Genomic DNA, 57,671 nt, shown 5'->3' with positions numbered 1-57,671 from the left:
GCCTGAAGATGCGCGACGCGGCGCTCGACGAGGTGGTGATGACGGACGTCGCGCCCTACTCGCTGGGGCTGGAGACGGTGCGCCAGTTCGGCGGCGGACCGCTCACCGGCGGCCACTTCGATCCCGTCATCGAGCGCAATACCATCGTGCCGGTGTCGCGGGTGAAAACGTATCACCCGGTGCAGGAAGGCCAGGTCGCCATCGTCCTGCAGATCTACCAGGGCGAGGCGCGCCTCGTCGGTGACAACATCAAGCTGGGCGAACTGAGCGTTCCGCTGCCGCCGTTGAGCCGCGAGCGGCAGGGCGTCGACGTGCGCTTCACCTACGATGCCAACGGCCTGCTGCAGGTCGAGGCCACCCCGCAGGCCACCGGAGAGCGCTTCGCCGTCGTCATCGAGGGCAATCCGGGCATGTTGAGCGAGGCGGAGATCGAGCGGCGTTTCGCCGCGCTGTCCGAACTGAAGATCCACCCGCGCGACCGACTCGAGAACCGCACGCTGAAGGCGCGCGGCGAGCGGCTGTTCCAGCAGCTGCTGGGCGCGGAACGCGAGATCCTCGGGCAACAGATCGGCCTGTTCGAGCTCGCGCTCGAGAGCCAGGACGAACGTCGGATCCGCCCGGCGGCCGCGCACTTTGCCGCGCTGCTCGGGCGCTGGGAGCACCAGAGCTTGCTGCCTGCCGGGGATTGACCCCGCGGGGCCCCCGCGCCGTGATGCCGCGCACCCGCGGCGCTTCCCGCTCCTTGCGCTGCATCGCGTCATCGTGCCACGGGATGACTCTGCGAAACACGCCTGTTATCATCCCGCGTTCAAGCCCTGCCACGGGCAGGCGTTCCACAATGGCGCCGGTGACGATCTCGCCGGCTTCGACTGGTTAATCGAAAGACGATATGACCCCTCCAAAGAAGCTCGTTCTCGCCGCCGGCCTGGCGCTGGCGTTCATGCAGGTAGTTCCCACCGCCTCCGCCATGCAAGCCAACGGTAACAACCCGCTGCTGACCACCAGTCGGCTGCCGCTGCACTATCCGCAGTTCGACAAGATCCGCGACGAGCATTTCCTGCCAGCCTTCCACGCCGGGATGGCCGAGGAATTGAAGGAAGTCGAGCGCATCGCCAACAACAAGGCGGCGCCCACGTTCGAGAACACGATCGTGGCGATGGAAAAGAGCGGCCGGCTGCTGCACCGCGTGCACAGCACGTTCTCGAACCTGGTGGGTGCGAACACGAACGACAGGCTGGACGCCATCGACCGCGAAATGTCGCCGAAGCTGGCCGCGCACAGCGACGCGATTCACCTGAACCCGAAGCTGTTCAAGCGCATCGACACGCTGTATGCCCAGCGCGACAAGCTGGGCCTGGACGCCGAATCAAAATACCTGATCGAGCGTTACCATGAAGACTTCGTGCTGGCCGGCGCCAGGCTGTCGCCGCAGGACAAGGAAACGCTGAAGCGCCTGAACGGCGAGATCGCCACGCTGCAGACGACGTTCACGCAGAACGTGCTCAAGGAAATCAATGCCTCGGCCCTGGTGGTCGACACGCGCGAGGAGCTGGCCGGGATGCCGGAAGCGGCCATCAATGCCGCGGCCAAGGCCGCCGAGGAGAAGGGCCACAAGGGCAAATACCTGATCGCCCTGCAGAACACCACGGGCCAGCCGGCGCTCGCCGAGCTGACCAATCCGCAAGTGCGCGCACGGCTGATGGCCGCTTCGCTGGCACGGGGCAGCCGCGGCGGCGAATTCGACAACCGCGAAGTGGTCAAGAAGCTGGCGCGCCTGCGCGCCGAACAAGCCAAGCTGCTGGGCTACGAGAACTTCGCCGCGTATTCGCTGGCGAACCAGACGGCCAAGAACACCGCCAACGTGAACAAGCTGCTGTCGGAATTGGCGAAACCGGCCGTGGACAATGCGCGTCGCGAAGGCGCCGACCTGGCCGCTATCGCCGGCGGCCCGATCACCGCCGCCGACTGGGATTTCTATACCGACAAGGTGCGTGCGCAGCGCTTCGCCTTCGATGAAAAGCAGTTGAAGCCCTACTTCGAGATGAGCAACGTGCTGGAGAACGGCGTGTTCTACGCCGCCACGAAGCTGTACGGCATCACGTTCAAGGAGCGTAAGGACCTGCCCGTGTACGACCCGGACGTGCGCGTGTTCGACGTGATCGATGCGGACGGCAAGCCGCTGGCGATCTTCCTGGCCGACCTGTACGCCCGCCCGAACAAGCAGGGCGGCGCCTGGATGAACGAGTACGTGTCGCAGTCGGCACTGCTGGGCGAGAAGCCGGTGGTGGGCAACCACCAGAACATCCCGAAGCCGCCGGCGGGCGAACCCACGCTGCTGACGTTCGATGAAGTGACGACGATGTTCCACGAGTTCGGCCACGCGCTGCACGGCATGTTCTCGAACGTGAAGTACCCGCGCTTCTCCGGCACCAGCGTGCCGCGCGATTTCGTCGAGTACCCGTCGCAGGTCAACGAGATGTGGGCCGTGTGGCCCGAGATCCTGGCCAACTACGCGAAGCACCACCAGACCGGTGCGCCGATGCCGAAGGAATTGCTGGACAAGGTCACCGCCGCGCGCAAGTTCAACAAGGGCTTCGCCACCACCGAATACCTGGCCGCTTCCCTGCTGGACCAGAAGTGGCACCAGCTGCAACCGGACCAGGTGCCCGATGACGTGCTGGCCTTCGAGGCGGCCGCGCTGAAGGAAGCGGGTGTCGATTATGCGCTGGTGCCGCCGCGCTACCGCACCACCTACTTCTCGCACAGCTTCTCGGGCGGCTATTCGGCCGGCTATTACGCCTACCTGTGGGCCGAAAAGCTCGATGCGGAAAGCGTGTTGTGGTTCAAGGAAAACGGTGGCCTGCTGCGCAAGAACGGCGACTGGTTCCGCAAGACCTTGCTGTCGCGCGGCGGCACCGCCGATGCGATGGAACTGTTCCGCAATTTCCGCGGCCGCGATGCCGCCATCGAACCGCTGCTCGAGCGCCGCGGCCTGAATGTCCAGCCGACCAAGGAATGATGTCTTGAACTATCCGAAGATGATGATTCTGGCGGCGAGCCTCGCCGTCGCCGGCCTCGCCCAGGCGGCATTGCCCGCCGCGAACCCGTTCGCGGCACCCAGCACGCTGCCGCTGCAATACCCGCCATTCGACAAGATCGCCGACGGCGACTTCGCGCCAGCCTTCGAAGAGGGCATGAAGGAGCAGGCTGCCGAGATCGAGCGGATCGCCAACAACAAGGCCGCGCCCACGTTCGAGAACACCGTCGTGGCGATGGAGCGTTCCGGCCGCTTGCTGAACCGCGTGTCGACCGTGTTCTTCAGCCTGAACGGCACGAACACCAACGACACGTTGCAGGCGCTGGACCGTACGCTGGCGCCGAAGCTGGCCGCCCACAGCGACGCCATGCTGTTGAACCCGAAGATGTACGCGCGCATCAAGGCGCTGTACGACAAGCGCGACAAGCTCAAGCTCGATCCGGAATCGAAATACCTGCTCGAGCGCTACCACACCGACTACGTGCGCGCCGGCGCCAGGCTTTCCGCGGCGGACAAGGAAAAGCTGAAGGCGTATAACGCGAAGCTGGCCGGCCTGCAGACCGCTTTCGCGCAGAACGTGCTGAAGGAAATGAACGCTTCCGCGCTGGTGGTCGGCACGAAGGAAGAGCTGGACGGCATGCCCGACGCTGCGATCGCCAAGGCGGCCGCCGATGCGAAGGCGCGTGGCCTGGAAGGCAAATACGTGATCCCGGTCGTCAACACCACCGGCCAGGCGCCGCTGTCGGTGCTGAAGAACCGCAGCACGCGCGAGCGCCTGCTGGCCGCGGCCATGGCACGCGGCAGCCGCGGCGGCGATTTCGACAACCGCGACCTCGTGCTGCAACTGGCGAAGCTGCGCGCCGAGCGCGCCGCGCTGCTGGGTTATGCCAGCCACGCGGCCTACCACCTGGAAGACCAGACCGCCAAGGACACGGCCGCCGTCGACGAGCTGCTGGCCGAGTTCGCGCAGCCGGCGGTGCGCAACGCGCGCCGCGAAGCGGCGGACATCCAGAAGGTGATCGACGCGGAGAATGGCCGCTTCCGGCTGGCCGCGCACGACTGGCAGTTCTATGCCGACAAGGTGAGCAAGGAACGCTACGCCTTCGATCAGAACGAGTTGAAGCCGTATTTCGAGCTGAACAGCGTGCTGGAAAACGGCGTTTTCTTCGCCGCCAACCAGGTGTTCGGCCTGACGTTCAAGGAACGCAAGGACCTGCCGGTGTACCAGGCGGACGTGCGCGTGTGGGACGTGTTCGATGCCGACGGCAAGCAGCTCGCCATCTTCATCGGCGACTTCTACGCCCGCGGCAACAAGCGCGGTGGCGCATGGATGAATGCTTATGTCAGCCAGAGCAAGTTGCTGGGAACGCAGCCGGTCGTGGCGAACCACCTGAACATCCCGAAACCGGCCAATGGCGAGCCGACGCTGCTCACCTACGACGAAGTACGCACCGCCTTCCATGAATTCGGCCATGCGTTGCACGGCATGTTCTCGAACGTGCAATACCCGCGCTTCTCGGGCACGCGCGTGCCGCGCGACTTCGTCGAATTCCCGTCGCAGGTCAACGAGATGTGGGCCACCTGGCCGACGATCCTGAACAACTACGCCAAGCACTACCAGACCGGTGCGCCGATGCCCAAGGAATTGCTGGACAAGGTGCTGGCCGCCCAGAAGTTCAACGAAGGCCACCGCACCACCGAGTACCTGGCGGCCGCTATCCTCGACCAGAAATGGCACCAGCTGAAAGCCGACCAGGTGCCTACCGACGTGCTGGCCTTCGAAGCGCAAAGCCTGAAGGATGCCGGCGTGGACTTCGCCCCGGTCCCGCCGCGCTACCGCACCACGTACTTCTCGCACGTGTTCTCCGGCGGCTACTCGGCCGGCTACTACGGCTACCTGTGGGCCGAGAAGCTCGACGCCGACACGGTCGACTGGTTCAAGGAAAACGGCGGCCTGTCGCGCAAGAACGGCGACTGGTTCCGCCAGAAGCTGCTGTCGAAGGGCGGCACGATGGACGCGATGCAGATGTTCCGCGAATTCCGCGGGCGCGACGCGAAAGTCGAACCGCTGCTGGAACGGCGCGGACTGACCGACTAACCCAAAGAAAAACCGCGCAATCGCGCGGTTTTTTTTCACCCACTGCTCAGCTGGTCGCAAAACAACACCGGGGACAGTCCCCGATTTTTAGCAACACCATAAGTGCTTGATTTGCCCATGTTGAGCTGGTCTCATTACAACACCGGGGACTGTCCCCGTCCGTCCCGGCGGCTCAACCCGCCACGATCTTCCGGTTCCCCGCCCCCGGCAACATGCGCAGCACCTTGCCCACCGCCGCCGTGTACGTCTGCGACTGGATCGTATTCACATAGCGGTACTCGGCGCGCGTTTCAGTCGGCGTCACGGTCAGCACCACGAAGCCGCGCGAAGCGGTTTCGGCGTATTGCAGCGGGCCGATCAGCTGTTCCATGCCGGCGGCGACGACCTTCGGATCGGCGCTGGGGAAGTAGCCCTCGAAACCGGGCGACGTCACCGACGGCACGCCGAATTCCACGCCCACCGCCTGGCCATTCACATCGGCCAGGTCGCTGGCCCAGGCATTGTGCGTGTCGCCCGCCAGCACCACCAGGTTCTTGTTCAGCGAACGCGCCATGTTCAGCACCATCTCCCGCGCCGCCTGGTAGCCATCCCACGCGTCGAGGTTGTACGGTACCGGCGCGGCGGCCAGCTGCTGCTGTTCCGTCGCGGTCAGCGGCACGCCGGCCTGCACCTTGGCCGCGATCGCGAAGTAAGCGGCGTAGCCCACGGTGCCCAGCACCATCGGCGCCGGCAGCATCATGCGCGCCATGAGCACCTGCTGGCCCAGGATCTGCCACGTCGCGGTCGATTTCGACATCTGGCTTTGCAGCCAGGTGGTCTGCTCGGCGCCCATCAGCTGGCGCGCCGGGTTCGATACGTCCGCCGTGAAGGCGGCGGCGTTGAACGACTTGTCGGCATTGACGTAGCTGGCATAGGCCAGCTGCTTGTCGCGGCCGATCACGCGCGTGTCGAGCATGTGCAGCGACAGCAGGTTGCCGAAGTCGAAGGAGCGGTAGATGCGGTCCGGCCGCGCCGCGTCCGGCTGGCGGATCGGCATCCACTCGTGATAGGCCTGGATGGCCATCTGGCGGCGGGCGGCCCACAGGCCCTCGGTGGCCGGGTCGTGGTTTTCCGCGCCTTCGCGCCAGGTGTCGTTGGTCAGCTCGTGGTCGTCCCACACGGTGATGAACGGCATGCGCGCGTGCACGGCCTGCAGGTCCGGGTCGCTGCGGTATTGCTGGTAGCGGCGGCGGTAGTCCGACAGCGTGATGATCTCGGTGGCCGGCTGCGACACGCGGCCCATGGCGGCCGCGTTCTGCGAAGCGTAGCCTCCGGCGGCGTATTCGTAGATGTAGTCGCCCAGGTGCAGGCCCACGTCGATATCGTCGAACTTGGCCGCGTCGCCGTACACATTGAAGTAGCCGGCCGGGTAGTTCGAGCAGCTGAACACGGCGAACCGTGCCTGCGACACGGAGCCCGTCGGCAGGGTCTTCGTGCGACCCACGGGCGAATCGACGCCCTGGCAGCGGAAGCGGTAGTAGTAGCGGCGATTGGCCGCCAGGCCCGTCGCGTCGACCTTGACCGTGAAGTCGCGCGAGGCGCCCGTGCGGAAGGTCCCCGAAGCGGCGACTTTCGTGAAATCGCTGTCTTCGGCGACGGTCCAGCCCACGTCGAGATCTTCCGCGCCCGACGGTGCGGAAATGCGCGTCCACAGGATCACGCGGTCAGCCAGCGGGTCGCCGCTGGCCACGCCGTGCGCATAGGTGATCGATTCATACGACGTGTCGTCGTCGCCGCCGCAGGCGGTCAGCGGGATCGCGGAAACGGCGAGGGAAAAGGTACGGATGAACTTGCGACGCGAATTCGATTGGGTCATGGATGGGCCATTGCCGAAAGTGAAAGACGGCGCATCATAAGCAGGGCAAGTTACGCTCGTATGACATGGCGAAACCGGCCATCACGGTGGCGGATCGTGCCCGGCCAATACGCATTGCATCCGAACGGGTGGCCACCGAAGAGTGAAAAAGTGTATAAATCGCTGTATCGATCCGTATCAGCTTCATTCAAGGGAGACGAACATGGACAACAACCTGAAGACATCGCTGCGCGACGTGCACGCCGCGCTGGCAAGCGGCGTACCGGTCGACGAGGAGTTGCAGGAGCTGCTGCGCCAGCTCGACGACGACATCGAGCGCGTGCTGGAACAGCGTGCGGCGGACGGCGCGGTCAGCGACGAAGGCACCACCACCTACGGCCTGGCCGAACGCACGCAGGAAATCTCGGCAAAGTTCGCCGCCAAGCACCCGGCACTGGAACCCACGCTGCGCGAGCTGGGCCGTATCCTGGGCAATATGGGTATCTAGCTTCCCCAGGGAAAGCTGAAGAGGAAGCCGAAGGGGAAGATCCCGGTTCAGCCCACGCAATCCACGCGGCCGAACCGGGCAATGGCGTTCAGGGAAACGCCACCATGGGCGGTTCTTCGCCGCCGAAGTTGAAGTCGGGATGCCGCTCGGCGATCATCGCCTCGATCTCGCGCACGCGCCGCACCGGCACGTCCACGATCAGGAGCACCTGACCCTGTTGCACGCGGTCGGCGAACTGCTCGAGCCGCTTGTTCGGGATGGCGGAGCCGTTCATGCCGGACGCCCAGGCGCCGAACAGTGCGCCGCCGAAGGCCATCAGCAGGATCGTGGCGGTGCTCATCGCCAGCCCGGCAGGGGGCATCAGCACCAGGATGATGCCGGCCAGGAAGCCGACAATGCCGCCGATCAGGATGCCCAGCTGGGCGCCATGCACCAGATCGGTTTTCAACATGAAGCTACAGCCGGGCATATCGTCCGGCAAGGAGCCCTCGCGGGCCAGGAAGCGGATATGCCGCTCTTCGATGCGCGCCAGCAGGAGTTCGTCCAGCATCGCGCGCGCGGATGGAATATCGGGCAGCACGTAGTAGAGTCGTCTTCGCATCGTTCCTCCTTCTCACCTTCCTTCTTTATAGGCCGCCGCCCGCGCTTTGCAATGGCCACTCGTACAATTTCGCCCGGCTGCAACACAAGTGGTTGATAATAAAAGCTTTTTCTTCAACAAAAAGCGCGGCGATGCGCGCTGGCGCACGCTTTTTGGTACAATCCCGCCTTATGAACGCCCCCATGAACCTCTTCGCGACCGTGCCCAAGCGGTCTGCCCGCGCTCCCGTCGCGCCTTTCCTGCCCATGTCCCGCGCCGAAATGGCAGCGCTGGGCTGGGACGAGTGCGACGTCATCCTCGTCACGGGCGACGCCTATATCGACCACCCCAGCTTCGGCATGGCGCTGGTGGGCCGCCTGCTGGAGGCGCAGGGTTTCCGCGTGGGTATCATCAGCCAGCCCGACTGGCAGTCGGCGGACGCGTTCCGCGTGCTGGGCAAGCCGCGCCTGTATTTCGGCATCACGGCCGGCAATATGGACTCGATGGTCAACCGCTACACGTCGGACCGCAAGATCCGCTCGGATGATGCGTACACGCCGAACGGCGAGCCGAACAAGCGGCCCGACCGCGCCGTGACCGTCTATTCGCACAAGGCCCGCGAAGCGTATCCCGGCACGCCGGTCGTGATCGGGTCCATCGAGGCATCGCTGCGCCGTATCGCCCACTACGATTACTGGTCGGACAAGGTGCGCAAGTCGGTGCTCATCGATTCGAAGGCCGACCTGCTGATCTTCGGTAACGCCGAGCGCGCGCTGGTCGACCTCACGCACCGCATGAACAAGGGCGAGGACATCAAGTCCATCAAGGACCTGCGCGGCACCGCCTTCCTGGTACCGCACGGCTGGATGCCGTCCGAAGAGTGGGGCGTGCACAATTCCACGCGCGTGGACGTGCCGGGCCGCATCGATGCACACCCCGATCCGTACGCGATGGCGAAGGAAGACAAGGAAGCCTGCGCCACCGAGAACGCCGCGCCGGAACCCACGGTCAAGCCGATCCGCATCATGACGCGCGAGGAGCGCCAGGCGATGGCGAAGGAAAAGCACAACCGCACCGTGGTGCGGCTGCCGTCGTTCGACACGGTGAGCACCGACCCGGTGATGTATGCGCATGCCTCGCGCGTGTTCCACCTGGAGAGCAACCCCGGCAATGCGCGCGCGCTGGTGCAGCAGCACGGCGACCGCGACGTGTGGATCAACCCGCCGCCGCTGCCGCTGGCCATGGACGAGATGGACGGCGTGTACGACATGAACTACGCCCGCGCCCCGCACCCCAGCTACGGCAATGCGCGCATCCCGGCATGGGAGATGATCCGCTTCTCCGTGAACATCATGCGCGGCTGCTTCGGCGGCTGCACGTTCTGCTCGATCACGGAACACGAGGGCCGCATCATCCAGAGCCGCTCGGAGCCGTCGATCCTGCGCGAGATCGAGCATATCCGCGACAAGACCAAGGGATTTACCGGCACGATTTCCGACCTGGGCGGCCCCACGGCGAACATGTACCGCCTGGCATGCAAGGACAAGAAGATCGAGGAATCGTGCCGCCGGCTGTCGTGCGTATACCCGTCGATCTGCGTGAACCTGGGCACCGACCATAGCAAGCTGATCCAGCTGTACCGCAAGGCTCGGGCGATCCCCGGCGTGAAGAAGATCCTGATCGGTTCCGGCCTGCGCTACGACCTCGCCGTGCGTTCGCCCGAGTACGTGAAGGAGCTCGTCACCCATCACGTGGGCGGCCTGCTGAAGATCGCGCCGGAGCACACGGAAACGAATGTGCTCTCAAAAATGATGAAGCCGGGCATCGGCGCCTACGACGAATTCAAGGCCATGTTCGAGAAGTTTTCGATCGAGGCCGGCAAGAAGCAGTACCTGATCCCGTACTTCATCGCGGCCCACCCGGGCACGTCGGACGAGGACATGCTGAACCTGGCCCTGTGGCTGAAGAAGAACAACTTCCGCCTCGACCAGGTGCAGACCTTCATGCCCACGCCGATGGCGATGGCCACCACCATGTACCACAGCCGCAGGAATCCGCTGAAGAAGGTGACGGACGACTCGGAAGTGGTGGAAACGCCGCGCACGGCCAAGGTGCGCAAGGCGCACAAGGCCTTCCTGCGCTACTACGATCCGGCCAACTGGGCAATCCTGCGCGAGAAGCTGAAGGAAATGGGCCGCGGCGACCTGATCGGCAATGGCGAGAAGCACCTCATTCCCGCCTGGACGCCGGGCGAGGAACACGTGACGGCGGCACCGGAAGGCAAGCGCGCCATGCCGCAGCTGGCGCCCGGTGCCCAGCGCGGCGCGCGGCCGGGATCGGCAAGCGGTGTCCGCGCCGCGGTCCCGCGCGGCGGCCGCCCGAACGCACTGACCGGGTCGGTCACGGCGCGCGAAACGATCGAAACGAAAGCCCGCCCGTCGATCCTCGATACCATCAAGGTCAAGCCGAAGGCCGGTGCGAAGGCGGCAGCCAAGGGCCGCCGCTGACCGCACGCGCCCCGACCTGCTGGTCATTTGGACAATTCCTTGTTCAAATTGCCAGCAGGTAGCAGCAATTGCGGCGCGGAAGCCACATCCGGACCCCGCATCCGGGACTCAGCAATGGAGCGCGCGATGAACGGCGGTACAATCGGGCGCAACAGCGGCCACGTGCCGTCCCTCGACCGTGCCGCCGCCCCGTGCCTTCCAACATCGTCCTGTTGCCTGTTCGTCGCGTCCTCGCCAACCTGCTGCTGGCGCTTGGCGCCGTCGCGCCAGCCTGGGCCGAAGACAGGGTGGTGCTGCAACTGAAGCACACCCACCAGTTCCAGTTTGCCGGGTACTACGCGGCGGTGGAGAAGGGCTACTACCGCGAGGCCGGCCTGGACGTGCAGATCGTGGAAGGCCGCGACAGCGAAGCGCCGCTGCGCGAAGTGCTGGCCGGCCGCGCCCAATTCGGCATCGGCAGCAGCTCGCTGCTGCTGGCGCGCCTGTCCGGCAAGCCCGTGGTGGTCCTGGGTGTGATCTTCCAGCATTCGCCGTATGCGCTGGCCATGCGCCAGCAGGGCGGCACACCTGACATTCGCCGCCTGCTCGGCAAGCGCGTGATGCTGGGGCCGCTATCGGCGCCGCTGAACCATGCCGACGAACTGGCTGCCTACCTGAAGCGCGAAGGCGTGCCCGCGGAGCACCTGTTCCGTATCGAGCACAGCTACGACCCGTCGGACCTGATCGCCGGGCGCGTCGATGCGATGTCGATCCACACCACGAATGAAACGGACTACCTCGACCGCGCCGGCTTTCTCTACGACGTCTACAGCCCGCGTGCGGCCGGCGTGGATTTCTACGGCGATAACCTGTTCACCAGCGAGCATGAGCTGGGCGCCCATCCGGAGCGCGTGAAGGCGTTTCGCGCCGCCAGCCTGCGCGGCTGGCAATATGCGATGAGCCACCAGGAAGAGATTGTCGACCTGATCCTGGCGAAGTATTCGCGCAAGCATGACCGCGAGCACCTGCTGTACGAAGCGCGCCAGATGGTACCGCTGGTGCAACCTGTGCTGGTGGAAATCGGCTACATGAACCCGGAACGGTGGCAGCACATTGCCGACGTCTTCACCGACCTGGGCTTGCTGCCGCGGGGCGTCACCTTCGAGGGTTTTCTCTACAACGTCGAACCGGGCAGGGACCTGGCCTGGCTGTACCGGATCGGCGGCGGCGCCGCGGCGCTGCTGCTGCTCGGCGCCGCGATCCACTTTGCCCTGCTGGCGCGCGAGCGGCGCCGCTCGGCCGATGCGATCCGGGTTGGCGAGGAACGCTTCCGCACCATGTTCGAGGCATCGCCGATCGGCATCGCGCTGATCGATGGCGCCTGCGGCGCGTTTTCCGACGTGAATCCCCGCTACCGGGAAATCGCCGGGCGCTCGGAAGATGCGTTCGCCTCGCACAACTGGCTGGATTTCGTGCATCCCGACGACGTGGCAGGCTGGACGTTGCAGATGCAGCAGCTGGCCGCCGGCGAGGTGCAGGAATTCCGCACCACGCTGCGGCTGGTCCGCGCCGACGAATCGATCGTGTGGGTCGAGGCTTCCGTGGTGCCGCTGCGGGCCGGCCCGCACCTGAAGCTGTGCATGATCGAGGACGTGACGGACGAGAAGAAGACCGAGGAGCTGATCTGGCAGCAGGCCAACTTCGACCCGCTCACGCAGTTGCCGAACCGGCGCATGTTCCTCGACCGCCTGCAGCATGACGTGGTCAAGAGCCGGCGCGACGGTACCCGTATCGCGATCCTGTTCATCGACCTCGACCACTTCAAGGAAGTGAACGACACGCTGGGCCATCACCAGGGCGACGTGCTGCTGGTCGACGCGGCGCGGCGCATCGCCGGCTGCGTGCGCAAGTCCGACACCGTGGCGCGCCTGGGCGGCGACGAGTTCACGGTGATCCTCACGGAGCTGCAACTGACCGAACGCGTGGATGCGATCGCACAGAACATCATCGACAGCCTTCTGGCGCCGTTCCAGCTGGGCCAGGAGCAGGCCTTCATCTCGGCCAGCATCGGCATCACGCTCTACCCGGACGACGCCGCCAGCGTGGAAGACCTGCTCAAGCACGCCGACCAGGCCATGTACGCGGCCAAGGGCGCGGGGCGCAACCGCTTCAGCTACTTCACGCCCGCGCTGCAGGTGGCGGCCCTGAACCGCATGCGCCTTACGAACGACCTGCGCAGCGCGATCAAGGGCGAGCAGCTGAAACTGTATTTCCAGCCGATCGTGCACCTGAAGACGGGGCGCGTGCACAAGGCCGAGGCGCTGCTGCGCTGGCAGCATCCGCAGCGTGGCCTGGTGAGCCCGCTCGAATTCATCCCGCTGGCGGAAAGCTCGGGCCTGATCGTCGACATCGGGCAATGGGTGTTCAATGAATCGATCCGCTGGCTGCAGCGCTGGCGGCAGGACGTGCATCCTGAGTTCCAGGTGAGCCTAAACCAGTCCCCGGTCGAATTCCAGCGCGAGGGCAACAACTACGATGTGTGGTTACGCGCGCTGCGGCAAGCCGGCGTGCCGGGCCAGGCGATCGTGGTCGAGATCACCGAGGGCCTGTTGCTCGACGCCAGCACGACGGTGGCCGACAAGCTGCTGCAATTGCGCGATGGCGGCATCCAGGTGGCGCTGGACGACTTCGGCACCGGTTACTCGTCGCTGTCCTACCTGAACAAGTTCGACATCGATTACCTGAAGATCGACCGCAGCTTCGTCAGCAACCTGGCCCCCGACTCCAGCGACATGGCGCTGTCGGAAGCGATCATCGTCATGGCGCACAAGCTCGGCCTGCACGTGATCGCCGAAGGCGTGGAAACAACCCAGCAGCGCGATCTGCTGGCCGCCGCCGGCTGCGACTACGGCCAGGGCTACCTGTTCGACAAGCCCCTGCCGGCCGAGGAGTTCGACGCGCTGCTGCGCGCCCAGGCCGATGCCTTGGCGCCGAGTTAATACACTAATTATTGCCTTGCTTCACCTTGCAGGCTCGACCTTCGGTAAAATGGTAGTAATTTAGAAATAAATTGCTGTTGTTCCGCAAAAGGCGAGCATGATTGCGTTGACTGATTCACTGGGCCAGGATACCCGCATCCTGCGCCTGACCACCCCCCTGGGCCGGGACGCGCTGGTACCGGAATGCCTGCGCGGCGAAGAAGCCGTCAGCCGGCCCTACCAGTTCACCGTGACCGCGCTGTCGGCGGATGCCGGCATCGCGCTGAAGTCGCTGCTGGGCCAGCCCGTGCTGCTGGAGCTGATGACGGCCACCGCCGGCGTGCTGCGCCCCTTCCATGGCTATGTGACAGCGGCCAGCATGCTCGGCGCCGATGGCGGCCTGGCCCGCTACGAACTGACGATCGGCCCCTGGACCGCCTTCATGGCCCTGGGGCGCGACAGCCGCGTATTCCAGGACATGACGGTGTTCGATATCCTCGACGCGGTGTTCGCCGGCATGGAGCACGCCGGCCGGCTGGTGCCGCAGTGGCGCCATGACATCGCCGACATCAGCCTGTACCCGAAGCGCTCGCTCACCTGCCAGTACCAGGAATCGAACGCGGCGTTCGCGGAACGGCTCATGCGCGAGGAGGGGCTGTTCTACTATTTCGAGCACAGCGGCGACCCCGGCAGCGCCGCCCTGGGCGGCCACACCCTCGTCATCGCCGACCATAACGGCAGCTTCCAGCCGAACGCCCAGGCCACCGTGCGCTTCACGCAGCCCGGCGCCATGATGCGCGAAGACAGCATGGACCGCTGGCGCTGCGAACTGCGCGCCACGCCGGCCGGCGTGGAGCTCGATAGCTGGGACTACCGCGGTCTCGGCACGCGCCGCGTGAGCGCGGCGGATGGCGAAGGCCCGGTCAGCCGCGATACGCCCGGTACCTATGCGTACACATCGCGCGAACACGGCCAGCGCATCGCCGACCGGCAGCTCGAAGCGCTGCGCGCGAGCCGCGAACGCTTCATCGGCGCCGGCACCGTCCGCACGCTGGGCCCGGGCACCACGTTCACGCTCGCCGACCATGCAGTGCTGGACGCGGCGGGCGATAACACCTTTGCCGTGCTGCGCGTGGTGCACCTGGCCCACAACAACCTGAGTACGGGCCTGAGGGACGCCGCCGCCAAGGCACTGGGCGCGAATCCGCTGGCCGCCCTGATCGACCGCGAACGCAGCAACAGCCTGCACGCCGTGGGCAGCGGAAAAGGCGAGAAGCCCCTGTACCGCAACCGCATCGACGCGATCCGCGCCAGCGTACCGTATCGCGACTTCGACGCCGACGGCCACGGCCTCGTACTGCGCCCGAAGCCGACGATCCAGGGCCAGCAGACGGCCATCGTCGTCGGCCCGCCGGGTGCCGTGATCCACACGGACCGCGATCACCGCATCAAGGTGCAATTCCACTGGCAGCGCGGCGCGCACAGCCACAGCCGCCTCGAGCACCCGCAGCCGGACGGCCACGCCGGCGCCCCCGGCGACGACAGCGCCGGCACGTGGGTGCGCATCGCCACGCCGCTGGCGCCCGTCGCTGGCGCGAACTGGGGCGCGGTAGCGGTGCCGCGCGTGGGCAGCGAAGTGCTGGTGGACTTCCTCGACGGCGACATCGACCGCCCCGTGGTGATCGGCACCGTTTACAACGGCCGCGGCACCGGTGACGCCCAGCACAACGAAGTGGGTGCCGGTGCTGGTACCGCCACGGGCAACGCGCCGGCATGGTTCCCCGGCGAATCCGGCGCCAACGCCCACGCGGCGGTGCTGTCCGGCCTCAAGTCGCAGGCAATGGGGGCCAGCCAGAGCGGCACGGGCGCCTACAGCCAGCTCGTGTTCGACGACAGCCCTGGCGAACCGCGCGTGGCCCTGCAACGCCACGCCGAAGCGCATGAAGGCACCGATGAACTGAACCTGGGCCACCTGCGCCACCAGGCCGACAACGGTCGCCTGGACACCGCCGGCTTCGGCGCGGAACTGAAAACGGCCCACGCGGCCGCGCTGCGCGCCGGCCAGGGCTTGCTGCTGTCGAGCCACGGGCAAGGCTCCGGCGGCCAGCAGCTCGATGCCCGGGATGCGGCCTCGCAGATCGACGCCAGTGCCGAATTGCTGCAATCGCTGGGCGAGACGGCACAAAAGCACAATGCCAAGCTGAAGAAGGAACTGGAGCCCGCGAAGGAGCCATCCGTCGCCGGACTGCGGCAGAGCGTCGCGGTGCTGGAGGCGGCCAGCGGCGGTGCCGGTGGCGAGGAGGGCGGGCATGGCAACGCGATCGCCTGGAGCGAACCGCACCTGCAACTGGCCAGCCCCGCGGGCATCGCCGCTACCACGCCTGCCAGTGCCATCGTCGCCGCGGGCACCACGACTACCGTCGCTGCCGGGCAGGACATCAACCTTGCTTCGCAGGGCAATGTGCTGCACCAGGTGAAGGATGGGATTGGGCTGTTCACCTACGGCAAAGCGAGTGCGGCCGAGAAGCCGAACCAGGAAACCGGCATCCGGCTGCATGCCGCCAGTGGCAAGGTCAGCGTGCAGGCGCAATCGGATGCCGCTCGCATCACGGCCGACAAGATGATTACCGTGGCGAGCGTGGCCAAGAGCGTGTCGATCGGTGCGAAGGAGCACGTGATGCTGACCGCGCAGGGGGCGGCTTTGAGGATCGAGGGTGGGAACATCACGATTCAGGGGCCGGGGACCATGGCGTTCAAGGCGAGCAAGAAGGAATTGGCGGGGCCGCAATCGAGCAGCTTGAAGTTGCCTCTCATGCCTGTTCCGAAAGGCGGTGAACCAGCCGATCAATACTTCATCCTCAAGACGCATGCCGGTCAACCGGTGGCAAACCGCCGTTATCGCGCCTATACGGGAAATACGAGTGTCGAGGGCTTCACCGATGCCAGCGGCAAGACAAGCGTGTTGAAGGGTTACCTCGGCCAGACCGTACGTTTCGAGCTTATCGAGGAAGAATATGACGAGCATTTCATCATCCGCGACCCGCTTGGCGAGCCGATGGCCAACGTTCCGTACCGATTACGCTCCAAAGATGGTGTCGTAATGGAGGGAATCACCGACGATGAGGGGCGGACCGCCATGTTCGTCAGCGATAAGGTGGAAGACGTGCAACTGTTGGTGGGGTACGAAGATTTTCCAGTGGATGATGGGGTGAACTGATGGCGGAAATGGTCGAACTGGAGCAGTCACGGACCAGTGACAAGTCCACAACGCAAGGGAAGGAATGCGTACTGGGCAAATTCATCACCGAGGCAGAAGGATGGAAGATTGTCGAAATAGCGCGCTCATGGGAAGGAACGCCTTACAGTCTCATCGGCGCGGCATCGGTCAAAAAGGTTGGCGGGGACTGTTCCGGCTCGACCAACAAGATCTTTATCGAGGCCGGCTTTCCTTACCCATACCAGTCCACCGCGAATTTCGCTGCCTTTGCACGCAAGACAAACCGGTTCCGAAAGATCGACAAGACAAAGACACCCTTGCAAGCCGGAGATGTACTGCTTTGGCCAGGGCACATGGCAATTTACGCTCCCTTTCCAGAAGGAGATCCGCGCCGGGACACTGGGGTTGTCAAGCGCGGAGCAAGGATGGCTAATAATATGTACACAGCTTTCAACAGTCGACGCAACGTCCCTTACGGGCCATACAACATTGAAACATTCCGTGGCGATGCATACGAGGTCTACCGTTACCTTGTGGTTCCCGGTATGGAAAGCTGCCCGTGAAACGACCAGTAAGACGTGCAATCCTCAGCGTCCTTGTGGGCTGCGTGGCGGTCGCAGGGAGCACCAAAACGTTCGCTTACGACAGTGAGAACGCCGTCCCGTTGACGATCACTGCTGACCTGGGGGCGGTTTCGATCACCCAGATGGCCATCACCTTGGATGGTCGCAATGTCGCAATTCGCTCCCTGCTGAGAAACGAAACCGATTCCAGGCAGTCGGTAACGTTCTATGCGTCGACGCCGGTATTCGGCCAGTTGGGAGATGGAGAGGAGCACCTCGACAAAAGTTTCTCGGACATCGCCGTCGCCGTGAACAACACACCGGTGCGCATCTCCAAATTCTTGCGAAGCTACTTTCGCGGACATGACATCACGGGGATTCTGGCCAAGGCCAAGCTGGGCCCTTTGCCCGATGTGAATGCCGATCCAGCAAAACTGGCTCGCTTGCCGACGATCGAAGGAGATAAGCCATTCGATTGGCAGGCTTCCGCGACTTATTCATGGTCGAGCCAGCTGATGCCGGGCTCGACTGCGGTTCATGTAGTGAACTACCGCGCCTTGCCGCAGTTCAGCCTGGAGGAGCTGGAATCACCTCAAATGGAAGAGCGAGTACGGCGCCACTGCGGCAACCCAGGCGAGGTCAGGGAAAGATTGAAGTCTTTGGGCGCCGGCCAACAAGTGTTGGTCGAGCGTTATGAGGTGCCTTTACCGTACATGGCGATGCGCAGCGTGGAACTCAGCGTAAAGCAGCCGACACGCAACTGGCTCGGGGCTCGCCCCGTCATGACACTGGTGTGTGGCGTACACGGTGGCATACACGGATCTCAGCCTTCAATATCTGGCACGCTTCCAGCAGCGGAGCAAACGTTGAGTGTTCTCGTAATATCCATGCCGTTGCCGGCAAATCAACAGCAGTAAAGAAGTAGATTAAAGGTCCAGTGATGAGTGTCAGTGATGCACGAGTATTGAGTCGCGACGCGGCAATGACGCCTGTCAGCGACACAAAAGGCCACGAGGTGACGATCTGTGCGCCGAACTGGTTTGATCCGCGCAAGACCTACCGGATCGCCAACGCTCCCGAACGAACAGCCGCGCTTGAGTTTCCCGGCAGTGACCTGAACTTTGCAGCCAGGATTCTGTACGCGGAAGCGTCGGGATCGGGCCAGTTGCCTGACAAGTCGGAGAGGGATAAGGAAAAGGCCGCAATCCTCAACGTGAAACATTTTCGGATCAACCGACGCGGTTACCCGAACAATGCCTACGTGGCGAAAAACTTCGAGATGGTCTGCAAGGCCAAGGATCAATTCGAGTCGTTCAGCGACACGAATACGAAATTTGCAGGCTCCAAGGAAGGAGCTGCAGCCCGCCTGAGCAAGGTTGAGTGCGCCGATCTGGAAGAGGCTTTAGAGGCGATCAGAAAATTCTTTGAGACTGGTCCCACTGAGGAATACACATTCGATAATTTTCGCGGATATCGGCCGGGAGGTCAGGGTACACCCATCGGTCGCTCGCGATTTTGGCTCTCGAAAACGGGCAAAGAGCTACTCAAGAAACAACCATAGGCTGCATTATGAAGAAAATCATCGCGTTGGTAATGCTTTCTTGGCTTAATGTGACCTGCGCCCAGGTTGCGCCCTTCACATACAAGATCGGAAGCATCTCCATCGCCGAAGACGAAAGCTCCCTGCAGTTAAAAGCTTCCGCCCCTTTGAAGGTCGCGATTCTTCCTGGAGGTTCAACCTGGCCTCGATTTGGGCTCGATGACGACGGTCATCTCTACGTTGGTGGTACGATCATTGACTCCGCGACGGGGAAACTACTTACTCGCGCCGATCTACCGTCTGGCTTGATACAGGCCCTTCCTTCGGGCTTCCGCATCGAGGTCAACGATCAGCGTTTCCGCATCTCGCGAGCAGGCAAATCCTGTACATTCACACGAGAACAGCTTGGTCTGCTGCGCTGGAAATCCAGCGCCGAGGCGTTCAAGGACGGGAATATCAAGTTCGAGGCGCATGCGCAGCAGCTGCTCGCGCTTGCTGCCAGGATTGGGGATGATAGCCGAGACAAAACCTACGTCATCAATGACATAGACGTCGAACGGTGCCGTATATCGCAAACAGAGTTGGGCAATCCCGACCTCTTGGTTGAACTTGGGCACTCGCGCCATGGCGGCTGGTGGTTGACCGGATCCATTGAGCAGACGCTGCTTCGATCAACCGACGGCAGGCGTTGGGAGAAAATGGCGCTTCCAGACGATATTTCCTCCCTGATCAGCAGCTATATCGTCAACGACAAGGAAATCTGGCTGGCGGCAATCCTGCCGCCACTGAATGAAGCGGATCCCTTATTGATTCACACGTCGGATGGTGGCAAGAACTGGCGCAATGTCGGGCGAGGCGATCCTCTGCTGACCCGGCTCCCGGAATTCTGGCTTGAGGGGAAAAGGCGCTTAGCAATGCCCGTTGCGCCCTGATCCCTGAGCCAGTGTGGTGGTTAGCCACGCTAGTTCTTCCCGTGCGTCCAAAGTCAAAGCACAACAATCGATGTCCCGGTCCACTTTCAGCCATCATTTTGGACCCCACCAGACCTGGGGCGTGATTATCTTGGGCGGGATCACGCTGGCCGGAGGTTCGATCATTGCCCTTGAATCGATGGGCGAACAGGCAGCATGGATGTGTTTCCAAGCTGGTGTAGCGTGGTTGTCGGCCGGTGTCGTCGGGATGCGGATATTGGGAACATGGGCACGGCGGCGGGCATTTGCCTACGCGCTGTACGCCGCCTTGGCCTGGGGCCTTGTCGCGGTGACGCTCCCCATCTCGATGCTGGGACCCCTTTTCCTCTGGCCGAGTATCGGTTCCCTTGTCGGGCTGGTATTGCTGGAGTACTTCATCATATCCCTGGCTTACCAGTCGTGGACTACATGGCGGTTTTTCAATGCCCAGTGGAGCGTCCGCTATGAAGCAACCCTGGCGCGGTGCTTCGATCCCGGCACCTCGATGTTGGCGCCCAAGACGTTGATACGGCGCCTTGGCGAGCATGACTCGTTATTCTTGCCATACTGGCCCAAGCGTGCCGTTGCCGCCGTGACGCTTTTACTGATCGCCGCGATGGTGTTGGCATTCGCGCTGTATGGATTCTTCTTCGAGTCTGCCTTGTTGGTAGGTGGAATAGTGTCCGTAACGTGCATTACTTACCTTTTGCAGCACAGCGTTGCCTCTCTGCTGCTTGTCTTCAAAGTCCTCGAGCTGGAGCGTTCGCACGGCGCTCATATCGCGCTCATGGATGACGCCGGCGTCGAGCGTCTCCGGGCCGCCGAGCGCAGGGCAAAACGTCGAAACAAGCGATAGCGTTGTTTTTCTGACGAGCCATGGCTGGGCTACCGTGAAAGGTGCCCAAGCGGGCCGTACGTGGACCTGGCGACGAACTCACATGCGGTAGCGGGCCAGCGGGGAGCGCAGCGTAGCAAGGCCACTGAGCTGCCGGGTTGGCGCGGCTGCGCGCCCGTACGAGGCGGCATTGCCGTACCCACAACATTCACGTTTTTGCAGGAACAGCGATAATACCGAGTCTCGTCACATCGTACCGATAGCTAGATTCAATCGAAATTATTGGAACAATCAATTTTTCAAATGGACGAGATATCGCTAAACTGGCATCTCATTGATTCACAACCCTCACGAGGAAAACACAAATGTCTCTGATCAACACCCAAGTCAAACCGTTCAAGGCAACCGCATACCACAACGGCAAGTTCATCGATCTGAGCGAAGAGTCCCTGAAGGGCAAGTGGTCCGTGTTCGTGTTCTACCCGGCTGACTTCACCTTCGTCTGCCCGACCGAACTGGAAGACCTGGCCGACAACTACGCTGAATTCCAGAAGCTGGGCGTGGAAGTGTACGGTATCTCCACCGACACCCACTTCGCCCACAAGGCATGGCACGACACGTCGGACGCGATCAAGAAAGTGCAGTACCCGCTGATCGGCGACCCGACCGGCCTGCTGTCGCGCAACTTCCAGGTGATGATTGAAGAAGAAGGCCTGGCCCTGCGCGGCACCTTCGTGATCAATCCGGAAGGCTTCATCAAGGTCCTGGAAGTGCATGACAACGGCATCGGCCGCGACGCATCGGAACTGCTGCGCAAAGTGAAGGCAGCCCAGTACGTTGCTTCCCACCCGGGCGAAGTGTGCCCGGCCAAGTGGTCCGAAGGCGCTGCAACCCTGACCCCGTCGCTGGACCTGGTCGGCAAGATCTAATAGCAGTTATTGAGTAGTACCGCTGCCGGCATGTGCCGGCAGCAGACAAGAAAGGAATAAAGTCATGCTGGATGCAAATCTCAAAACCCAACTGAAAGCCTATCTGGAAAAAGTGGTGCAGCCGATTGAGATCGTCGCATCGCTGGATGACTCCGCAAAAGCGCGGGAAATGAAGGAACTGCTCGCCGATATCGAAGGCTTGAGCGACAAGATTACCCTGGTCGAGGACAACGCCGCCAACGTGCGCAAGCCGTCGTTCTCGATCAACCGTGCCGGCACCGACATTGGCGTGCGTTTCGCCGGCATCCCGATGGGCCATGAATTCACCTCGCTGGTGCTGGCCCTGCTGCAGGTTGGCGGCCATACGATCAAGTTCGACGAAGCCGTGATCGAACAGATCCGCAACCTGGAAGGCGATTTCGAATTCGAGACCTTCATCTCGCTGTCGTGCCATAACTGCCCGGAAGTGGTGCAGGCACTGAACGCGATGTCGGTCATCAATCCGCGCATCAAGGTCACCACGATCGATGGCGGCGTGTTCCAGAAAGAAGTCGAAGAGCGCCAGATCATGGCGGTACCGATGATGTTCCTGAACGGCCAGCACTTCGGCCAGGGCCGCACGAACGTGGAAGAAATCCTCGCCAAGCTGGACACCAATGCCGGTGCCCGCCAGGCGGCTGAACTGAACAAGAAGGACGTGTTCGACGTGCTGGTCGTCGGCGGCGGCCCTGCCGGTGCGGCTTCCGCGATCTACGCGGCCCGCAAGGGTATCAAGACGGGCGTGCTGGCGGAACGCTTCGGCGGCCAGGTGCTCGACACGCTGGCGATCGAGAACTTCATCTCGGTCAAGGAAACCGACGGCCCGAAATTCGCCGTGGCATTGGAGCAGCACGTCAAGGAATACGAAGTCGACATCATGAACACCCAGCGCGCCGTGAAGCTGGTGCCGGGCAAGATCGCCGAAGTGCACACCGCCACCGGCGCCGTGCTGAAGGCCAAGACCGTGATCCTGTCGACGGGTGCCCGCTGGCGCGAGATCAACGTGCCGGGCGAGAAGGAATACCGTAACCACGGCGTGGCCTACTGCCCGCACTGCGACGGCCCGCTGTTCAAGGGCAAGCGCGTGGCGGTGATCGGCGGCGGCAACTCCGGCGTGGAAGCGGCGATCGACCTGGCCGGCATCGTCCAGCATGTGACCTTGATCGAGTTCGGCAACGAACTGCGTGCGGACGCGGTCCTGCAGCGCAAGCTGCGCTCGCTGCCGAATGTGAACATCATCGTATCGGCGCAGACGACCGAGATCCACGGCGACGGCAAGAAGGTGAACGGCCTGTCGTACAAGGACCGCAATACGAACGAGCTGCACCGCATCGACCTGGAAGGCGTCTTCGTGCAAATCGGCTTGGTGCCGAACACGGAGTGGCTGAAGGGCACCGTGGCGCTGTCCAAGCATGGCGAGATCGAAGTCGATGCCAAGGGCCAGACCTCGGTACCGGGCGTGTTCGGCGCCGGCGACGTGACCACCGTGCCGTACAAGCAGATCGTGATCGCCGTGGGCACCGGCGCAACGGCCGCGCTGTCCGCCTTCGATCACCTGATCCGCTCGGGCGACGATGAAGTGGAAGCCGAGCAGACGAAGATCGCCGCCGCGGCATAAGCAATACGGCAGCAAACGAAACGGGAGCCTCGGCTCCCGTTTTTATTGCCTGGAAAATGGGGACGTACCCCATTTATCGAGAAACATTGCCTGAAAAATGGGGTCTGTCCCCATTTTTCAGGCAACTATTTCAGGTCGACGCTGGCTTGTTTCACCCGCAAGGAGCGGGCGTAGCGGTGGCGGGCTTGCAGGCGGGCGTCGGTGACCAGTACGCCGATCGTTTCGCCGACCACCATCGCCACGCCCAGCAGCGGCAGCACGAGCATCAGCCCGGTCACGCCGGCCAGCGCGCCGCCGACGAAGAGCATGACCACTGTCACCAGCGGGTGCATGCGCAGGCTGCGCCCGAGGGTCATGGGCATGAAGATGAAGTCGTCCAGTAGCCGGGCGATGATGAATACGACGATGGCGCTGTAGGCCACGGCATTGTTGTCCGGCGTATCGGCCGATGCCACCAGCACGACCAGCAGGCAGCCGGCGATCGAGCCCACATAGGGCACCCAGGCCAATACGGCGGCGATGAAGCCGAGCAGCAGCGGGGAGGGCAGGCCGATTGCCCACAGGCCGGTCGCCAGCACCACGGTGTCGATGACGGTCAGCTTCAGCATGCCGTGGAAGTAGCGGCGTGCGGTCTGGTCGACTTCGTGCAGCAGGAACAGCGTTTTCTCGAAAAAGGCGTTGGGCACGGCACGCGCGAGGAAGCGCTTGAAGCGGCGGCCGTCGCGCAGGAAGAAGAAGGCGAGGAAGGGCGCCAGCAGCAGCGACGGCACCCACGCCGCGGCCGTCACCAGCACGTCCCCCAGATGGCGCTGCAGGAATTCGCGCGAGTACTCCGCCAGGTTCAGGTTCACGGAGTCGCCCAGGCGCGCCTGCCGCAGGAAGGGGAACTGCCGTTCCACGGCGCCCAGCATATTGCGCATGAAGCGCACGCCTGCGTCGAGGTAGCGGCCCGGCATGTCGTGCCACTCGGTGGTAGGCGCCGGTATCCATACCGCGGCGAGCAGGCTTGCGAGCAGCATGACGAGCACGAAGGCGGCACCGACCAGCATTGCGGCAGTATTGCGGGAAAAGCCCATCCGCAGGAGGCGCTGGAACGGCGACAGCAGCATGTAGTACAGGATGATCGCCAGCAGGAACGGCAGCGACAGCCACAGCACTCGCTGCATCAGGTACAGCAGCACGCACGTGGCGGCGATGATGCCGCACCAGACGATCGGCCCGGACTGCTGCCGCTCGGCCATCACAACACCTCGACGTGCGGCGAGTCGATCGACATGCGTTCGCGCAGGCGCGCGCCGATGTGCCGCGCCAGCGCCAGCGAAATCTTGTAGCCGATCACGGCATCGGTCTCCATCAGGCTCATGAAGTCGGCGCGGAAGAACACCGCCAGTTCGCAGTCGTCCCAGGCGCGGGCCTGGGCGGTGCGGGGCGAGTTGTCCAGCAGCGCCAGGTCGCCGAAGAAGGCGCCGGGCGACAGCTCGGTGATGATCTCGGGCATGCCGTTGATGTTGCGGTTGATTTGCACGTGGCCGGACGTGATCAGGTACAGCGCCTGGCCTTCCTCGCCTTCGTCGAAGATGATCTCGCCGGCGAGGTAGCGGCGTTCATGCATCAGGCCGTCGACGATCTTCAGTTCGAGCGGGGTCAGCGAGTTGAGGAGGACGGTTTCTCGCAGCCTGGCAAGGCGCGGCGAGAGAGGGGGCGGCTTCAGGAAACCGAAGATCACACGGGGCTCCAAAGTGGGGGTGGTTGCGCTGTCATTGTCGCCCGTTTTGGGGGAGAGCAGGTGTTGTGAGACGCACACAGGATAAGAAATGGGGCAGGGACGGCGGGAGGTGGGCAGCGGATGCGGTAGCAGTGGATTTGGGGAGCTGAGGGAGGGGCCAAGCGAAGCCGCAGCCCTGCATGGCTGCGGCGTTCGGCAGGCGCGAAGCAGTGCTTCGCGAAACCCCTGCCTCACTCCTTCGATCCCCGCCGTGCTCTCCGCAGGGAGAGCACTCCGCTGCGCTGCGTATCAAATGCAAAAAAGCCCGCTATTGCGGGCTTTTTTACTGATGCTGGCGGAGCGGACGGGGCTCGAACCCGCGACCCCCGGCGTGACAGGCCGGTATTCTAACCAACTGAACTACCGCTCCAATCGATTCCCGCAGAACGGTCATCGAAGAAACTTCACAAGAAAAAAGCCCGAAATCGACGGGCTCTCTTCGAAATCCTGGCGGAGCGGACGGGGCTCGAACCCGCGACCCCCGGCGTGACAGGCCGGTATTCTAACCAACTGAACTACCGCTCCAGGTCTTCGTAGAACATCGATATGGTGGGCGCTGAGAGGGTCGAACTCCCGACCTAATCCTTGTAAGGGATCCGCTCTACCAACTGAGCTAAGCGCCCTTCGTCACCTTTCGATGCCCTGAACGTTTGTCACAACGCTCAGAAGAGGCCGTATTCTACTGCGGCATTTTGAAGTTCCGCAAGGACTTTCGCGAAAAAATTTCCCAGACGGGCCCAGCACGTGGTGCTACGCTGCGGTTTTTGCACCGGGAGAGCCGATGAACGACCAGGACGATGCCGCCCACGATGCGTTGTACCGGCGCGTGAGCCGCCGCCTGCTGCCATTCCTGTTCCTGTGCTACGTGGCCGCCTACCTGGACCGTGTCAATGTCGGCTTCGCCAAGCTGCAGATGCAGGCCGACCTGGCCCTGTCCGACACCGTCTACGGCATCGGCGCCGGCATCTTCTTCATCGGCTACTTCCTGTTCGAAGTGCCTTCCAACCTGCTCATGGAGCGCGTTGGCGCGCGCCGCTGGATCGCGCGCATCATGATCAGCTGGGGCTTCGTGTCGGCCGCGACCATGTTCGCCACCGGACCGGTGAGCTTTTATGTGCTGCGCTTCCTGCTCGGCGTGGCCGAGGCGGGCTTCTTCCCGGGCGTGGTGCTGTACCTCACCTACTGGTACCCGGCGCACCGCCGCGCCCGCATCGTGGCGCTGTTCATGAGCGGCGTGGCGATCGCGGGCGTGCTGGGCGGGCCGCTTTCCGGGGCCATCATGTCCGCGTTTGCCGGGCATGCCGGGCTGCACGGCTGGCAGTGGCTGTTCCTGCTCGAGGGCCTGCCCTCCGTGGCGCTGGGCATCTGGACGCTGTTCTACCTCGACGACAATCTCCGCGCGGCGCGCTGGCTGGGTGAGGCCGACAAGGCAGCCCTGGAACGCGCGCTGGAACCGGAGCAACGAACGAGGCGGCACCTGCCGCTGCCGCAACTGTTCGCCAGCGGCACCGTGTGGCTGCTGGCACTGGTGTACTTCCTGTTCGTGATGGGCTTGTACGGCGTGAGCTTCTGGCTGCCGCAACTGCTGAAGAACAGCGGCGTGCAGGACGTGTTCCGGATCGGCCTGCTGACGGCGATTCCCTACGGCGTGGCCGCCATCGTGATGGTGCTCGCGGCACGCCATTCCGACCGCACGGCCGAGCGGCGCTGGCACATCGCCGGTGCCGGTGTCGCCGGGGCGGCGGGGCTGCTGGTCGCCACCGCGTATGCGCATGACACGGCGCTGGCGCTGGCCGCGCTGTCCGTCGCCACGGCCGGCATCCTCACCACGTTCCCGATCTTCTGGAGCCTGCCCACGGCACTGCTGGGCGGCACCGCGGCGGCGGCCGGCATTGCGCTGATCAATTCAGTGGGCAACCTGGCCGGCTTCCTCAGCCCCTACCTGGTGGGCGCGATCCGCGATGCGACCGGCAGCACGGCGCCGGGCATCACGCTGCTGGCGGCCAGCCTGGTCCTGGGCGCCTTGCTGGTGCTCGCACGCGGCCGATTACCCGGCAGGTAATCGCCGCGCAGCGCGCCGCGCCGCACAATGCCGTAACGAGTCCATCGAAGGAGACGAGCATGAATGCACCAGACCAGTATTTCAGCGACTTCGCCCACGCCCTGCGCTACTGGCGCGGCAGGCGCGGCTTTTCCCAGCTCAAGCTGGCCACCGAGGCGGAGATCTCGCAGCGCCACATCAGCTTCCTGGAGAGCGGCCGCTCGCAGCCGAGTCGCGAACTGATTTTGAAACTGGGCCTCGTGCTGGACGTGCCGCTGCGGCACCGCAACGCCATGCTGCTCGCCGCCGGGTTCGCCCCCGCCTACCAGGAACGCAACCTGACCGACCCCGAAATGGCGGCCGTGCGCACGGCGCTGGAATTCATGCTGGCGCAGGCCGCGCCATATCCGGCCCTCGTGGTCGACCGGTTGTGGAACCTGGTGATGGCGAACGAGCCCGCGGCGGCGATGATGCGCTTCTTCCTCGGCCTGCCGCCCCACGCGCCGATCCCGCGCGACGGCAGCGTGAACGTGATCCGCATGGCGCTGGACCCGCAAGGCCTGCGGCCCTGCATCGTCAACTGGGAAGAGGTATGCGCGGACCAGCTGCAATGGATCGCCCGCGAAGCGATGAGCGACGGGCCGGGCAGCGAAGCCCAGGCGTTGCTGGTGGAACTGCTGGCATTGCCGGGCATCGAGGTGGCGGCCCGGGTGCCCAACCTGGAACGCCGCGCGCTGCCTTTCCTGCCCATCACGCTGAGGAAAGGCGACGTGGAATTGAACCTGTTCACCACGATCACCACGCTGGGCACGCCGCGCGACGTGACCGTGCATGAACTGCGCCTCGAATCGTTCTTCCCGGCCGACGACGCCAGCGCGGCGTGGTTCGCAGGCCGCGCGGCGCAGCGGCAGGCTTAGAACTCTTCCCAGTCGTCCCCTTCCGGCGCCTTGGCGGTCGGCCGCGGTTTTGCCGCGCCCTTCGCCGCGCTGCTGCCCGTTGCCGCGCGCGGTTGTACGGGCGGCTTGCCGGCCAGCTTCGGATAGGGCGGGTGCGCCACCGCGGAGGCGGGTGTCGGCGCGGTGACGGCCGGGTGAACCACCGGGGCGGGGAAGGCGGGTGTTGTCGCCCGGTCGTCGATGCGGAAGGCTGCGATCGCGGCGGCCAGGAGCTGGGCCTGCTCGCGCATGCTGGCGGCGGCGGCCGCCGCTTCCTCGACCAGCGCGGCATTCTGCTGCGTGGCCGAATCCATCGTGGTGATCGTCGTGTTCACCTGGGCGATGCCGGAACTCTGTTCCTGGCTGGCCGAAGCGATCTCGTTCATGATGTCGGCCACCCGCTGCACGGAAGTGACGATGCGTTCCATCGTGGTGCCGGCCTGGTCCACCAGCCGGCTGCCCGCATCGACCTTCTCGACCGAGTCGTTGATCAATTCCTTGATTTCGCGCGCCGCGCTGGCCGATCGCTGCGCCAGGTTGCGCACCTCGGACGCGACCACCGCGAAGCCGCGGCCCTGTTCGCCCGCACGCGCCGCTTCCACCGCGGCATTGAGCGCGAGGATATTGGTCTGGAACGCGATGCCGTCGATCACTCCGATGATGTCCACGATCTTCGACGAGCTTTCCTTGATCGAGCCCATCGTCTCCACGACCTGGCTGACGACCTGGCCGCCTTCGTTCGCATGGCTAGCGGCGGAGACCACGAGCTGGTTCGCCTGGCGCGCGTTCTCGGCGTTCTGCTGCACGGTGGATGTGAGTTCCTCCATCGACGATGCCGTTTCCTCGAGGCTGGCGGCCTGCTGCTCGGTGCGGTTGGACAAGTCCATATTGCCGCTGGCGATTTCGGCCGCGGCGGTATTGATCGCATCGGTACTGTCGCGCACCGTGCGTACCGTGCCGGTCAGCGCCCCCGTCATGTCGCGCAGTGCCCCCAGGAGGCGCCCCATCTCATCCTTGCGTGTGGTAACGATCTGCGCGGTCAGGTCGCCGGCCGCCACCGTTTCCGCGATGCGCACGGCATCGTCGACGGGGCCGGTGACGGAACGCGTGATCAACCAGCCGATCACGACCGACACGATGGTTGCCACGATCAGTAGCACGATCATGAGCGTGGTGGCTGCCTTGGCGGCGGCGGTGGCCGCTTCGGCATCGCGCTCCATCAGTTCGCGCTGTACTTTCAGCAATTCGTCGAGATGGCGGAAATACGTGGTCTGCGCGGGAATCACATTGTTGAACATGGCCTGCACGGCGCCTTCGCGATCGCCGGCCCTGTATTGGGCGATGGCTTTGTCGAGCAGCCCCTTGTAGGCGAAGTAGGCGGTGTTCTGCTGGTCGAAGATCGCGCGCACGTCCGGCGTCAGGTCGGACTTGTGCATCTTGGCAGCGGATTCGCCGCCGGCCGCATCGGCCGACGCCAGCTGGCGCAGGAATTCCTCCGTTTGCGCCGGGTCGGGCGTCAACATCGCGTTGCGCACTGCCTGCGCGCCGCGGTTGACCTGGCTGCGCATATTGTTCAGCCAGGTGACCTTGGCGTAGCGGTCGTTCACCAGCTGTTCCGTGCGCGCAGCCACCTCCTGGATGCGACTGATACCGACCAGCGACATGATGAGCATGATGACGATGGCGACCGCGAAGCCGAGGGCGAGACGGGCACCGATGCGCATGTTGGAGAGGTTCACGTTGTCGTTTCCTTGGTCAGAATGAATGGCGCACGCCGAGGCCATAGCTCATGGCGGAAGGCAGCGTGGTGATGCGGTCGCGCATGGCGACCGTGTAGAGATCGGTGCGCTTGGACAGGCGGTAGTCGTAGCCCAGCGATGCGGTGCGGCGCGAGCGCTCGGTGCCGAACAGCGTGCCGCTGCGGCGGGTGTCGGCCACGTCGAACAGCACGGCGCCCGGGCCCGCGGGCATCGCGAAGCCGAGGCTCACGGTGCGGTCGCGCAGCCCCTCGGCGCCGGCGGCGTCGTTCACGGTGCGCTGCCACGTGCCATACAGCTTGATGCGCGTGAAGTCATACGTGGCGCCCACGAATACGGCGCGCTGATTGTCGATCAGCGCGTAGTTCACGGGGCTGCGGGTGGGATCGATGATTGCATTGCCCGAATTCGGATTACTCACGCGCACGCGGTGCACGAAGGCTGTCAGCGCCAGCGGGCCCTTGTTGTACATGGCGGAGACGGCCAGGTTGTTGCGGTCGGAGTTGCCGGCCTGTTCGCCCGCCTGGTAGTGCAGGCTGCCACGCAAGCCGCCGAACGATGGCGTGGTGTACACGACCTGGTTGCTCCAGCCGCTGTCGCCGGCGTTCGTCGACGCCCAGGTGCGCGCGCCGAATGGCCCGGTGGGTACGTAGGAGTGCAGCACCAGCGGCGAGAAGGTAAACGAGTCGCCGAAGGGGTTGAACAGAATATTGGGCAGGAAGCTGGGCGCCGAGGCGCGGCCAACCTGCAGGCGGCCGAGGCGCCCGACCAGGGCCACGTTGGCATCGCGCGAAAACAGGTTGTCGCCCGCGAAGCGGCCGGAGGTGCCCGTGTCGGTCTGGAAGAAGCCGGTCAGGTAGAACTCGGCATACAGCCCGTCGCCCAGCTCTTCCTTGCCGCGAAAGCCGAACCAGGAAGTGGTCATGCCGCCGCTTCCCAGCACCGTAGTGCGGTCGGGATCGCCGCTGTTCTTCATCGAGCCCACATAGGCGTCGACACCGCCCATGATGGTGACGGAGGTCTGCGCCGCGGCGGGCAGGGCGCAGGCGAGGAGGGATGCCCAGCAGTAAAGACGGAATTTGGCAGCCATGGTCGGATACGTGTTGAAAGTCTCGATGGTACGCGCCTTCCTTCCGCGCACGATATGGAGCGCGCCGTACTGTTGCGTAAATACGATGATCAAAAAAGCACTAAGTGTTTGAAAAATAAATGAATCGCGTGGCCGTCCGGTGGTGGCGGGCGCTGCCGTGCACTGGATATAATTACAGTGTCTACCGTTACCCCACCGTCTTCGATCCGCCATGGTCCCGCCGCGCCGCATCGCCCACCTCGACATGGACGCGTTCTTCGCGTCGGTGGAACTGCTGCGCTATCCGGAGCTGCGCGGCTTGCCCGTCGTGGTCGGCGGTGGCTCGCGCCACCAGCCGGTCATGCAGCCGGACGGCACGCGGCGCTTTTCGAAGCTGCGCGACTACGCAGGGCGGGGCGTCGTCACCACGTCCACCTACGAGGCGCGGGCGCTCGGCGTGTTTTCCGCGATGGGCACGATGAAGGCGGCGGCGCTCGCGCCCGAGGCGATCCTGCTGCCCACCGACTTCGAGTCCTACAAGCGCTACTCGCGGCTGTTCAAGGAGGCCGTGGCGGCGATCGTGCCGGAGATCGAGGACCGCGGCATCGACGAGATCTACCTCGACCTCACCGACCATGCGGAAGAAACGCGCGCGCTGGGCATGCGGCTGAAGGCGGCCGTGAAGGAAGCCACCGGGCTGACCTGCTCGATCGGCATCGCGCCGAACAAATTGCTGGCCAAGATCAGTTCCGACCTGGACAAGCCGGATGGCCTCACGATCATCACCTTCGACGATGTGCCCAAACGCATCTGGCCGCTCTCGGCAAAGAAGATCAACGGCATCGGCCCGAAGGCCTACGCCAAGCTGACCTCGCTGGGTATCGAAACCGTGGGCCAGCTGGCCCAGGCCGACCCGAAACTGTTGCAGGAACACTTCGGCCTCAATTCCGCCGAATGGCTGCGCCGCGTGGCGCACGGGCACGACGAGCGCGAGGTCGAGACCCGTTCCGATCCGAAGGGCGTGAGCCGCGAAACCACGTTCGAACGCGACCTGCATGCAAAGCACGATCGTGAAGTACTCTCCGAGATCTTCACCCGGCTGTGCACCCGCCTTTCCGAAGACCTGCACCGCAAGCGCTTCGCCGGCCGCACCGTGGGAATCAAGCTGCGCTACGCCGACTTCCGCACGGTGACGCGCGACGTGACCTTGCCGGTGCCGACCGCCGATGCCGCCGCGATCCGGCGCGCTGCCGGCGAATGCCTGCGGCGCGTGCCGCTCGAGCAGCGGCTGCGCCTGCTGGGCGTGCGGGTCAGCGCGCTGGTGCCGCTGGACGAGGCGGAGCGTTATCGTGTGGGCGAGCAGGGCGAGTTGTTCCCCTTGTAGTTATTTCTCCTTGCAGGTCGTTCCCCCCTAGTTGTTCCCCTTGTAACAGCGTTCCACTTGCATCGAACGCGCCCGTAAAAGCAAGCTTTTTGCGCGACAGGCAAGCAAAAGTCGCGGTGGTTCGACTGCTGAGCCGGGTGTAGAATGATGCGCTTTGCAACGCGCCAAACAAGGTCTTTTCAGCATGTGGTTCAAGAATCTACAGATCTATCGCCTGCCCGCTCCGTGGGCATTTGCTCCCGAAAAACTCGAAGAAGCACTGCGTCCCCATTCGTTCACGCCGGCCAGCAGCAATGAACTGCTGCGCCAGGGTTGGGACTCGCCGCGCGGCAATGGCTCGCTCGTGCACGTGGTGAACAAGCAGATGCTGCTGCTCTTGGGCACCGAAAAGAAATTGCTACCGTCGACGGTGGTGAACCAGGTGGCCAAGGCTCGCGCCGCCGAGATGGAAGAACAGCAAGGTTTCCCGCCTGGCAAGAAGGCCATGAAGGAATTGAAGGAGCGCGTGCACGATGAGCTGCTGCCGCGCGCCTTCACGATCCGCAGCAATGTGTGGACGTGGATCGACCCCGTCAACGGCTGGCTGGTCGTCGATGCGGCCAGCCCGGCCAAGGCCGACGACGTGATCAAGCTGCTGCTGAAGGCGGTCGACCGGCTGCCGCTGGAAAGCCTGCGCGTGCAGCGCTCGCCGGTGGGCGTGATGACGGCCTGGCTGCAGGAAGACGAGGCACCGGCCGGCTTCACCGTCGACATGGATACCGAACTGCGCGCCACCGGCGAGAGCAAGGCCGCGGTGCGCTACGTGCGCCACACGCTGGAGCCCGAGGAAGTGCGCCGCCACATCGCCGCCGGCAAGCAGTGCACCCGCCTGGCCATGACGTGGGAAAGCAAGATCTCGTTCGTGCTGACCGAGGCGCTGGCGATCAAGAGCATCAAGCCGCTGGACGTGCTGAAGGAAAACGACGCCGTCACCCGCAACGACGACGAGCGCTTCGACGGCGACTTCATGCTGATGACGGGCGAACTGTCGCAGCTGCTGAAGGACGTGGTCGAAGCCCTGGGCGGCGAAGCCACCGCCTGATGCCTGCCGGGGCGTGGCCCCGGCTTGCCGCACGGCCGCCGCTCAGGCGGCCGCCCCAGCCGCTGCAATGGCGGCAATGCCTCTTCGTGGCGACAGCGCTGTCGGCCACGATAGGAGACGGGGACTACACCGGCTGGAACACTCCCGCCGCACGATTTTTCTGCACGTTATCCCACGCGAAGATGCGGCCGTTCATCGCCACGTACACGCCGGCCGGCAAGGCCTGGGCCACGCCGCAGGCGAAGCCGAGGTTGAAGAATGCGTCCGAATTGTCGATCTCGTAGGGGATCATGGCGCCGGTGAAGACGATGACCTTGTCCAGCGCGGCCGGGCCGAGCACGGCGGCCGTTTCCTTCATGGTATCGGTGCCGTGCACGATGACGATCGCCCGCTCCGGCGCCGCCTGGCATGAGGCGAGCACGCGCGCGCGGTCGGCGTCCTGCATGTCCAGCGAGTCGAGCAGCGGCAGCAATTCCAGCTCGACAGGCGCCGTGATGCGGGCGCGGGCGATGGCGGCGGGCAGATGGCTGTCGGCGAAACCCAGCGTACCGTTCAGTTCGTTGTAGTGCTTGTCGAAAGTGCCGCCCGTGGCGATGATGCGCAGAGTCATGGTGTTGGTGAAAGCTTGCAGAAATAGTCAATGATAGCGTGCGTGCGTAGGCGCACGCCAACAAAAAAACTTTGTTTGGACTCATCTGGCATGTTGGCACCTCGTTGAGTACACTAGATTTTTTGCCCCACCCCGCATTGCCATGACCGCGAAAGCGCTTGCCCCCGGAACCGTCATCTTCCATCGCCATCGCGGCTATGGCGTGATCACGGCCGTCAATCTGCTGACAGGCTGGATCGCCGCGCGCTTCGGCAGCGAGTCGCGCACGCTCGACTTGAACCTCTCCACTGACGAAGTGCAATTCGCCGATGGCGAAGCGATCCTGTTCCGCCGCACGCCGCCGGACCGCATGCCGCACGCACGATTGATGGCCGTGGTGCGCGCGCTGCACCAGGCCGGCTACCAGAAGCTGTATCTGTACTCCTGGCCGAAACCTTCCGGCCTGCATTGGCGCTGGCACCTGTTCACGGGTCAGCGCGACTGGATGCAGCGTTCCTGGCGCGAGGGGTGGTACGGCTCGGGTGCCGACTACAACGTGAACCCCGTCATGGGCTGGGGCGATTCGCCGGGCGCCACGACGGAAGAGCTGGTCCACGCGCTGGCGAAGTTCGATCCGCAAGGCCTGGCGCAGGCGCTGGGCAGGGATGAAGACCACACGGCGTGGTTCGCCGCGGTATGCGACGCGCTGCTGCCCGGGTATATGTACAGCCTCGACATGCAACGCCCGCCGGGCGCGCCACTGACCGAAATGCCGCCCGTGCCCGTCGTGCCCGTGCGCGCCGGCCTGCCACCCTACAGCGGCCCCATCATCGGCTGGCCGCCCGGCTGGGCCGGCCTCTGGTCGAAGGTGCACGCCATGCCCACGCCACGCATCAACCTCACGGGCATTCCCGAAGCCTGACTCGATACGCCTGACACGGCTGTGTTCGTGTCACCCTGGTGCCAGGCACCGAGAGACACGAGCTCAGCTATTACGAAGCTGACGGCCTTTCGCCAGCACGGCTGTGTTTGTGTCACCCTGGTGCCAGGCACCAAGAGACACAGGCTCAGCTATTACGAAGCCGGCGGCCATTCGCCCAACATGGTTGTGTTCGTGTCACCCTGGTGCCTAACACCAGGTGACACGGGCTCAGCCATTGCGCACGTTGGCGCGGTACTCCGGGTTCAGGATCGCCTGGCACTTGCCGTCGAAGAAATCGACGAGGTTCTGGAAGGCGTGGCTGAAGTACAGCTCGTAGCTGTCCTTCTCCACGTAGCCCAGGTGCGGCGTGGCGAGCACGTACGGCATGCGCAGCAGCACGGAGTCGGCGGGCAGTGGCTCGTTCTCGAATACGTCGAGCGCGGCACCGCCGGGGCGGCCGGAACGCAGCGCGGCTTCCAGCGCATCTGCGGCCACCAGCTCGGCTCGACTGGTGTTGACGAACAAGGCCGTCGGCTTCATTCGGGCCAGGTCGTCCGCGGTCACGATGCCGCGCGTGGCATCGGCCAGGCGCAGGTGCAGCGTCAGCACATCCGCCTCCTCGAACAGGGCTTCGCGCGACGGTGCTGCCCGGTGGCCGTCCGCCTCGGCGGCGGCACGGCTGGCGTCGCTGCCCCACACGAGCACGTCCATGCCGAATGCCTTGCCGTAGCCGGCGACGAGTTTGCCGATCTTGCCGTATCCCCAGATCGCCAGCGTGCGGCCCTTCAACACCGTGCCCAGCGTGTTGAAGGGCTGGTTGGTCGAGACAGTCTGCCACGTGCCTTCCTTCAGGTTCATCGCGTAGGGCACGATCTTGCGCTGCGCCGCCATGATCAGCGCCCACGTCAGCTCGGCCGGCGCGGTCGGAGAACCCGCCCCTTCGGCAATCGCGATACCGAGCTCGGTGGCGGCGGCCACGTCGATATGGCCGCTCACCTTGCCTGTTTGCGATATCAATTTCAGGTTCGGCAGTTTCGACAGCAGTGCGCGATTGAACGACGTGCGCTCGCGGATCAGCACGACGGCGTCGTACGGCGCCAGCCGGGCAACGAGCTGGCCGAGGCCGCGCGTCGAGTGATTAAATACTTTTACGTCATGGCTGTCGATAAGAGAAAAGCATTCCAGTTCGCGTACAGCGTCCTGGTAATCGTCAAGAATGGCAATTTTCATGAGAGTTAGAGGGAAATCCTTCTGAATTGGTAGCTAGTTAACGAGATTGTGAATATCTCGAATAGCTTACTACTTTAGTCAACCATTTTTCCTACATTTTTGTCGGAATGGCACAAGGCCGGGTGTACAATCGGTCAACCCGTTGAGCGGTAACCATGCGCTCCGGAAATTTGTAGTGCAAATTCGTTCCATCTCCCGCTGTAGCGCTCACAACTCGCGCCGGGAGCGCGCCCTCGAGCCGATGCTCGGGCGCATCGACAGACCGCCGTGCACCGCCGCGCATTCTTCCTGTGAATGTGTTTCCAAGCGGGCTAGCCAAAAGCTGACGACGATCCTGCCGCCGGGACCAGTCCGCGGGACGAGACAGAATTCTTTATTCGCATTGGAGGTAGTACCATGAACCAACCCCTGATGGAGGGCGTTGCTGCAATGAACGCACCAGCTTACATCAAACACCAAAAGCTGATCAATTGGGTCGCCGAGGTGGCCGCGCTGACCAAGCCGGACCGCATCTACTGGTGCGATGGCTCGCAGGAAGAATATGACCGCCTGTGCGCCGAAATGGTGGCGGCGGGCACGATGAAAAAGCTGAACGAGGCCAAGCGCCCGAACTCCTACCTGGCCTGCTCCGATCCCACCGACGTGGCCCGTGTCGAAGACCGCACCTTCATCTGCTCGGCGAAGAAGGAAGACGCCGGCCCCACCAACAACTGGATCGACCCCAATGAAATGCGCGGCACGCTGAACGGCCTGTTCGACGGCTGCATGGTGGGCCGCACGCTGTACGTGGTGCCGTTCTCGATGGGCCCGCTGGGTTCGCCGATTGCGCACATCGGCGTGGAACTGTCCGACTCGCCGTACGTGGCCGTGAACATGCGCATCATGACCCGCATGGGCAAGGCCGTGTACGACGTGCTGGGCGAGAACGGCGACTTCGTGCCGTGCGTGCACACGGTGGGCGCGCCGCTGGCGGCCGGCCAGAAGGACGTGCCATGGCCCTGCAACAAGACCAAGTACATCGTGCACTTCCCGGAAACCCGTGAAATCTGGTCCTACGGTTCCGGCTACGGCGGCAATGCGCTGCTGGGCAAGAAGTGCTTCGCACTGCGCATCGCATCGAACATGGGCTACCAGGAAGCGCAGCAGGGCGGCGCCGGCTGGCTGGCCGAGCACATGCTGATCCTGGGCGTGGAATCGCCGGAAGGCAAGAAGCACTACGTGGCCGCGGCGTTCCCTTCGGCCTGCGGCAAGACCAACTTCGCGATGCTGATCCCGCCGGCTTCCTTCAAGGGCTGGAAGATCACCACGATCGGCGACGATATCGCGTGGATCAAGCCGGGCAAGGATGGCCGCCTGTATGCGATCAACCCCGAAGCGGGTTACTTCGGCGTGGCCCCGGGCACGAACGAAAAGACCAACTTCAACTGCATGGCTTCGCTGAAGGAAAACGTCATCTTCACCAACGTGGCGCTGACGGACGACGGCGACGTGTGGTGGGAAGGCATGACGAAGGAAGCACCGGCACACCTGATCGACTGGCAGGGCAAGGACTGGACGCCCGCATCCGGCACCAAGGCCGCGCACCCGAACGCGCGCTTTACCGTGTCCGCCGTGCAGAATCCGGTGATCGACCCGGCCTGGGACGATCCGGCCGGCGTGCCGATCTCGGCCTTCATCTTCGGCGGCCGCCGCTCCACCACGGTACCGCTGGCCACCGAGGCGCGTGACTGGGTGGAAGGCGTGTACATGGCTGCCACGATGGGTTCGGAAACGACCGCCGCCGCCGCCGGCCAGATGGGCGTGGTACGCCGCGATCCGTTCGCGATGCTGCCGTTCATCGGCTACAACATGAGCGAGTACTTCCAGCACTGGCTGGACCTGGGCAAGAAGGTGCAGGCGGCCAATCCGGCCGCGCTGCCGAAGATCTTCTGCGTCAACTGGTTCCGCACCGACGAGCACGGCCACTTCGTCTGGCCTGGCTTCGGCGACAATATGCGCGTGCTGAAGTGGATGCTGGAGCGCATCGAAGGCACGGCCGGCGGCATCGAAACGCTGTTCGGCACCACGCCGCGCTACGGCGACCTGCACTGGGACGGTATTCCGTTCTCGCCGGAAGAGTTCGAAACGATCACGTCGATCGACAAGGACGCATGGCGTGAAGAACTGAAACTGCACGCCGAACTGTTCGACAAGCTGGCTTATCGCCTGCCGCAGGAACTGCTGGCCAACAAGGCCAAGCTGGAGCAACGCCTGGGCGTTTGATCGCGCCGGGTTCCAGATAAAAGCGCGCACCGCGAGGTGCGCGCTTTTTTTTTCCAAGAACCGGGGTCTGATCCCCGCTTTGGGCAACTTCCATGGGGCAGCCCTCGGGGGTGTCCGGTGTAAGATGCCGCAAGCATTCAATAGAGGAGCCACGCATGGCACATGAGCCCAATTCCGCACGCCCGGCCGATCCGGGCCAGCTCGACGACGACACGCTTGCCTTCGCCCGCAAGGTCTTCCAGATGGCCCGCGGCGGCGAAACGGCCGAACTGGCCACGCTGCTGTCGCAAGGCATGCCGGCCAACCTGCGCAACGAGCGCGGCGACAGCTTGCTGATGCTGGCCAGTTACAACGGTCATCCGGAAACGACGAAGGTGCTGCTGGAGCACGGCGCCGATCCGGAGTTGCAGAACGATGCCGGCCAGAGTCCGCTGATGGGCGCGGCATTCAAGGGCGACCTGGCGATCGCCACGCTGCTGCTCGACCACGGCGCCCAGGCCGACAGCCGCGGCCGCGACGGCAAGACGGCGCTGATGTTCGCCGCCATGTTCAACCGTGTCGACATTGCACGCCTGCTGATCGAGCGCGGCGCCGATCCGTTCGGCGTCGATGCCGCCGGTGTCTCGGCACTGGACGCCGCGCAGAAGATGGGCGCGGCCGATACGGCGGCGCTGCTGGAGTCGCTGCGGGCCGAACGATGAGCCTCGGGATTTTTCAGGTGGACGGCCTGGCGCTGCTGATGGCATTCATGCTGTCCCTGGCGTCCGGCCGCGAGGCACTCGCCGAACCATCAACCGAATACAACCAGGGTGTCGACGCCTACCGCGCACAGGATTACGCGGCAGCGCGAACGCACTGGGAAAAGGCCGCGCTGCAGGACGACATCCACGCGCACAACAATCTCGGCTTCCTGCTGTATCGCGGCTGGGGCGGCGCGAAGGACGCCACGCGTGCGGTCGGGTTATGGCGCAAGGCTGCGGAACTCGGCCATTCTGAAGCACAGTGGCACCTTGGTGACGCGTTCGCGGACGGCGAAGGTGTCGCGCGCGATCCGGTCGCGGCTTACGCGTGGTATCGGTGCGCCGCGGCGCCCCGCAATGAGCGCGATGAGACCGATGAACTGGTGGCGGACGATGCCCGCAAGTCGCTCGCCAAGTTGCTGGACGCGATCAATGTCGAGCAGCTCGCCGCCGCGGAGCTGCGCGGCCGCGAGTGTATCGCCCGCTACGTGAAGTAAGAACTGCCACAAGGCCGACGATCAAGCGCCGCCCAGCTTGGAGAGCGCGAAGGCGGCCAGGAAGCCGCCCACCGTGATCAGCCCCGCGTAGTCATGCGTTTCCTCGAACGCTTCGGGGATCATCGTGTCGACCAGCATGGCAAGGATGGCACCGGCGGCAACCGCCGTCGTGGCCGCCACCACTTCGGCCGAAAAGCGCTGGAACACCGAGTAGCCCACCAGCGCCGCCGCGCTGGAGGCCAGGGCGATGCCGCCCCAGATGGCGAAGATGTATTGCACCGAGCGGCCGGCACGCTTCATGCCGGCGGCGCTCGACAAGCCCTCCGGGATATTCGACAGGAACACCGCCGCCACGGCCACCGTGCTCACCGCGCCGCCCTTGAGCAGCGACAGTCCGATGACGATCGATTCCGGTATCCCGTCCATCAGCGCGCCGAGCGCGAGCGCCGTCCCGCTGCCTTCGGTGGACTGCCGGCCCGACGAGCGCTTGCGGTGCCTGGCGCCATGCGCGGCGAGCAGGCGGTTGGCCGCCGTGTAGACGACGGCGCCGCCGAGGAAGCCGATCGCCGTGGCATTGAAGCCACCCTGGCGGAATGCTTCATCCATCAAGTCGAACGACAGCGCCGAGATCAGCACGCCGCTGCCGAACGCCATGATCCCGGCGATCACCCGCTGCGGCACCGCCACCCAGTAGCCGACGGCGGCACCCAGCAGCAGCGCCGCGCCGGCCACGAATCCCCAGAAGCCCGCCTGGGCCCACAACGCGATACCGTCCATATACCTCCTTTTTCGTACCAGGCGATTGTCGGCGCATTCGCCTTGCCATGGCGTCCGGCTGGCTGGGCAATAAAAATACCTGGAAGTTTCGCACACGTGTGCTAAAGTACGGCCATGAATATCACGGCCAAGAGCGAAACCACCTACGCCACCATTCTCGCCGCGGCCATGGAGATGGCTGCCTCGGATGGCATCGGCAAGCTGTCGCTGGGCGAGCTCGCCAAGCGCACCGGCATCAGCAAGAGCGGCGTGTTCTCGCGGGTCGGCTCGCTGGAAGCGCTGCAGGGCGCGGTGCTCGATGAATACGACCGCGGCTTCGCCGAGGAGGTGTTCATGCCGTCCATGGCGGCGCCGAAAGGGCTGCCGCGGCTGGTCATGCAGGTGAACCTGTGGCTCAGGAAGGGCAGCAACGAGGCGTTGCGCGGCGCCTGCCTGTACACGGCGGGGGCCTTCGAATTCGACGACCTGGACGGCCCGCTGCGCGACCGGCTGGAAGCTGGCGTGATGCGCTGGCGTGCCTCGCTGCGCAAGACCGTGCTGCAAGCGATGGAAATGGGGCACCTGCGGCCCGATACCGATCCCGAACAGCTGGTGTTCGAGATCTACAGCCTGATCATCGGCGTGATGCACGACGTGCGCTTCCTGCGCGACGATACGGCACCGAAGCGCATGGGCCGGGCGTTCAACCGGCTGATCTCAACGTACAAGAGCTTCAACGAAGTGGAGTAGGGCGCTGCATGATGGGGACGGGCCTTGCCCGTTTATTTTTGACGCACTTTCGCACACCTGTGCGAAATGGAACTGGACTAGGAGGCTGTGATGGCCGCTCTGTGGTTGCTGGTGCTGCCCGTCGCCGGGCTGGTGTGGTATGTCGTGGCCGATGCCGTGCAGGGCATCCCGAGGTGCAACGAAGATTTCACCTTTTATTGAGACGGCATGTTTCGGTGCCAGCTCATGGATGTTGCCTGAAAAATGGGGACGTACCCCATTTTTCAGGCAATAAAAAAGCCGGCTCGGAGAGCCGGCTTGGTGGACCGTGGGGCCGCTTACTTCTTCTTCAGCAGCGGCACCAGGTACTTGCCCGTCACGCTTTCCGGGTTCTTCGCCACTTCCTCCGGCGTGCCGGTGGCGATGATGCGGCCGCCGCCGGCGCCGCCCTCGGGGCCCAGGTCGACAATCCAGTCGGCCGTCTTGATCACGTCCAGGTTGTGCTCGATGATCACGAGCGTGTTGCCCTGGTCGCGCAGGCGGTGGATCACCTTCAGCAGCAGGTCGATGTCGTGGAAGTGCAGGCCCGTCGTCGGCTCGTCGAGGATGTACAGCGTGCGGCCGGTATCGCGCTTGGACAGTTCCAGCGACAGCTTCACGCGCTGCGCCTCGCCGCCCGAGAGCGTGGTGGCGCTCTGCCCCAGCTTGATATAGCCCAGGCCCACGTCGAGCAGCGTTTGCAACTTGCGGGCGATCGTCGGCACGGGCTTGAAGAACTCGTGCGCGTCTTCCACCGTCATCTCCAGCACTTCGGTGATGCTCTTGCCCTTGTAGTGCACTTCGAGCGTTTCCCGGTTGTAGCGCTTGCCGTGGCACACGTCGCAAGGCACGTACACGTCCGGCAGGAAGTGCATCTCCACCTTCAGCACGCCGTCGCCCTGGCAGGCCTCGCAGCGGCCGCCCTTCACGTTGAACGAGAAGCGGCCGGCGCTGTAGCCCCGTTCCTTCGCCGTCGGCACCGTCGCGAACAGGTCGCGGATCGGCGTGAACACGCCCGTGTACGTGGCCGGGTTCGAGCGCGGCGTGCGGCCGATCGGCGCCTGGTCGACGGAGATCACCTTGTCGAAGTGTTCCAGGCCGCTGATCGAATCGTGCTCCGCCGGTTCCGTCTGCGAGCCGTACAGGTGGCGCGACAGCGCCGGGTACAGCGTGTCGTTCACCAGGGTCGACTTGCCGGAGCCGGAAACGCCCGTCACGCAGGTGAGCAAGCCGACCGGCACCGACAGCGTCTGGTTCTTCAGGTTGTTGCCGCGCGCGCCCGTGATGACGAGCTGTTTCTTCGGATCGGCCGCCGTGCGCTTCTTCGGCACCTCGATCTTCAGCGAGCCGTTCAGGTATTGCGCCGTCAGCGACTGCTTGTTCTTCAGGATATCCTTCAGCGGGCCGGCCGCGATCACGTCGCCGCCATGCACGCCGGCGCCTTGGCCCATGTCCACGATGTAGTCGGCGGTGCGGATCGCATCCTCGTCGTGCTCCACCACCAGCACGCTGTTGCCGATGTCGCGCAGGTGTTTCAGGGTGTCGATCAGCCGGTCGTTGTCGCGCTGGTGCAGGCCGATCGACGGTTCGTCGAGCACGTACATCACGCCCGTCAGGCCGGAACCGATCTGCGAGGCCAGGCGGATACGCTGGGCTTCGCCGCCGGACAGCGTGTCGGCCGAACGGTCCAGCGACAGGTAGTCGAGACCCACGTTGTTCAGGAACGAGAGGCGCGAGACGATTTCCTTGACGATGCGGTCGGCGATATCGCGCTTGGCGCCGGCAAGCTGCAGCTGCTCGAAGAACGACAGCGTGTCGCGCAGCGGCTTCTCGGCGATCTGGTAGATCGCCCTTTCCTGCGTGCCGGTGCCCACCTTCACGTGGCGTGCTTCCACGCGCAGGCGCGCGCCTTCGCAGGCCGGGCACTTCTTCTCGTTGATGAACTTGGCCAGCTCTTCCTTGACGGCCATCGAATCCGTTTCGCGGTAGCGGCGTGCCAGGTTGTTCACCACGCCTTCGAACGTGTGCTCCTTGATCACGGTACGGCCGCGCTCGTTCACGTAGGCGAACGGAATCACGTTCTTGCCGGAGCCGTGCAGCACGGCGTTCTGCGCGCTGACCGGCAGTTTCTCGAACGGCGTGTCCAGGTCGAAGCCGTAATGGTCCGCCAGGCTTTGCAGCATGGAGAAGTAGAACTGGTTGCGGCGATCCCAGCCCTTCACTGCGCCGGAAGCGAGCGACAGGTTCGGGAAGGCCACGATCCGCTTCGGATCGAAGAACTCGATATGGCCCAGGCCATCGCACTCGGGGCAGGCACCCATCGGGTTATTGAACGAGAACAGGCGCGGTTCCAGTTCCTGCAGCGAATAGCCGCAGCTGGTGCAGGCGAACTTGTTCGAGTACACGTGCTCGGTGCCGGCATCCATGTCATAGGCGATGGCGCGGCCGTCGGCGATGCGCAGCGCGGTCTCGAAGCTCTCGGCCAGGCGCTGCTTGATGTCCGGGTTCACCTTCACGCGGTCGATCACCACGTCGATCGTGTGCTTTTCCGTCTTCTTCAGCTTCGGCAGGTCGTCCACTTCATAGATCTTCGCATCGTTCGTGCCGCTCTGGATGCGGAAGCGCACGAAGCCCTGGGCCTGCATCTGCTCGAACAGGTCGGCATGCTCGCCCTTGCGGTTGGCCACCACGGGCGCCATGATCATCAGCTTCGTCCCTTCCGGCATCGCCAGCACGGCATCGACCATCTGCGACACCGACTGCGCCGACAGCGCGTGGTCCGGGTGATTGATGCAATACGGCGTGCCCACGCGAGCGTACAGGAGGCGCAGGTAGTCGTGGATCTCCGTCACGGTGCCCACGGTGGAGCGCGGGTTGTGCGACGTGGCCTTCTGCTCGATCGAGATCGCCGGCGACAGGCCTTCGATCATGTCCACGTCCGGCTTTTCCATCAGTTGCAGGAACTGGCGCGCATAGGCCGACAGCGACTCGACGTAGCGGCGCTGGCCTTCCGCATACAGCGTGTCGAACGCCAGCGACGACTTGCCGGAACCGGACAGGCCGGTGATCACGATCAGTTTGTTGCGGGGCAGATCGAGGTTGATGTTCTTCAGGTTATGGGTGCGCGCGCCGCGAATGCGGATTTCTTCCATGTATGTATGTGCCTTGAATATGCGAGAAACGACAGGACGGCCCACCTGGAACGATCATCCGCTTGAAGACTTGACAATGCAGCGCGGCGTCCGGAGACCAACCAGTCCACTATGCAGGCGTTCGATTCGATTTCAAGCCCTGTTTCAAGTCCTGATGGCTGAATTGGGCCCGACTCGGGCCAATCCGGGCCGAATTGATGCGAATCACACGCTGGCAAGCCATGGCTGGCAAATACTGTATATAATACCAGTATTCACATTCCGCTGCGCGACGCACGCGGAAAAGCTCCCAGCCTTGCAGCAAAAAATTCATCTGTCCCGTGGTATGTTGTCCACAGGCCCTGTCTTATAATGATCGTTTGGTAAATATTCACGCAGGAGTACTACATGGCATCTGTCAATAAAGTCATCATCGTCGGCAACCTGGGCCGCGATCCGGAGATCCGCTACATGCCGAGCGGCGATGCCATCGCCAACATTGCTGTCGCCACGTCCTTCCGCAGCAAGGACCGCAACACGGGCGAACAGAAGGAAACCACCGAGTGGCACCGCATCTCCTTCTTCGGCCGCCTGGCGGAAATCGTCGGCCAGTACCTGAAGAAGGGCTCCTCGGTCTACGTCGAAGGCCGCCTGCAGACCCGCAAGTACACCGACAAGGACGGCATCGAGAAGTACGCCACCGACATCATCGCGCAGGAAATGCAGATGCTGGGCGGCCGCCAGGGCATGGGCGGCGATGCGATGGGTGGCGACGACATGGGCGGCTACGACGCGCCGCCGAGCCGTCCCGCTCCGCGCCCGCAGGCTGCCGCACCGGCACCGCGCCCGGCACCGAAGCCGGCACCGAACTTCTCGGATATGGATGACGATATTCCATTCTGAGTGCGCCTCTGGTGCACCAGGCACCGGGCAGGCAGGGATTCCCATCCGTGCCGAAGCAAACGAACGGAAGAGCTGGAAAGCTCTTCCGTTTTTTTTCACCCGCGCTCGGCATCGCAGGTGCTGTGTACCGGGAAAGCTGCAATGCCTAAGAGCGCCTGACAAAACCCCCATGGCTGCGGTGCAGCGTCTCGCCGTACAGGTGTACTGTCTTCGACGCCGCGCCTTGCCCTGCGGTTTTCGTTAGGCGCTCTAAAGCATTTGGATCTGTTGCCGTTAAGCACTGAAACAGGGCTTGGTGGAGCCGAGCAGCAGCGTAAGTACCAAGTGGTAATGACGCTGCCCGCTTCGTATCAGCCAGGCATTTGCAGGCCCCGGAGAATCCAATGACTTATCACACCAGTTTGAGTACCGCGCAGGACATGGTTTGGTCGAGCTCGCAGGTTGGCCGCTTCATCGCGACTGCGGCAGTGGCGGCCTTGTCCAAGACGCAGGCTGCGGCCCTCGGCACGCAGGCGGCCGCTACGCTGCCGGCCAAGGCGATGAAGTCCGGCATGGCGGCCGAGCCGGCCGCGTTGACCACCGCGCAAGTGCCCGGTCTGGGCGGCGGCCTGATCGGCGCGCTGTCAGCTGACAGGATCGTCATCATGAATTCCGCCCAGGTGAGCGTATTGGCGATGGCGCAGTTGGGCGCCCTTAGCGCGGTCGACATTGCCGCGATCGAAAGCAAAGGTCACGCAGGGCGCAAGACGGAAGCCGTCGGCGCAACGTGCTCCACGCCGCTTGCACCACTGACCATCGAGCAGGTCGCCGCCTTCGCAGGCGCATAGGCCCCAAAGGCGGCCCGCCAGGCAAGCGCTTTAGAACGCCTAACAAAACACCCAGGGCAAGGCGCGGCGTCGAAGACAGTACGCCTGTACGGCGAGACGCTGCAACGTGGCCATGGGGTGGGTGTTAGGCGTTCTTAGACCGCCACTGCCCGCACCAGATACTGATAAGCCAGCGCATCCTGCTCGGCCAGCGCCGGATCGCCCCCGGTGGCAACGGCCAGCTGCCGAATCGCTTCCAGCACGGCCGGCGGCGGCTGGTGCGCATTCACCGCCGTCATTTCCGCGATCTCGAAGCCGCATTCGCGCAGCAGCGCGGCCAGCGAAGTGCGGGTGAACAGGTGCAGGCTGCGGCGGTCCGGCACGCCGGCAGGCTGGTACAACAGGTTCCCCGTGGCCAGCTGCGATTGCACGAGCCAGTTCTGGCCATTGTTCACGCAAGCCACGATATCGACGGCACCCAGTGCCTCGTGCCGCACGCGTTGCAGGAAAGCCCATGGGTCGCGCAGGCGTTCCAGCGTTTCCGGGAACAGCCAGCATTGCGCCGGGGCCGCCTGGCTCCACATGGCCTGGTCCATCTCTTCCGCTTCCACGTCGATGATCCCGGTCGAGAATGCCGCGTCGTCGTCCGGCCGATCGGTGATCGTGGTGAAATGCGAGTTCGGCGCACGTGCCCGCCATGCCTGGGCCAGCGTGGCGCCGCCCACCTCGACGACGCTGTGCATGCCGGGCCGCATCAAGTTCAGCATGCCATTCTGCTGCACGCTCAGCTGGCCTGGCGACGGTTCCGGCACCGCGTGGGCGCGGATCGGATCGGGCTCGTCCGACAGCGGCGCGCCGGCCGGGCGTTTTACCACGGAGGCCAGCAAGTCTTCGTAGTCGCGCACGAAGCGTGGCGTGTCGAACAGCGGGCTGGTGTCGCGGTTGACGGCCAGGCGCGAACGCAGCTCCGCCATCCGTGCCCGGTCGGTGGCCAGCGCCACCGCCATTTCCTCGTATTCCGCCAGCGAATGCGTGACCAGTTCCGGCAGGCCCACCGCATGCAGCAGGCTGCCGGCCATGCGCGAGCAGAAGGTCTGGCCGGCCCAGGTGAGCACGGGCAGGCCGGCCCACAAGGCATCGCTGGCGGTGGTGCCGCCGTTGAACGGGTTGGTGTCCAGGAACAGGTCGGCCAGGCGGAAGCGGGCCAGGTAGTCGGCCGGTGGCACGCGCGCCGCAAACAGCAGGCGCGCGCCATCAATGCCGCGTGCCTCGGCTTCGCGCACCAGGTTGCCCCGCGTGGCATCGACATCGGCCACGATCCACAGCACGCTGTCCGGCACGCGACGCAGGATGCGCATCCACGCGTCGAACACTTCCGGCGTGAACTTGAAGTTGGTGTTGAACGCGCAGAAGACGAAGCGGTCCTCCGGCAGGCCGTGCGCGCCGCGGTCCGACGTGTCGCCGATGGCGCGCTGGCGGTCGTTGATCTGGAACGTATGCGGCATGCGCAGCGGCTTCTCGGTGAAGTGCGCTTCCAGTTCGGGCGGCAGCACGAAGGCGTCCGCCACCACGTAGTCGATGCCCGGAATCGCCGTGGGACCGGGAAAGCCCAGCCACGTCAGCTGTACGGGCGCCGGCCGGCGGCACAGGATTCCAGGGCGCGCGCCCATCGTGAGGCCGTGCAGGTCGACCAGGATGTCGATCTCGTGCGAGCGGATACAGCGGGCCGCTTCCTCGTCCCTCATGCGGTCGATGCGGATATAGTGGTCCATTGCTCCCACTACCCGGGCTCGAAGCGATGAATTGTCTTCGCGGCTCCACGAGAACGCATAGACTTCCACGCGCGAGCGGTCGTGCAGCTCGTACAATTCGGCGGTGAGGATCGCCACGGCGTGCGAGCACAGGTCGGAAGACAGGTAGCCGATGCGCATGCGCTTGTGCGGGTAGCCGTTCGGGTCGGCCAGGTGCGGCACGTCGCTGTCGACCTTCTCGTCGACGAAACGGCGCGAGGCGGCCAGCTGCACGGCCGGGTCGGCCGACGCGGCCAGCATCGCCAGCGCCGACGTATGGCGCCACTGCGCTTCGGCCGTGACGCCAGCGAAAGGCTGGTACACGGGCCAGCGGCACAGCTTCTGGCGCAGGTGCACCCAATGCATGATGACACGCGGCTGCTCCGGATCCAGTTCGAGGCTGCGGGCAAGGAAGTCTTCCGCCTCCGGCAGGCACTTGCCGATTTCCAGCAGGCGGCCCAGGTTGTTCAGGGCCTGCACGTGCAGCCTGGGCTGGGCGGTGAGGTCGGGCACGTCCGTCAGGATCGCGCGCCACGTCGCCAGCGCATCGTCCGTGCGGCCCAGGAGCTCGTACAGCGTGCCCAGGTTCAGGCGCGCCTCGATGAAGCGGGGATTCTCGGAAATGGCCTTGATGTAGCCGCGCTCGGCGCTCGCATCGTCGCCCACGCCGCTGTACGCGATGGCCAGGTTGAACCACACGGCATAAGCCAGCGGGGAGCGGGCATGTTCCAGCCACGTTTCGTAAAGCCGGATCGCCGCATGCGGCGCCCCTTCGTCGATCAGCCGCTGCGCTCCCTCAAACAATTCCGCAAGCGGCAGCACGCCGCGTTCGGCCTGGCGAAGCAATGCATCGGGGATCTCGGGTACGTTCATCGGTGGAAGGTCTCTCGAGTCGGCAGTAAATGAAGGGTAATCATACTCTGGAGAAGATGGCGCCAGCGCGCGATTCTTTAGCCTTATGGCAACTGTGACGTCCCGCCAACACGTGCGGCGCGAACTGGGTAAGATGAGGTACCCGAAGCAAACGATACCGCCATGCTCCAGACGCCATCCGCCTTCACGCCCCTCATCGACCCGCCGGCCGACCCGCGGGATCCGCTGACTTTCCTCTTCCACCGCGGCAAGCTGTTGCTGCGCGGGTCCGATTTCGACCAGCCCGAGCTGGCGCTGCCTTCCAGCGGGGATCTGCTCGGCATACCACCCGAACGGTTGCACCCGGTCGGCATCTGGCAGGGACGTTACTGCCAGGCCGCGTGGGTGGACGACGATGCGCTGCCCGGCGGGGACTATGCATGGCACAACATGCGTAGCCTGTTCGGCATCGTCGACGACGGCTTCCTCGGCCTTGCCGGCCGGGCGGGCCAGATCGCCGAATGGGCACGCACGCATCGCCATTGCGGCGTATGCGCGGCGCCCATGCACCGGGCCACCGGCGAGCGCGCCTACAAGTGCGCCGCGTGCGGCTTCACCGCGTATCCGCAGATCTGCCCGGCGATGATGGTGCTGATCCGCAAGGAAGAAAAGGTGCTGCTGGCCCTGCACACCAACACGCCGGTGCGGCGCTATACGGCGCTGGCCGGCTTCCTGGAGGCGGGTGAATCGATCGAGGAGGCGGTGCACCGCGAGGTGTACGAGGAAGTGGGGCTGCGCGTGCACAAGCTCGAATACTTCAAGAGCCAGTCCTGGCCCTTCCCGAATTCGCTGATGATCGCGTTCACGGCCGAGTACCTGTCCGGCGAGATCCGGGTCGACCCGACCGAGATCGAGGATGCCCGCTGGTTCGGGCCGGATGACGAGTGGCCGGAAATTCCGCATAGCGTATCGATCGCCAGCGCCCTGCTGGCGGCCAACCGCCCAGGACGCCCTGCCCGGTGAAAGGTGACTATTTTCTGTATACTGGCGGATACCCTTTCATTTGAGCAGCATTCATCATGTCTAAAGAATCATTTTCCGATCACGACTGGCGCCGTTTCCTGGCCTCGTTGGGCGAGGACCCGGACCGTCCGGGACTGGCGGAAACCCCGCACCGCGTGGCCAAGGCCTGGAAGCACTGGACGTCCGGCTATGACCAGGACCCCGTCGAACTGCTGAAGGCGTTCGAAGACGGCGCGGAGGAATACAACGAGCTGATCGTGGTGCGCAATATCCCCGTGTACAGCCATTGCGAGCACCACCTGGCGCCGTTCTTCGGCAAGGCCACCGTCGGCTACCTGCCGAACGGCAAGATCGTCGGGCTGTCGAAGTTGACCCGCTTGGTCGACTGCTTCGCCAAGCGCCTGCAGGTGCAGGAACGCATGACGGTGCAGATCGCCAATACGCTGATGGAAGTGCTGGAGCCGAAGGCCGTCGGCGTGGTGGTGAAATGCCGCCACATGTGCATGGAAAGCCGCGGCATCCGCACGCCGGGCGAGGAAACGATCACGTCCGCCATGCTGGGCGAATTGCAGCCGAACCTGGCGCTGCGCACCGAGTTCCTGGCGCTGGCCCGGGACTGATCCAGCAGAAATGTTGCTCTGAAAATGGGGTCTGTCCCCATTTTTGGAGCAACTTTATTGGTCCCCCGCCTCGATAAACGTAATCTGATCGATCTCCGCCCGGAAATCGCCCACCTTCGTGCCCGTGGCCGGCCCATCCTCGTCCACCAGCGAGCACGTTTGCGTATCCACGTGCCACACCTGCTGGCCGGCGCGCAGCGCCCAGCGGTTGTCGCCTTCGCTGAACAATTCCACGGTGGTGTCCTCCAGCGGCAGTTCGGCCAGGTCGATGCGCCGCTGGCAGTCCGGCAGGCGCGTGGCCATCAGCACGAAGCGGCCTTGCTCGCTCCAGAAATAATCCTGCTGGCGCCGCACGGTGAGCGTGTGCTCCTGGCTGCTGTCCGCATAGAATGTGGCGGAATCGTTGTAGCAGCCCGCCAGCAACAGCGGAGTCAGCAAGAATAATTTGCGCATCGGAAAAGGTCCTGTCGGGTGGGGCGTCCGGCCGATTATAGCGATGCGCGCACGATTGCCCAACCGCGTAGGTTCGTTGCAGTTAGGATAAACTTTGTGTTTTTCCTGTCCAGTTCGCGCCCATGCCTCACTCTCGCATCGACGACCAGAGTTTCCGCCGTATCCTGTTCCGTAACATCACGCTGCCGCTGGCTGCGGGTGTCGTCAGCGCCGCCGTTTTCATTGCCGTGTTTGCCTATCTGCTCAATGCCCTGACCGCCGTCGAGCACTCCGAGCGGGTGATCGGCAACGCCCAGGAATTGCGCAAGCTGGCGGTGGACATGGAAACGGGCATGCGCGGCTACCTGCTGACGGGCGAGGAATCGTTCCTGGCGCCGTACAAGCTGGCGCGCCCGAAGATCGATACGGCATTGAACACGCTGACCGAACTGGTCGCGGACAATCCGACACAGATCGACCGGCTGCGCAATATCCGCGCCCAGCAGGCGCAGTGGGAGCGCGCGGCGCAGGAAATCATGACCCTGCGCAGGACGGGCGGCGACTACCTGTCCACGGTGCGGGCGCAACGGGGCAAGGTCGAATTCGATGAACTGCGTTCGCTGTTCCAGTCCTTCATCGCCACCGAGGAACGGTTGCGGATGGACCGCAATGCCGATGCCAGGAGCATCACGTATTTCACCGTGGTGGGCTTCCTCACCATCAGTCTCCTGCTTAGCGGCGGGCTGGCGTGGTTCGGCCGCAAGGAGCTGATGCGCCTGTCGGATGCGTATAACGCGGCGCTGAAGGAGCAGTCCGTGCATGCCGAGCGCGTGCAGCGGCAATCGTGGATGCGCGCCGGGCAGAGCCAGATGGCGGAGCAGGGCATCGGCCAGATGTCGACGCCGGCCCTGTCGACGGCGCTGCTGCACTTCCTGGCGCGCTACCTCGACGTCGTCGTGGGTGCCATGTACGTGCGCGAGCCCGACGGGCTGCTGCGCCGCACCGCCGCCTTCGGTTTCTCGGGCGAGGACGAAGAGCGCGGCCGCCTGCTGGCGCCCGATGAAGGCGTGGTGGGCCAGGCCGCGCAGATGCGCCGCCTGATCCACCTGGAAAACCTGCCGCCCGATTACCTGAAGCTGACCTCGGCGCTGGGCAGCGCCTCGCCCACGCAGGTGCTGGTGTTGCCCGTGACGAGCGACGGCCGCGTGAATGGCGTGATCGAGCTGGGCTTTCTGCACCCGGTGGGCGAGAAGGAAACGGAATTCTTGAACCTGGTGGCCGACAATATCGGCACCGCCATCGAAGCCACGCTCGCACGCCAGCGCATGCAGGAACTGCTGGTCGAAACGCAGCAGCTGAACGAGGAATTGCAGGTGCAGCAGGAAGAGCTGCGCACCGCCAACGAGGAACTGGAAGAACAGTCGCGCGTGCTGGAGGAATCGCAGGCCAGTCTGGAAAACCAGAAGGCGGAACTGGAGCAGACCAACGAGCAGCTGGCCGAGCAGGCCATCGTGCTGGACCAGAAGAACACGGCGCTGAACGACGTCCAGCAGCAGCTGGAGGAGCGGGCGCGCGACCTGGAGCGCGCCAGCCAGTACAAGTCGCAATTCCTGGCGAATATGTCGCACGAGTTGCGCACGCCGCTGAACAGCTCCCTGATCCTGGCCAAGCTGCTGGCGGACAATGCCCAGGGCAACCTGAACGAGGAACAGGTGCGCTTCGCGCAGACGATCTACTCGGCCGGCAACGACCTGCTGAACCTGATCAACGACATTCTCGACATCTCGAAGGTCGAGGCGGGCAAGCTGGAATTGAATCCGGAAGAGCTGCGCCTGCAGCAGGTGATGGAAGGCTTGCGCCGCACCTTCGAACCGCTGGCGAAGCAAAAAGGGCTGGAGTTTTCGCTGGTGATGTCGCCGGGCTTGCCGGACACGGTGTACACGGATTGCCAGCGCCTGGAGCAGATCCTGAAGAACCTGCTGTCCAATGCGCTCAAGTTCACCGACGAGGGCTCTGTCACGCTGCGCGTGGAACCGGGCCAGAACGGCCAGCTATGCTTCGCCGTTACCGATACGGGCATCGGTATCCGCGCCGACCAGCACGCGGCGATCTTCGGCGCGTTCCAGCAGGCCGACGGCACCACCAGCCGCAAGTACGGCGGTACCGGCCTGGGCCTTTCGATCTCGCGCGACCTGGCTACCCTGCTGGGCGGCACGATCACGCTGCACAGCACCGTGGGCCAGGGCAGCACGTTCACCCTGACCCTGCCGGTGCAGTGGTCGGCACCGCCGAACCGCGTCGAATCCTCGCTGTCGCCCGCGCCGGCGCCCGTGGCGGTACCGGTCACGCCGCCCGCCGCCCCCGCAGCCGCCGCGCCGGCACCCGCAACGGTGCAGCGCCCCTTCGATGACGACCGCGAACGGCCCGCGCCGCCCGAGCGCACCGTGCTGGTGATCGAGGACGAACCGGCGTTCGCCCGCATCCTCTACGACCTGGCCCACGAGATGGATTACCGCTGCCTCGTGGCCTTCGCTGCGGACGAAGGCTTGCAGATGGCCGAGCAATACCAGCCCACCGCGATCCTGCTGGATATCCGCCTGCCCGACCGTTCCGGCCTCTCGGTGCTGCAACTCTTGAAGGACAATCCGCGCACCCGCCACATCCCGGTGCACGTGGTGTCGGCCTCCGATGCCGGCGAGGCTGCATTGCACATGGGCGCCGTCGGCTTTGCCATGAAGCCGACCACGCGCGAGGAATTGCTGGAGGTGTTCGAACGGCTGGAGCAGAAGTTCACCCAGAAGATCAAGCGCATCCTGCTGGTGGAAGACGACGCGCGCCAGCGCGACAGCGTGGTGCAGCTGATTTCCGACGAGGATATCGAGATCGAGGCCGTCGCTTCCGGCGAGGAAGCGCTGGCGCTCCTGCGCAGCACGATCTTCGATTGCATGATCATCGACCTGAAACTGCCGGACATGCAGGGCAATGAACTGCTGCAGCGCATGTCGCATGAAGAGATCGCGTCGTTCCCGCCGGTGATCGTGTACACCGGCCGCAACCTCACCCGCGCCGAGGAGGCGGACCTGCACAAGTACTCGCGCTCGATCATCATCAAGGGCGCCCGCTCCCCGGAACGCCTGCTCGACGAGGTGACGCTGTTCCTGCACAAGGTGGAGTCCGAATTGTCTTCCGAGCGCCAGACGATGTTGAAGACGGTGCGTTCGCGCGACCGCGTGTTCGAAGGCCGCCGCATCCTGCTGGTCGACGACGACGTGCGCAACATCTTCGCGCTCACTTCGGCGCTTGAGCAGAAGGGCGCGATCGTGGAAATCGGCCGCAATGGCTTCGAGGCGTTGGAAAAACTGGAGAAAGTGTCCGATATCGACCTGGTGCTGATGGATGTGATGATGCCGGGCATGGACGGCCTGGAAGCGACACGCCGCATCCGCGCCGACGGCCGCTGGAGCCGGCTGCCGATCATCGCCATCACGGCCAAGGCCATGAAGGATGACCAGGAGCAGTGCATCGCCGCCGGCGCCAACGATTACCTGGCCAAGCCGATCGACCTGTCGCGCCTGTACTCGCTGCTGCGGGTCTGGATGCCGGCCTTGGACCGCATCTGACGCACTTGAGGAAACCGCCCATGATGCAACCGATCCGCCCCCAGCACAGCGACACCGATATCGAGCTGAAGATGCTGATGGAGGCGATCTACCTGAAGTACAGCTACGACTTCCGCGATTACACCGGCGCCTCGCAGAAGCGGCGCGTGGTGCACGCGATTCGCGAGATGGGCTGCGAGACGATCTCGCAACTGCAATCGCGCGTGCTGCACGAACCGGCGGCGTTTTCCGAGCTGCTGCAATACCTCACGATTCCCGTCACGGAGATGTTCCGCGACCCCACCTACTTCGCCGCGCTGCGCGAGCACGTGATGCCGGTGCTTTCCACCTACCCGTCGCTGAAGATCTGGGTGGCCGGTTGCAGCACCGGCGAGGAGGTGTATTCGCTGGCGATCCTGCTGAAAGAGGAGGGGCTGCTGGAACGCAGTATCATCTACGCCACCGACATCAACCCGCAATCGCTGGAAAAGGCGAAGAAAGGTGTGTTCCCACTGGAGAACATGCGCGCCTACACGGAAAACTACCAGGCCGCCGGCGGCAAGCGCGCCTTTTCAGACTACTACACGGCAGCCTACAATGCCGCGCTGTTCGACCGCTCGCTGGCGGAAAACGTCACGTTCGCGGACCACAGCCTGGCCACCGACTCGGTGTTCGCGGAAACGCAATTGATCAGCTGCCGCAACGTGATGATTTATTTCAAGAAGAAGCTGCAGGAGCGCGCGCTGGGACTGTTCCACGAGTCGCTGTGCCACCGCGGCTTCCTGGGCCTGGGCAGCAAGGAGAGCATCGACTTTTCCGCCTATGGCCCCTTGTTCGAACCGGTCGTGAAACGCGAGCGGCTGTTCAGGAAATTGTGATGGACGACGCCCTCCTCGCGCAAGCCCTGGCGGGACGCCGCTTCGCGGCGATCGTCATCGGCGCTTCGGCCGGTGGCGTGAATGCGCTGATCGATATCCTGCCCGGCCTGCCGCGCGAATTCCCGTACCCGGTGGTGACGGTGCTGCACGTGATGCGCGGGCGCCAGAACCAGCTGGTGGACGTGTTCGGCCAGCGCCTCGCGCTGCGCGTGGAAGAGGCGGCGGACAAGGCGGCGCCGCGGCCAGGCACGCTGTACTTCGCGCCGGCCGACTATCACCTGTCGATCGAGAGGGATGGCGTGTTTTCGCTGTCGCTGGAACCGCCGGTGCACTTCGCCCGGCCGGCGATCGATATCACGATGGAATCCGCGGCGGACGTGTACGGCCCGGAACTGATGGGTATTCTGCTCACCGGCGCCAACCACGATGGCGCTGCCGGCCTGGCCGCCGTGGGCGCGGCCGGCGGGCTGACGGTGGTGCAGGACCCGGCTGAGGCGCAAGTAAGCGTGATGCCGAACGAAGCGATCCGGCTGCGCGCGCCGGACCTGGTGCTGCCGCTGCGGGACATCCGCAGGCTGCTGCAACTGTCGATGGAGAACTTGAAATGAACAATGTGCCCAACAAGGAGTGCAGCATGGGGTTGATGAGCGGTCCGGCGGGCAATGTGACGAAGCTGTTGATCGTCGACGATCTTCCGGAAAACCTGCGCGCGCTGAACGCCATCATTCGCGACGACAACCGCGCCGTGTACCAGGCTGCCTCCGGCGAGGAAGCGCTGGCGCTGCTGCTCGAGCACGATTTCGCCCTGGCGATCCTGGACGTGCAGATGCCCGGCATGGACGGCTTCGAGCTGGCCGAACTGATGCGCGGCACGGACAAGACGCGGCATATCCCGATCGTGTTCGTGAGCGCCGCCGGCAAGGAACTCAACTACGCATTCAAGGGCTACGAGACGGGCGCCGTCGACTTCCTCTACAAGCCGCTCGATCCGGACGCGGTGCGCAGCAAGGTGAACGTGTTCGTCGACCTGCATTGCCAGCGCATGGAGATCCGCCGCCGCGTCGAGGAACAGCATGCCACGATGAACGAGCTGCGCGCCGCGCAGGAAGAGCTGCGCTATGCGTTGCGCATGCGCGACGAGTTCATGTCGATGGTGGCGCACGAGCTGCGCACGCCGCTCAACACGCTGTTCCTGGGCACGCAGATGCGCAAGATGCAGCTCGAGCGCGACAATATGGAAGCGTTCAACAAGGCCGCGCTGGGAAAGATGGTGGAAGGCGATGGCCGCCAGATCCAGGCGATGATACGGCTGATCGACGATATGCTCGACGTGTCGCGCATCCGCAGCGGCGTGCTGTCGATCCGCCCAGGCGCCACCGAGCTGCAGGCGATGCTGCGCCGCCTGACGGGCGACCTGGCGCGCCAGGCGCAGGATGCCGGCACGACGTTCGAACTGGAAGCGCCAGAGCCGGTGAGCGGCTGGTGGGACGAGTTCCGCATCGAGCAGGTGATCGTCAACCTGCTGACCAACGGCTTGCGCTACGGCGGCGGCAAGCCGGTGCGCATCCGCCTCACGGCGGACGAGAAAGAGGCGCGCGTGGACGTGATCGACCAGGGCCCCGGCATCGACGAAGCGATGCAGGCGCGTATCTTCCTGCCCTATGAACGGGTGGCCGGCAACGGCGTGCCCTCCGGCCTGGGCCTGGGGCTGTACATCTCGCGCCAGCTGGCCGAGGCGCACCGCGGCTCGCTGACCGTGGCGAGCCGGCCGGGCGAGGGTTCCGTGTTCACGCTGGCGCTGCCGCGCGAGGGAATGCCGGCGGTGGCCTGATCCGCACGGTCGGACCCGATGGCGCAGCCGCGATCCGTGCAGTGCCGGGATCGGCTTAAGACGCCAGCAGCGCGCGGCTGGACGATTCGCCGGTCCTGAAGAACGCCACAACTTCTTCCAGCCGTGCCGCCTGTTCCTGCATGCTTTGGGAAGCGGCCGCCGCTTCTTCCACCAGCGCCGCGTTCTGCTGCGTCACCTCGTCCATCTGCGTGATGGCCTGGTTGACCTGGTCGATGCCGGCGCTCTGTTCCTGGCTGGCGTGGGCGATGCCGCCCATGATTTCCGTGACGCGGCCAATGCTCTCCACGATGTCCCCCATCGTGCGGCCCGCTTCGGCGACCAGCCGCGACCCTGCGTCGACGGTGGCGGTCGAGGCGCCGATCAATTCCTTGATCTCGCGCGCCGCTGCGGCCGAGCGCTGCGCCAGGGTCCTGACTTCACTGGCGACCACGGCGAAGCCGCGCCCCTGTTCACCCGCTCGTGCCGCTTCCACCGCCGCATTCAGTGCAAGGATATTGGTCTGGAAGGCGATGCTGTCGATGACGCCGGTGATGTCCCCGATCTTGCGCGAGGACGCGTCGATCGTTCCCATGGTGCTGACCACCTGCGACACGATCTCGCCGCCTCGCGTGGCCACCTGCGATGCATTGCGCGCCAGTTCGTTGGCCTGGTTCGCACTGTCGGCATTCTGGCGCACGGTGGCGGTCAGTTCTTCCATTGTGGATGCGGTTTCTTCCAGCGAGCCGGCCTGCTGTTCGGTGCGCGCCGACAGGTCGAGGTTGCCGGCGGCGATTTCGC

At 64.4% G+C, this 57,671-nt stretch carries 44 protein-coding genes and 3 tRNA genes (2 of these 47 only partly in view); 31 read left to right on the top strand and 16 right to left on the bottom strand.

The genetic code is table 11. From position 1 onward, the window contains the following. From V6Z91_RS06805 to V6Z91_RS06795, 3 genes are all read left to right on the top strand, one after another. Positions 1 to 689, top strand: the 3' portion of a protein-coding gene (locus tag V6Z91_RS06805; protein ID WP_338768342.1) for a molecular chaperone HscC. Its footprint begins 1,024 nt before the window's first position; the window shows 689 of its 1,713 coding nt (coding positions 1,025–1,713); the start codon falls outside the window, past its left edge; its stop codon occupies positions 687 to 689. 200 nt (positions 690 to 889) lie between these two features. After that, positions 890 to 3,019: a M3 family metallopeptidase gene (locus V6Z91_RS06800; RefSeq protein WP_338768340.1), complete on the top strand. Its 2,130-nt coding sequence runs from the start codon at positions 890 to 892 to the stop codon at positions 3,017 to 3,019. Between the two features lie 19 nt (positions 3,020 to 3,038). Further along, positions 3,039 to 5,135 carry a M3 family metallopeptidase gene (locus V6Z91_RS06795; protein WP_338771756.1) on the top strand — a complete coding sequence of 699 codons (2,097 nt, stop codon included), beginning with the start codon at positions 3,039 to 3,041 and terminating at the stop codon, positions 5,133 to 5,135. Between the two features lie 172 nt (positions 5,136 to 5,307). Here the strand turns inward: V6Z91_RS06795 and V6Z91_RS06790 are convergent, their stop codons facing one another. Beyond that, on the bottom strand, positions 5,308 to 6,990 hold the full coding sequence (locus V6Z91_RS06790) for an alkaline phosphatase D family protein (protein WP_338768338.1): 1,683 nt from the start codon (positions 6,988 to 6,990) through the stop codon (positions 5,308 to 5,310). 202 nt (positions 6,991 to 7,192) lie between these two features. On the opposite strand from V6Z91_RS06790, the gene V6Z91_RS06785 reads away from it, so the two are divergent. Then, the gene (locus V6Z91_RS06785) at positions 7,193 to 7,477 is read left to right on the top strand and encodes a DUF4404 family protein (RefSeq protein WP_338768335.1); all 285 of its coding nucleotides are present in this window, start codon (positions 7,193 to 7,195) and stop codon (positions 7,475 to 7,477) included. A gap of 88 nt (positions 7,478 to 7,565) precedes the next feature. Here the strand turns inward: V6Z91_RS06785 and V6Z91_RS06780 are convergent, their stop codons facing one another. Beyond that, entirely contained in the window at positions 7,566 to 8,078 is a 513-nt protein-coding gene (locus V6Z91_RS06780; protein WP_338768331.1) for a DUF1269 domain-containing protein, read from the bottom strand. Between the two features lie 170 nt (positions 8,079 to 8,248). On the opposite strand from V6Z91_RS06780, the gene V6Z91_RS06775 reads away from it, so the two are divergent. From V6Z91_RS06775 to ahpF, 10 genes are all read left to right on the top strand, one after another. Next, the gene (locus tag V6Z91_RS06775; protein WP_338768328.1) at positions 8,249 to 10,564 is read left to right on the top strand and encodes a YgiQ family radical SAM protein; all 2,316 of its coding nucleotides are present in this window, start codon (positions 8,249 to 8,251) and stop codon (positions 10,562 to 10,564) included. A gap of 191 nt (positions 10,565 to 10,755) precedes the next feature. After that, positions 10,756 to 13,542, top strand: coding sequence for an EAL domain-containing protein (locus tag V6Z91_RS06770; protein ID WP_338768325.1), 2,787 nt, complete (start codon positions 10,756 to 10,758; stop codon positions 13,540 to 13,542). A 97-nt stretch (positions 13,543 to 13,639) separates the two neighbouring features. Continuing rightward, the gene (locus tag V6Z91_RS06765) at positions 13,640 to 16,738 is read left to right on the top strand and encodes a type VI secretion system Vgr family protein (protein WP_338768323.1); all 3,099 of its coding nucleotides are present in this window, start codon (positions 13,640 to 13,642) and stop codon (positions 16,736 to 16,738) included. Further along, positions 16,738 to 17,301 carry a hypothetical protein gene (locus V6Z91_RS06760; protein ID WP_338768321.1) on the top strand — a complete coding sequence of 188 codons (564 nt, stop codon included), beginning with the start codon at positions 16,738 to 16,740 and terminating at the stop codon, positions 17,299 to 17,301. Before V6Z91_RS06765 ends, V6Z91_RS06760 begins: the two co-directional genes overlap by 1 nt. Then, entirely contained in the window at positions 17,298 to 18,218 is a 921-nt protein-coding gene (locus V6Z91_RS06755) for a hypothetical protein (RefSeq protein WP_338768319.1), read from the top strand. Before V6Z91_RS06760 ends, V6Z91_RS06755 begins: the two co-directional genes overlap by 4 nt. A gap of 23 nt (positions 18,219 to 18,241) precedes the next feature. Continuing rightward, the gene (locus tag V6Z91_RS06750; protein ID WP_338768316.1) at positions 18,242 to 18,862 is read left to right on the top strand and encodes a hypothetical protein; all 621 of its coding nucleotides are present in this window, start codon (positions 18,242 to 18,244) and stop codon (positions 18,860 to 18,862) included. Between the two features lie 8 nt (positions 18,863 to 18,870). Beyond that, the gene (locus V6Z91_RS06745) at positions 18,871 to 19,773 is read left to right on the top strand and encodes a hypothetical protein (protein ID WP_338768314.1); all 903 of its coding nucleotides are present in this window, start codon (positions 18,871 to 18,873) and stop codon (positions 19,771 to 19,773) included. Positions 19,774 to 19,843: 70 nt separating this feature from the next. Then, positions 19,844 to 20,647 (top strand): hypothetical protein, encoded by an 804-nt coding sequence (locus V6Z91_RS06740; protein ID WP_338768311.1) that lies wholly within the window; start codon positions 19,844 to 19,846, stop codon positions 20,645 to 20,647. A gap of 344 nt (positions 20,648 to 20,991) precedes the next feature. After that, entirely contained in the window at positions 20,992 to 21,555 is a 564-nt protein-coding gene (gene ahpC, locus V6Z91_RS06735; protein ID WP_338768309.1) for an alkyl hydroperoxide reductase subunit C, read from the top strand. Between the two features lie 64 nt (positions 21,556 to 21,619). Next, complete coding sequence (gene ahpF / locus V6Z91_RS06730; RefSeq protein WP_338768307.1) at positions 21,620 to 23,212, top strand: alkyl hydroperoxide reductase subunit F; 1,593 nt, start codon at positions 21,620 to 21,622, stop codon at positions 23,210 to 23,212. Between the two features lie 125 nt (positions 23,213 to 23,337). Here the strand turns inward: ahpF and V6Z91_RS06725 are convergent, their stop codons facing one another. The 5 genes from V6Z91_RS06725 to V6Z91_RS06705 all read right to left on the bottom strand — a co-directional run bounded on the left by V6Z91_RS06725 (position 23,338) and on the right by V6Z91_RS06705 (position 25,600). Continuing rightward, positions 23,338 to 24,453, bottom strand: a complete 1,116-nt coding sequence (locus V6Z91_RS06725; protein ID WP_338768305.1) for an AI-2E family transporter — start codon at positions 24,451 to 24,453, stop codon at positions 23,338 to 23,340. Further along, positions 24,453 to 24,938, bottom strand: a complete 486-nt coding sequence (locus V6Z91_RS06720; protein ID WP_338768302.1) for a cyclic nucleotide-binding domain-containing protein — start codon at positions 24,936 to 24,938, stop codon at positions 24,453 to 24,455. The genes V6Z91_RS06725 and V6Z91_RS06720 overlap by 1 nt, the downstream gene beginning before the upstream one ends. 332 nt (positions 24,939 to 25,270) lie before the next feature. Beyond that, positions 25,271 to 25,347 (bottom strand) — tRNA-Asp (locus V6Z91_RS06715). A gap of 78 nt (positions 25,348 to 25,425) precedes the next feature. Next, a tRNA-Asp gene (locus V6Z91_RS06710) sits at positions 25,426 to 25,502 on the bottom strand. Positions 25,503 to 25,524: 22 nt separating this feature from the next. Beyond that, positions 25,525 to 25,600: transfer RNA gene (locus V6Z91_RS06705), tRNA-Val, on the bottom strand. 158 nt (positions 25,601 to 25,758) lie between these two features. On the opposite strand from V6Z91_RS06705, the gene V6Z91_RS06700 reads away from it, so the two are divergent. Both V6Z91_RS06700 and V6Z91_RS06695 read left to right on the top strand, forming a co-directional pair. Further along, positions 25,759 to 27,039 (top strand): MFS transporter, encoded by a 1,281-nt coding sequence (locus V6Z91_RS06700; protein ID WP_338768299.1) that lies wholly within the window; start codon positions 25,759 to 25,761, stop codon positions 27,037 to 27,039. 59 nt (positions 27,040 to 27,098) lie between these two features. After that, positions 27,099 to 27,935, top strand: a complete 837-nt coding sequence (locus tag V6Z91_RS06695) for a helix-turn-helix transcriptional regulator (RefSeq protein WP_338768297.1) — start codon at positions 27,099 to 27,101, stop codon at positions 27,933 to 27,935. Here the strand turns inward: V6Z91_RS06695 and V6Z91_RS06690 are convergent. Continuing rightward, complete coding sequence (locus V6Z91_RS06690) at positions 27,932 to 29,692, bottom strand: methyl-accepting chemotaxis protein (RefSeq protein ID WP_338768296.1); 1,761 nt, start codon at positions 29,690 to 29,692, stop codon at positions 27,932 to 27,934. The two genes, V6Z91_RS06695 and V6Z91_RS06690, sit on opposite strands and share 4 nt — an antisense overlap. Positions 29,693 to 29,708: 16 nt before the next feature. Next, positions 29,709 to 30,800, bottom strand: a complete 1,092-nt coding sequence (locus tag V6Z91_RS06685; RefSeq protein WP_338768293.1) for a porin — start codon at positions 30,798 to 30,800, stop codon at positions 29,709 to 29,711. Positions 30,801 to 31,011: 211 nt separating this feature from the next. Here V6Z91_RS06685 and dinB point away from each other — a divergent pair, with 211 nt between their 5' ends. Beyond that, on the top strand, positions 31,012 to 32,163 hold the full coding sequence (gene dinB / locus V6Z91_RS06680; RefSeq protein WP_338768291.1) for a DNA polymerase IV: 1,152 nt from the start codon (positions 31,012 to 31,014) through the stop codon (positions 32,161 to 32,163). A 184-nt stretch (positions 32,164 to 32,347) separates the two neighbouring features. Further along, positions 32,348 to 33,244 (top strand): recombination-associated protein RdgC, encoded by an 897-nt coding sequence (locus V6Z91_RS06675; protein ID WP_338768289.1) that lies wholly within the window; start codon positions 32,348 to 32,350, stop codon positions 33,242 to 33,244. A 124-nt stretch (positions 33,245 to 33,368) separates the two neighbouring features. On the opposite strand, the gene V6Z91_RS06670 is transcribed toward V6Z91_RS06675, so the two are convergent. Beyond that, positions 33,369 to 33,854 carry an asparaginase domain-containing protein gene (locus V6Z91_RS06670; RefSeq protein ID WP_338768286.1) on the bottom strand — a complete coding sequence of 162 codons (486 nt, stop codon included), beginning with the start codon at positions 33,852 to 33,854 and terminating at the stop codon, positions 33,369 to 33,371. Between the two features lie 142 nt (positions 33,855 to 33,996). Between V6Z91_RS06670 and V6Z91_RS06665 the strand changes: the two genes are divergently transcribed. Beyond that, complete coding sequence (locus V6Z91_RS06665; RefSeq protein ID WP_338768283.1) at positions 33,997 to 34,755, top strand: L-asparaginase; 759 nt, start codon at positions 33,997 to 33,999, stop codon at positions 34,753 to 34,755. Positions 34,756 to 34,983: 228 nt separating this feature from the next. Here V6Z91_RS06665 and V6Z91_RS06660 read toward each other — a convergent pair whose 3' ends face one another. After that, positions 34,984 to 35,985, bottom strand: a complete 1,002-nt coding sequence (locus V6Z91_RS06660; protein ID WP_338768281.1) for a D-2-hydroxyacid dehydrogenase family protein — start codon at positions 35,983 to 35,985, stop codon at positions 34,984 to 34,986. A gap of 396 nt (positions 35,986 to 36,381) precedes the next feature. Between V6Z91_RS06660 and V6Z91_RS06655 the strand changes: the two genes are divergently transcribed. The 3 genes from V6Z91_RS06655 (at position 36,382) to V6Z91_RS06645 (ending at position 39,484) form a co-directional block, all read left to right on the top strand. Continuing rightward, positions 36,382 to 38,247, top strand: a complete 1,866-nt coding sequence (locus tag V6Z91_RS06655; RefSeq protein ID WP_338768278.1) for a phosphoenolpyruvate carboxykinase (GTP) — start codon at positions 36,382 to 36,384, stop codon at positions 38,245 to 38,247. A 155-nt stretch (positions 38,248 to 38,402) separates the two neighbouring features. Then, complete coding sequence (locus V6Z91_RS06650) at positions 38,403 to 38,948, top strand: ankyrin repeat domain-containing protein (protein WP_338768275.1); 546 nt, start codon at positions 38,403 to 38,405, stop codon at positions 38,946 to 38,948. Further along, the gene (locus V6Z91_RS06645) at positions 38,945 to 39,484 is read left to right on the top strand and encodes a tetratricopeptide repeat protein (protein ID WP_338768272.1); all 540 of its coding nucleotides are present in this window, start codon (positions 38,945 to 38,947) and stop codon (positions 39,482 to 39,484) included. The genes V6Z91_RS06650 and V6Z91_RS06645 overlap by 4 nt, the downstream gene beginning before the upstream one ends. Positions 39,485 to 39,505: 21 nt before the next feature. Here the strand turns inward: V6Z91_RS06645 and V6Z91_RS06640 are convergent, their stop codons facing one another. Then, positions 39,506 to 40,261: a ZIP family zinc transporter gene (locus V6Z91_RS06640; protein WP_338768269.1), complete on the bottom strand. Its 756-nt coding sequence runs from the start codon at positions 40,259 to 40,261 to the stop codon at positions 39,506 to 39,508. Between the two features lie 114 nt (positions 40,262 to 40,375). On the opposite strand from V6Z91_RS06640, the gene V6Z91_RS06635 reads away from it, so the two are divergent. Beyond that, the gene (locus tag V6Z91_RS06635) at positions 40,376 to 40,990 is read left to right on the top strand and encodes a TetR/AcrR family transcriptional regulator (RefSeq protein WP_338768266.1); all 615 of its coding nucleotides are present in this window, start codon (positions 40,376 to 40,378) and stop codon (positions 40,988 to 40,990) included. A 317-nt stretch (positions 40,991 to 41,307) separates the two neighbouring features. Here V6Z91_RS06635 and uvrA read toward each other — a convergent pair whose 3' ends face one another. Further along, positions 41,308 to 44,160 carry an excinuclease ABC subunit UvrA gene (gene uvrA, locus V6Z91_RS06630; protein ID WP_338768263.1) on the bottom strand — a complete coding sequence of 951 codons (2,853 nt, stop codon included), beginning with the start codon at positions 44,158 to 44,160 and terminating at the stop codon, positions 41,308 to 41,310. Positions 44,161 to 44,547: 387 nt separating this feature from the next. Here uvrA and ssb point away from each other — a divergent pair, with 387 nt between their 5' ends. Next, on the top strand, positions 44,548 to 45,042 hold the full coding sequence (ssb, locus tag V6Z91_RS06625; protein ID WP_338768261.1) for a single-stranded DNA-binding protein: 495 nt from the start codon (positions 44,548 to 44,550) through the stop codon (positions 45,040 to 45,042). A 383-nt stretch (positions 45,043 to 45,425) separates the two neighbouring features. Further along, positions 45,426 to 45,869, top strand: coding sequence for a hypothetical protein (locus V6Z91_RS06620; protein ID WP_338768258.1), 444 nt, complete (start codon positions 45,426 to 45,428; stop codon positions 45,867 to 45,869). 134 nt (positions 45,870 to 46,003) lie between these two features. Here V6Z91_RS06620 and V6Z91_RS06615 read toward each other — a convergent pair whose 3' ends face one another. Beyond that, entirely contained in the window at positions 46,004 to 48,511 is a 2,508-nt protein-coding gene (locus V6Z91_RS06615; protein WP_338768255.1) for a tetratricopeptide repeat protein, read from the bottom strand. A gap of 162 nt (positions 48,512 to 48,673) precedes the next feature. Here V6Z91_RS06615 and nudC point away from each other — a divergent pair, with 162 nt between their 5' ends. Next, positions 48,674 to 49,513 carry an NAD(+) diphosphatase gene (gene nudC, locus V6Z91_RS06610; RefSeq protein ID WP_338768252.1) on the top strand — a complete coding sequence of 280 codons (840 nt, stop codon included), beginning with the start codon at positions 48,674 to 48,676 and terminating at the stop codon, positions 49,511 to 49,513. Positions 49,514 to 49,569: 56 nt separating this feature from the next. Next, the gene (folE, locus tag V6Z91_RS06605) at positions 49,570 to 50,133 is read left to right on the top strand and encodes a GTP cyclohydrolase I FolE (RefSeq protein ID WP_338768249.1); all 564 of its coding nucleotides are present in this window, start codon (positions 49,570 to 49,572) and stop codon (positions 50,131 to 50,133) included. A gap of 54 nt (positions 50,134 to 50,187) precedes the next feature. On the opposite strand, the gene V6Z91_RS06600 is transcribed toward folE, so the two are convergent. Next, positions 50,188 to 50,586 (bottom strand): hypothetical protein, encoded by a 399-nt coding sequence (locus V6Z91_RS06600; protein ID WP_338768247.1) that lies wholly within the window; start codon positions 50,584 to 50,586, stop codon positions 50,188 to 50,190. Between the two features lie 122 nt (positions 50,587 to 50,708). Between V6Z91_RS06600 and V6Z91_RS06595 the strand changes: the two genes are divergently transcribed. From V6Z91_RS06595 to V6Z91_RS06580, 4 genes are read left to right on the top strand one after another with little or no spacing between them, the layout of a single operon-like run. Then, positions 50,709 to 54,185 carry a response regulator gene (locus tag V6Z91_RS06595; protein ID WP_338768245.1) on the top strand — a complete coding sequence of 1,159 codons (3,477 nt, stop codon included), beginning with the start codon at positions 50,709 to 50,711 and terminating at the stop codon, positions 54,183 to 54,185. Positions 54,186 to 54,205: 20 nt separating this feature from the next. After that, positions 54,206 to 55,042 (top strand): protein-glutamate O-methyltransferase CheR, encoded by an 837-nt coding sequence (locus V6Z91_RS06590; protein ID WP_338768242.1) that lies wholly within the window; start codon positions 54,206 to 54,208, stop codon positions 55,040 to 55,042. Next, on the top strand, positions 55,042 to 55,650 hold the full coding sequence (locus tag V6Z91_RS06585; protein ID WP_338768240.1) for a chemotaxis protein CheB: 609 nt from the start codon (positions 55,042 to 55,044) through the stop codon (positions 55,648 to 55,650). The genes V6Z91_RS06590 and V6Z91_RS06585 overlap by 1 nt, the downstream gene beginning before the upstream one ends. A 35-nt stretch (positions 55,651 to 55,685) precedes the next feature. Further along, positions 55,686 to 56,873, top strand: coding sequence for a hybrid sensor histidine kinase/response regulator (locus V6Z91_RS06580; protein ID WP_338771754.1), 1,188 nt, complete (start codon positions 55,686 to 55,688; stop codon positions 56,871 to 56,873). A 55-nt stretch (positions 56,874 to 56,928) separates the two neighbouring features. Here V6Z91_RS06580 and V6Z91_RS06575 read toward each other — a convergent pair whose 3' ends face one another. Next, positions 56,929 to 57,671, bottom strand: partial view of a methyl-accepting chemotaxis protein gene (locus tag V6Z91_RS06575; RefSeq protein WP_338768238.1) — the 3' portion only. 826 nt of this gene lie beyond the right edge of the window; the window shows 743 of its 1,569 coding nt (coding positions 827–1,569); its start codon lies beyond the right edge, outside the window — the gene reads right to left on this strand; the stop codon is at positions 56,929 to 56,931.

This window comes from Massilia sp. METH4 (assembly GCF_037094685.1).
Lineage (GTDB): Bacteria > Pseudomonadota > Gammaproteobacteria > Burkholderiales > Burkholderiaceae_D > Rugamonas.
Note: the sequence above shows the minus strand (reverse complement) of the source record. Positions and strands in the feature narration are given on the sequence as shown.

Excerpts from the sequence above, each read along its gene's own strand:
- V6Z91_RS06800 (WP_338768340.1), top strand. The coding sequence starts at position 890 with ATGACCCCTCCAAAGAAGCTCGTTCTCGCCGCCGGCCTGGCGCTGGCG.
- V6Z91_RS06795 (WP_338771756.1), top strand. The coding sequence starts at position 3,039 with ATGATGATTCTGGCGGCGAGCCTCGCCGTCGCCGGCCTCGCCCAGGCG.
- V6Z91_RS06790 (WP_338768338.1), bottom strand. The coding sequence starts at position 6,990 with ATGACCCAATCGAATTCGCGTCGCAAGTTCATCCGTACCTTTTCCCTC.
- V6Z91_RS06785 (WP_338768335.1), top strand. The coding sequence starts at position 7,193 with ATGGACAACAACCTGAAGACATCGCTGCGCGACGTGCACGCCGCGCTG.
- V6Z91_RS06780 (WP_338768331.1), bottom strand. The coding sequence starts at position 8,078 with ATGCGAAGACGACTCTACTACGTGCTGCCCGATATTCCATCCGCGCGC.
- V6Z91_RS06775 (WP_338768328.1), top strand. The coding sequence starts at position 8,249 with ATGAACGCCCCCATGAACCTCTTCGCGACCGTGCCCAAGCGGTCTGCC.
- V6Z91_RS06765 (WP_338768323.1), top strand. The coding sequence starts at position 13,640 with ATGATTGCGTTGACTGATTCACTGGGCCAGGATACCCGCATCCTGCGC.
- V6Z91_RS06760 (WP_338768321.1), top strand. The coding sequence starts at position 16,738 with ATGGCGGAAATGGTCGAACTGGAGCAGTCACGGACCAGTGACAAGTCC.
- V6Z91_RS06750 (WP_338768316.1), top strand. The coding sequence starts at position 18,242 with ATGAGTGTCAGTGATGCACGAGTATTGAGTCGCGACGCGGCAATGACG.
- V6Z91_RS06745 (WP_338768314.1), top strand. The coding sequence starts at position 18,871 with ATGAAGAAAATCATCGCGTTGGTAATGCTTTCTTGGCTTAATGTGACC.
- V6Z91_RS06740 (WP_338768311.1), top strand. The coding sequence starts at position 19,844 with ATGTCCCGGTCCACTTTCAGCCATCATTTTGGACCCCACCAGACCTGG.
- ahpC (WP_338768309.1), top strand. The coding sequence starts at position 20,992 with ATGTCTCTGATCAACACCCAAGTCAAACCGTTCAAGGCAACCGCATAC.
- ahpF (WP_338768307.1), top strand. The coding sequence starts at position 21,620 with ATGCTGGATGCAAATCTCAAAACCCAACTGAAAGCCTATCTGGAAAAA.
- V6Z91_RS06725 (WP_338768305.1), bottom strand. The coding sequence starts at position 24,453 with ATGGCCGAGCGGCAGCAGTCCGGGCCGATCGTCTGGTGCGGCATCATC.
- V6Z91_RS06700 (WP_338768299.1), top strand. The coding sequence starts at position 25,759 with ATGAACGACCAGGACGATGCCGCCCACGATGCGTTGTACCGGCGCGTG.
- V6Z91_RS06695 (WP_338768297.1), top strand. The coding sequence starts at position 27,099 with ATGAATGCACCAGACCAGTATTTCAGCGACTTCGCCCACGCCCTGCGC.
- V6Z91_RS06685 (WP_338768293.1), bottom strand. The coding sequence starts at position 30,800 with ATGGCTGCCAAATTCCGTCTTTACTGCTGGGCATCCCTCCTCGCCTGC.
- dinB (WP_338768291.1), top strand. The coding sequence starts at position 31,012 with ATGGTCCCGCCGCGCCGCATCGCCCACCTCGACATGGACGCGTTCTTC.
- V6Z91_RS06675 (WP_338768289.1), top strand. The coding sequence starts at position 32,348 with ATGTGGTTCAAGAATCTACAGATCTATCGCCTGCCCGCTCCGTGGGCA.
- V6Z91_RS06670 (WP_338768286.1), bottom strand. The coding sequence starts at position 33,854 with ATGACTCTGCGCATCATCGCCACGGGCGGCACTTTCGACAAGCACTAC.
- V6Z91_RS06665 (WP_338768283.1), top strand. The coding sequence starts at position 33,997 with ATGACCGCGAAAGCGCTTGCCCCCGGAACCGTCATCTTCCATCGCCAT.
- V6Z91_RS06660 (WP_338768281.1), bottom strand. The coding sequence starts at position 35,985 with ATGAAAATTGCCATTCTTGACGATTACCAGGACGCTGTACGCGAACTG.
- V6Z91_RS06655 (WP_338768278.1), top strand. The coding sequence starts at position 36,382 with ATGAACCAACCCCTGATGGAGGGCGTTGCTGCAATGAACGCACCAGCT.
- V6Z91_RS06650 (WP_338768275.1), top strand. The coding sequence starts at position 38,403 with ATGGCACATGAGCCCAATTCCGCACGCCCGGCCGATCCGGGCCAGCTC.
- V6Z91_RS06645 (WP_338768272.1), top strand. The coding sequence starts at position 38,945 with ATGAGCCTCGGGATTTTTCAGGTGGACGGCCTGGCGCTGCTGATGGCA.
- V6Z91_RS06640 (WP_338768269.1), bottom strand. The coding sequence starts at position 40,261 with ATGGACGGTATCGCGTTGTGGGCCCAGGCGGGCTTCTGGGGATTCGTG.
- V6Z91_RS06635 (WP_338768266.1), top strand. The coding sequence starts at position 40,376 with ATGAATATCACGGCCAAGAGCGAAACCACCTACGCCACCATTCTCGCC.
- uvrA (WP_338768263.1), bottom strand. The coding sequence starts at position 44,160 with ATGGAAGAAATCCGCATTCGCGGCGCGCGCACCCATAACCTGAAGAAC.
- ssb (WP_338768261.1), top strand. The coding sequence starts at position 44,548 with ATGGCATCTGTCAATAAAGTCATCATCGTCGGCAACCTGGGCCGCGAT.
- V6Z91_RS06620 (WP_338768258.1), top strand. The coding sequence starts at position 45,426 with ATGACTTATCACACCAGTTTGAGTACCGCGCAGGACATGGTTTGGTCG.
- V6Z91_RS06615 (WP_338768255.1), bottom strand. The coding sequence starts at position 48,511 with ATGAACGTACCCGAGATCCCCGATGCATTGCTTCGCCAGGCCGAACGC.
- nudC (WP_338768252.1), top strand. The coding sequence starts at position 48,674 with ATGCTCCAGACGCCATCCGCCTTCACGCCCCTCATCGACCCGCCGGCC.
- folE (WP_338768249.1), top strand. The coding sequence starts at position 49,570 with ATGTCTAAAGAATCATTTTCCGATCACGACTGGCGCCGTTTCCTGGCC.
- V6Z91_RS06600 (WP_338768247.1), bottom strand. The coding sequence starts at position 50,586 with ATGCGCAAATTATTCTTGCTGACTCCGCTGTTGCTGGCGGGCTGCTAC.
- V6Z91_RS06595 (WP_338768245.1), top strand. The coding sequence starts at position 50,709 with ATGCCTCACTCTCGCATCGACGACCAGAGTTTCCGCCGTATCCTGTTC.
- V6Z91_RS06590 (WP_338768242.1), top strand. The coding sequence starts at position 54,206 with ATGATGCAACCGATCCGCCCCCAGCACAGCGACACCGATATCGAGCTG.
- V6Z91_RS06585 (WP_338768240.1), top strand. The coding sequence starts at position 55,042 with ATGGACGACGCCCTCCTCGCGCAAGCCCTGGCGGGACGCCGCTTCGCG.
- V6Z91_RS06580 (WP_338771754.1), top strand. The coding sequence starts at position 55,686 with ATGAGCGGTCCGGCGGGCAATGTGACGAAGCTGTTGATCGTCGACGAT.